Below are 57,671 nucleotides of genomic sequence, written 5' to 3'. Positions count from 1 at the left end.
ATCCATCGAAAGTACACAATCTTAAGGGGTGATGTTAGATGGCATTTTTAGAAGTTAGGAATGTTGAGAAGATTTATAAAGATGAAAAACGCGGCTCAGCCGTTAAGGCGCTTGAAAATATCAATTTTTCAATAGAAGAAAATGAATTTGTCTGTCTGCTTGGAGGCAGCGGCTGTGGCAAGTCCACTTTGCTCAATATGATAGCCGGTTTTGAAAAGCCAACGTCCGGAGAAATATTGATGAACGGAAAAAAAATTGAAGGAATGGGCGCGGACCGAGGAATGGTCTTTCAACAGGCAACCTTAATGCCTTGGTTAACCGTCTCCAAGAACATCTCCTTTCATTTAAAACTAAAAAGGGTTAGCAAACAAAAACAAAAAGAAGAAGCACAAAAATATATTAATATGGTCGGACTGAAGGGATTTGAAAATCACTATCCCCACGAGTTGTCTGGCGGGATGAACCAACGCGTCGGAATCGCCCGGGCTTTACTTCAGAATCCTTCCTTGATCTTAATGGATGAACCATTTGCAGCACTTGATCCATTTACAAAGGCAGACATGCAGGAGGAGCTGGCACGCATTTGGCAGGAGCATAAACGGACGATCATCTTTGTAACCCATTCGGTGGAAGAGGCTTTAATTCTTGGAACAAAAATTATTGTTCTCAGCAATCGGCCTGGCAGAGTAAACCAAATCATTGATCTAAACATGAGCCGTCCAAGGGATACTACCTCTCCTGTCTTCAATCAATACAAGCGGGAAATTCTTAGCCTCATTAAGGAAAACAAACCGGCTCCTGAACCAAAAAAACCCGTACACCAGGTGATTTAGCCATGTGCACAATGATGATGAAACGGGATTTGCTTGTGGCAGCCAAGACAGTAGATACACCAAAAACAATCCTTACCTTTAATCAAAGTTCACGAGCTTTTAATCGCTATGGATTTCTATATTTCAAAATGGGCTGGCAAAAAGGAGTAAACTCCGGAATCAATGAAGAAGGCCTAGCTGTGCTTTCCTCCTATGCAGGAACTAAGCTTCCTAATTCTCTTGATATCCAGGATACCCGTGGGCTGGCGAATGAATCTGCGTTATCCCATTGCCGGACCGTTCAAGAAGGTTTGGACCACTTGGAATCATTTTTTAAAGAGCAGCCCAGCGGTATTGGAGGAACCCATTTTTTAATCGATACAAGTGGTTCTATGGCCGTGCTGGAACATGAGTCTCATTTAAACGTAAAGCATCAGGTGATCCACACAGATTATGTGATTCGTGCCAATGAGCCGCTATTATTGCAAGATGAGAAAAAGAACTTTATAGACTGGGAAGATCGTAGACTACGGTATGCTCTGACAGAAATGGAACTGAAGGAAATAAATGGCGTAACATGGCTTGCAGACATAAAAAAGCTGTTAAGCTCCCATCTCCCTGACCAGCCCGAGCAAATCGGAGCGCTATGTATTCATGACTTTGAAAATAAAGGTTCGAGAAGTAAGGATTTAACCAGTCACACCACCGATACTGCCTTAATTTTTGATGTTAAAAACAGAAAAATGATCTATTCCGAAGGTCCTCCTTGTCATAATCAGTGGTCCATTCTTACTTTTAACAATTGAGGTGTTTACATGTTGTTTTTAATAAAAGGAGATATCATTACTCTCAATAAGAACACCGACATTCTTTCACAATCAGCTATTGTGGTTAAAGATGGGTATATCCAGGATGTAGGCGAATATTCCGCTCTAATGAAACGATATCCCGAGGCTGATATTATTGACTGTTCCTCCATGTTGATCATGCCGGGATTTGTCAATCCCCACTATCATGGAGCCCTCATCATTAACCGGGGTGTTGGAGCAGACACGGGAGTTCCGCCTCTCTATTCACGCAATGTTCCTCAGGGCGTCCTCTTAACAGAAGAAGAGTGCGACATGTTTAACATCCTTGGCTATGTTGAAGCACTCCGTTCCGGAAATACTTGCATTGGTTCAAATTACATCCAATCTGATAAAAGTATTCAAGCACTTGCTGACCTTGGCCTTCGCGGGGTAATAAGTGAACGGATCCATAACATCGATTTTTTTCGTGTACCTGAAAATCTTTATCTGCTGGATGAAAAAGCACAGTATAAAACGCTTGAAAAGAACATCCAGCTAATCGAAAACTGGCATGGTAAAGCAAATGGACGGATTACTTGTCATTTTGGTCCCCACGCCCCAGATACTTGTACTACGCCTTTTTTAGAAGAAATTATCAGACTGGCACGAAGGTATAATGTCGGGATCACCACCCATCTCGCCCAAAGCCGGATGGAAGTAAAAGAAATTCAGAGAAGAGACGGGATGACACCCGTTCAGTTGTACCATCAGCTTGGAATTCTTGGGCCGAAGACGGTTGCTGCCCACTGCATCCACTTAACCGAAGAGGATCAGGAGCTAATTGCTAAAACGATTACTAGTGTAGCCCATGTTCCGGAAGGGAATTTGAAAAAAGGCGATGTTGCCCCTATTCACTCCCTTGAAGCAAAAGGAGTGAACGTTTGCATCTGTACAGATTCGATGTCTGCCAGTATGTTTGAATCAATGCGATTTGGGCTTGCTGTTCACAGGCTATCGAGCGGTCTGCGGACGGAGCCCACTCCCCAACATCTAATAGAAATGGCAACATTAAATGGTGCCAAGGCACTTGGAATGGAAGAAGTAATCGGATCTATCGAGATCGGTAAGAAAGCCGATCTGATCGCAATAAAAAAAGATAGGTTTCATTTAACCCCTATCATTTCACCCTACGGAACGCTCGTCCATTCTGCCCAGGCAACAGATGTGGAGCATGTTTGGATTGATGGCGAATGGCGCGTAAAGTCCGGGAAGGTTCTCGGTGTCGATGAAGAGAAGCTTTGTGCCCAAATCCAAGAACTATCGAATCAATGTTGGAGCCGTTTCACGTGAATAGATTTTTGATAGTGTACAACTAATAAGAGGAGGCTGAAAATGGATCAATTTATTATCGAAAAATCAAAGCCTTTTTATGACCAAATATATTATAAGATCAGAGAAATGATTCTTTTTCTAAAAATAAAACCTGGAGAACGAGTGTATGAAGCGAGATTGGCTAGAATGTTTAACACAAGCCGCAGCCCGGTTCGTGAGGCCGTTAAAGCTCTAATAAGGGAAGGACTGCTCGTATCAGATGAAAAATCCCGTATTTTTGTTTTTAAACCGACCTTTGATGACATCGTCCAAATTTATCAATGCCGGATGGCATTAGAGTCCTTTGCCGCAAGGCTGACGACGGAAATGGCTACGAACTCTCAACTTAAAGAGATTGAATATATAATAGAGGAAACAGAGTATCTTCTGATTGATGAAGAGAAGAATCGTGAAAGACTAATAGCACTTAACACCAAGTTTCATGAATCTGTCGTCGAATATTGCCAAAATGATCTTTTGAGAAAACAACTAAGTGATATCAATTCCTTAAGCTATTATTTTCGAATTCTTAACTTTAATGGGAAGAACCGAGGAAAAGAACTCTATGAAGAGCATCACGAAATCTTTCAATATATGAAGAATCGTGATAGTAAGAAGGCAGCTGCCGCCATGATGCAACATATTGAAAACGACTTAGCCCACTTTCGCGAATTGAAAATGATTTTGTAACCATTTAGGAGGAAAACAAAATGAGACCTGAACCGAAGAAAATTGGAATGCTGACCCCTTCATCTAATACGGTCCTTGAACCGATTTGCTCGAAGATGACGGTAGGATTAGAGAATATAACCTGTCACTACGCACGCTTTGAAGTAACAAAAATCTCACTGGAAGAAGATGCCCTTAGCCAATTTGAGTTTGAGCCGATGCTGAAAGCAGCCGAAATGCTGGCACATGCCGAGGTGGATGTGATTGCTTGGAATGGAACATCCGGGGGTTGGCTCGGGTTTGATGTCGACCGTGAGCTTTGCCGGAAAATTACTGAGCGTACCGGTATCCCTGCCACCACTTCCATGCTTGCCCAAATCGAGGCTTTTAAAGAAAATGAAGTCAAAGCTCTTCACCTCGTTACCCCATATGTTCCGGAAATCAACGAGTTGATTGCGGAACAATATGAGAGACATTGCGGAATTCGAACTATAGGACGACAAGGACTGGCCCAAACAGTGAATCGCTCCTTTAGTCAAGTGACAGACGAAAGAATCGAAGAAATGATCAAGGTCGTTTCGGTTGAAGAGGCAGACGGAATTAGCATTGTTTGCACCAATTTTCCGGCTGTTACCAAGGCGGAATATTATGAAAAGAAATACGGGTTCCTTCTATATGATACAATCACCGTTTTATTATGGCAGTGCATGCGAATGATTGGTGAAGACCCTTCAGCTATAAAAGGCTGGGGAGAAATTTTTGGAGCAAAGCAACCTTTAACTAATAATTAAACAAAAAGTGGTCTTTAGCAATTAAAACAACTAACGCAAAAAAGTCACTTACCAAATAGTGTAGGTGACTTTAATCTCGAAATACACCTAGCCTAGGTTCACATTGTAGCCAGCCAATTTGACAAACTTCATGTATCTATAGATTCTTCTTTTTCTCCCTCAATGGAGTTGCAGTAAAAGCCTAAAATTATCCTCCATAACCAATTAAACATTAAAAGAATTTTCCAACTTACCCTCAAAATCTTAAAATAAATTCCTAAGTCTTTATAGATGATCATTTTTTGTCGAAAAAAATTCTTCCGCCCACATGGTCGACATTTAGAATATTAATAGAATAAATAAATCTATTAAAGATCATTCAAGACTTTACACCTAAGGAGGAATCACATTGAATCAAATTTTCAGGTGGATGGTCAGATCCTTTTTTGCACCTGTTACTGGAAATGCTGGGGCTATTGCAAGTACAATTGGTTTTTTTCTGAGCTTTTTGCCTTTACATAGTCTGCTCATTCCCTTATTGCTTGTTCTCTCACTTCTGCTTCGTCTTAATATTGTCGCCCTATTCCTTGGAACATTGATGACGATTTTTATTCCGAATCTCCGTCACTTACCCCTTCTGGATTTACAAGTTTGGAAAGATAACTGGTTATTTTCCTCTATGAAAATACAACTTTCCCAATCCGTTACGGCAGGTATCCTAGGTGGTTTAATCGGACTTGTCTGCTATTTCTTCTTCCAGTGGTTTTACAATCTAGGGTTGAAAAAAAGGGCGCAAATCCAAAAACATGTTTTTCTTGATCCTGCCAAAAGACGCTGGACCATTGTAAAACGAATGAGTGCAGGCTTTGTTGTTTTAATTCTTTTAGTCATGACAATTTTTATAGAAAGCTTGAATACTAACCCAGCTTTCCCTGAACTGGAAATGAATAAAGCCGTCGTTAAGAGCGGGATTGAGCCGATTAATCAACGTTTCAGTGAAGCAGAGCTCGCCACGCAGCTTCAAAACACGAATCCTTCCCCTCTTACGCTTAAAAATAAACAAATCGCGAGCAAACAAGAGGTATATGGTTTTTATGTTAATTGGGACGAAAACAGCAAGGCTTCTTTTAAAAGAAATAGCGATACCATTACAACATTGGTACCCGAGTGGCTGCAGCTTACTCCCCAGCTTACCCTAAAAGCGAGCCCTGACAAGTCGATTGCCGCAACGGCAAAAGCTCATCAAATAAAGGTACTCCCATTAGTAAATAATTTTATTAATAATAAATGGGATAGCGGCATTCTTCACCGGTTATTTACAGTTCCCGGCGCGGAAGATCTTTTTATTAAAAATTTATTGGAATTCGTAAGAACAAATCAATTTGACGGTATTAATATTGACTTCGAAGAAATCGATCCTAACGACAAAGCGAATTTCACTCGTTTTATTGAAAAAGTATCCAAAGAGTTCCATCAGCATGGCCTTATGGTCACATTGGATGTCCCTCCAAAACATAATAGTTTTGATTATGCTGCTTTAGCGGCTAACGTTGACCGCGTGATTGTCATGCTTTATGACCAGCATACGTCCATGAATAAACCTGGACCTGTTGCGACATCTGATTGGGTAAAAGAGAGTTTAAACCAGCTCCCTATTCCCTCTCAAAAACTAATTGCTGGCTTGGGGAACTACGGTTATGACTGGGAAGAGGGCTCTACTCGTGCTGCCGATACGAAAACGTTCGCGGATATCATGAATCTGGGAAACGGAACGAACCTGCAAATCCATTGGAATAATCAAGCAGGTAACCCTTATGTACGTTATAAGAAGAACGGAAAAAACCATATTGTTTGGTTTTTAGATGCGGCGACTTTTTACAATCAAATGAAGCTGGCGATGGACACCGGTTCCAAAGGGATAGCAGTTTGGCGACTCGGTTCTGAGGATCCTGCTATTTGGAACTTCATAAATCAAACTAAGCAAATGCAAGATCCATCCAACGCCCTAAAGACCCTGGTTCATCCTGAGCCTGTTCACTATACAGGTGCCGGTGAGGTCTTAAAAATCGCCTCGCAATCAGAAAAAGGGAAAAGAGCCATTCAAGTGGATTCACAAGGGTTGATTCAAACCGAAACGTATAGGAAATTGCCAAAGCCTTTTGAAGTAGTTCAATATGGAAAGCCTAAAGCCAAGGAGATTGCCCTTTCCTTTGATGACGGTCCGGACCCAGCCTATACATCGCAAGTATTAGATATACTGGGCAAGCATCATGTAAAAGCAAACTTCTTTTTCGTTGGTGAAAATGCCATAATGCATCCAGAACTGATTCAAAGGATGTACGTGGAAGGCCATGAAATCGGCAGCCATACCTTTACCCATCCTAATATTGCAGCCATTTCACCAGTTCAAACAAAAATGGAGCTAAATGCAAATCAGCGATTATTTCAAGCCATCACCGGACATTCGATGACCCTTTTCCGCCCGCCGTTTGAGGCTGATGCCCAACCGGGTACAAAAAGCCAGCTGTTACCGATATCGCGTGCACAAGAAATGGGTTATACCATGGTTGGTGAATTTATTGATCCTGATGATTGGAAAGGATTTTCCAGCCAAGAAATAGTAAAGCGGTTATTGGAACAGCTGCCGGAAGGAAATGTGATTTTACTGCACGATGCCGGCGGCGATCGCTCCAACACAGTAAAGGCCCTGCCAATTATCATTAAAGAATTAAAAGAACGCGGGTATACATTTACGACCATTAGCCATTTAATCGGAAAAGACGATAGTCAAACGATGCCCCCTGTTACAAAGCAGGACAGCCCTTATCTGGTTTACGACAGGGCTGTATTCAAGGTCATGCAGGGTTGGAATTTAGGAATAAGCGTCCTGTTCTATTCAGCCATCCTTTTAGGAATTCTGCGTCTGGTTATTTTCCTTTTCTTATCCAGAAAGCAGGTAAAAAGCTATAGAGAGACCGAGATTGACCCTGGCTTTACACCTTTTGTCAGTGTTGTGATTGCTGCGTATAACGAGGAAAAAGTCATCTGCAAAACAGTCGATTCGATTTTATCCAGTGATTACCCTGCTTTCGAGGTGCTGATTGTCGATGACGGCTCAATGGATAATACAGCTTCTGTTGTTCAAGAAACGTATGCAAACCATCCTTATGTCAGATTAATTAATAAGGCCAATGGAGGAAAGTCCTCTGCGGTGAACCTTGGTTTTAAAGAAGCAAAAGGGGAAATCGTGGTTGCTCTTGACGCGGACACTCTCATTGCAGAGAATGCCATTTCCCTGCTTGTTAACCATTTTAAAAATGAACATGTGGCCGCTGTTTCGGGCAATGTGAAAGTCGGCAATAGGGGAAACCTCCTTACAAACTGGCAGCATATCGAATATGTAACGGGCTTTAACCTTGAGAGAAGGGCCTTTGCGGCTCTCAATTGCATTACCGTTGTACCGGGAGCAATCGGTGCATGGAGAAAGACGGATGTGGAAGAAGCAGGTTACTTTCAAGAGGATACGCTGGCAGAAGATACCGATATTACTCTTACTTTATTACGTCTCGGAAAAAAGATTGAATTTGAAGAAAAGGCTTATGCCTATACAGAAGTGCCTGAAGATCTTAAAAGCCTTGCAAAACAGCGTTACCGCTGGGTTTATGGCACGTTGCAGTGCTTATGGAAACATCGCGGAGCTTTGTTTAATAGACATCACAATTCATTAGGGTATATCGGTCTTCCAAATATGTGGGTGTTCCAGTATCTCTATCAAACTATATCGCCAATTGCAGATATTTTGTTCATTCTAGCTCTTTTTAACGGAAATCCCGGAAAAGCAGTCATTGGTTTTATTCTGTTCTACCTGCTGGATTTCGGCACTTCTTTATATGCGTTTCGATTGGAAAAAGAAAGTCCAAAACCGCTGGCCTCCCTGTTCCTGCAGCGCATCTTGTACAAGCAGCTGATGACCTATGTCGTAATAAAATCCATCTTCTCCGCCATAAAAGGGGTAACTGTTGGTTGGAATAAACTAAAACGGAAAGGGAATGTCAGCCAGGAAAGCTACAATGTGAAGTTTTAGGAAAATATACTATTCTTACAGGACCTTCCATTTTGGGAAGGTCTTTTTATATTGAAAAAGGATCACCATTGTTCGGTGATCCCTTTAGAAATTTTTTCCGTTGCTGACTTTTTGATCCCGGCGGCTCGCTGCATTTTCTTTAGCGTCTTGTGACACTTGTTGTCCATGGTTGGCTGTCTCCACGGCTGCATTTGATTGTACTGGCGCCGTTGTGGTCGTTGATGTTGGTGCTTGTGCGCTTATTGCTGGTTTCGGTGTTGCTGCAGGCGTTGTTGCCGGTGTCGGAGCTGTAACAGGTGTTGTGGTTGTTTTCGTATTGGCAGGAGCACGATTTACCGTAGTGCTTTGGGTTACTGTCTCTGTTTTCTGTTGGTCGGCTGTATTATTTAGAGCCGCTTGGGGGGCAGCTGGATTAGTAGAAGACTTGGTTTGAACATCGTTTAAATTCGTTGGCGATGTTTGGTCTTTCGCTGTTTTTTTAGCTTGACTGATATTATCTTGCTTTTCATAGTCTCTGGTTATTGTTAATGTATGTTCTTTTACTAATCGTTTAACAGATGGAGTGGCTAACAAGGTGTTGGCTGCTGAAAACGTAACTGCCCCCGCTAACACCATCGCAAACGCTCCCTTGATTCGTTTCTTCATGTGGTACCCCTCGTGCTTTTTCTCTTGATTTTAGTAAAGGATTCGATACCCCCCTGATAGATTACGGGGGTAATAAGTAAAAAAAGCCTGAAGATGAAGTTTATCCTCTTCCCGCCCACCCGTAATTTAATAAATTATTAATACCTCCTTAATAACCTGTTTAGGCTGGTTGGTTATGATTATCTTGTTCGCCGTTTCATTGCGGAGCGGCCGCTGGTATAAGATAATATCAATATCAACCTTGGACAATAACTGGTTGGTTTTTGGACTTTTATAAGCCAAAAAGAATCAAAATAAAGAAAGCAGTGGAATTGATGTCCATTAAATTAAGGCTTGTATTATCCAATCTCGCCATGATTCTTGTGCCGATTATTTTTGTATGCTTATCTGCACTTTTAGTCGCATTACTGTTTAGAACGGATATTAACCAATTGCGGGATATCTACCTCCCTCCAGAACATTACAAGAATATATCGGAAAAGCATCAGTTATATATTGAATTGCACAAAGAAACCATGAAAAATCCGGGGCTGTTCTCGGACCCAGCCTATCTCAAAAAAGTTGACAGCCAATTAAATCAAACTGCAGACACCTCGTTGATTGTAAGAAGAGGAAAACGCATCATTTATATACCCGAAAAATTAAAAGGCTTGGAAAAGAACGAACTGCCGCCATTTGGCCTTCTACGTGAAGTCGAACCAGTCGAGCAGGTAAACCACCAATTCGTTTCGATAAAAAAGCTGGATTTCTATTATCCTGATGGTTCCGAGGGATCCCTGTTTTTTATTAAGGACGCAAGCGGCGTGACCAAATTCGTGCGGACCTTCTTCCCGATTTTATTTACCTTATTAATTCTAGTATTAATCGGCACGAATGGATTACTGACCTATTATGTCTCCAAAAGTATTATCCGCCCAATCCGCGGGCTGCAAAAGGCAGCTCAGCGTATGAAGGAAGGTGACCTCAGCATCCCGATTCCAGTTTACTCCAAGGATGAAATCGGTCAGCTTGCTTTGGGCGTCGAGGAAATGCGGGTTAGGTTAAAGGAATCCATTGAAACTCAGCTTGCATATGAGGAAAACCGCAAAGAGCTGGTTGCCAACATTTCTCACGATTTAAGAACACCGATTACGACCATCAAAGGGTATATGGAAGGAATCCGCGACGGAGTTGCCAATAGCCCTGAAAAAATGGAACGTTACACACAAACCATTCTTACGAAAGCAAACGAGCTGGACCGAATGATTGAAGAACTCTTTTTGTACTCCAAACTGGATCTGCAGCAGCTTCCTTTTCATTTTGAAAAGATTCACTTCGACCATTATTTAGAGGATTTTGTTGAAGAACTTCGTTTTGTTGTGGAAGGAAAACGGGTTGAAATAAACTTAACTATCGACAAATCAGGCGATTATCTAGTGATTGGCGACCGTGAGAATTTGAAAAGGGTCATCACCAATATTGTCGATAATTCCTTGAAATATATTGATAAACCGGACAAAATGCTATCCTTTTATTTATCAACAAACGATTCCTCTATTCTTTTTAAAATGACAGATAATGGCCCTGGAATCGCAAAGGAGAGTTTATCCTTGATTTTTGACCGCTTTTATCGTGCTGATTCTGCGCGCGGAACGGACAAAGGCGGAAGCGGCCTGGGTCTATCGATTGCGAAACGAATTATTGAAGAGCACCAGGGGTCCATCTGGGCGGAAAGCCAAGAAGGGCATGGAACAACGATACTTTTTACTTTAAAAAAGGCAGGTGAAGAGTAGTGAAACGCATCTTAATTATTGAAGATGATAAAAGCATTGCCGAGCTTGAACGGGATTATCTAGAAATAGAGGGATTTTTGGTTGAAATTGCTTTGACAGGCGATGCCGGACTAAAAAAAGTATTTTCAGAGGATTTTGACCTCGTGCTGCTCGACCTGATGCTGCCGGGAGTAGACGGGTTCCAAATTTGTAAGACTATCAGAACCGAGAAAGACATCCCCATTCTGATGGTTTCGGCGAAAAAGGAAGATATCGATAAGATTCGTGGTCTAGGGCTTGGAGCAGACGATTATATCGTCAAGCCGTTTAGTCCGAGCGAATTGGTGGCAAGGGTAAAAGCGCATCTGTCCAGGTACCAGAGACTGATTGGCAAGTTGCCGCAGAATGACAGTATTCTATTCCGCGGCCTTCGCATTGACCAAACCTCAAGAAGGGTATATATAAACGACGAAGAGATTATTTTTACCACCAAAGAATTCGATGTATTAACCTTTCTGGCCCTAAATCCGAACCATGTCTTCAGCAAGGAACAGTTGTTTGAACGGGTCTGGGGACTCGATTCGATGGGTGACATTTCTACTGTCACGGTCCATATCCGAAGGATTCGCGAAAAGATTGAAACTGATCCATCCAATCCGCAATATATCGAGACGGTTTGGGGTGCAGGGTATCGGTTTAAGGGCTAATTAAAAGAACGGAGGGTCATCATGTTGTCCAACCTAGATTACACCATGTTTCAATGGATTAATCATCTAGCGGTCAGCGAGCGGGTGTTTAACCCATTAATGGTGTTGTTAGCAGAAAAAGCAGAGTATTTGTTTATGGCAGGAATTCTTTTCTATTGGTTTTTTCAAAAAGCAAAGAATCGCAAAATGGTCGTCGAAGCTTGTTTTTCCGCCTGCCTTGCATTAGGAATCAACGTCTTGATTGGCATGTTTTTTTATCGGGACCGCCCGTTTGTCTCACACCATGTTCATTGGTTGATACATCATACAAAAAATGCTTCATTCCCGAGCGACCATGCGACGGCGGCTTTTGTTATCGCCGCTTCTATCTGGATTTGGCGGAAGCGTGACGGCTGGATTTGGCTGCTGCTTGCCGCAGGCATCTCCTTGTCGCGCGTTTGGATCGGTGTCCATTACCCGCTGGATGTCATTGGCGGAATGGCGATTGGTGTGGGCTCAGCGTTCTTAGTTCATTATCTATTGGCGAGGTTTTCTATCTTTAAAAAGCTAGGTGAAGTAGTCATCAGACTATTTGACCGGTTGGAAAACTTCATTTTAGGAAGATCCTAAATAATAAAAAAACTGGCGAACAGTTTCCCGTACTGTCCGCCAGTTTTTACTTTACTCAATCCTTCACTCTCCTAATATTTGAAAAAATAGAGTCAACCCCCGGTGAAAAATAAAGGCACGTTGCCATCTTTGGGAGGTCAAACTTAAAAGGAGAGACCAAGGTATTTTGGTAGATATCCGCTTCGGCACGGTGCAGTGGCCAGGGGGCATGGTCAATTTCGCCGCAAAAAATGCTCCCTTTTGCATCGACACTGTATAGACAATATCGTTCTGTCAGCCAGTGATCAAGAGTTCCGCTTTCCGCAAAATAAACTTCAGATGAAGCGCAAAACTTACCGTCAAACCCCACTGAGGAAGGTCCTTTCCAATCCTTTCTTACACTATTATAAGAAAACTCCGCTCGGTCTTCCCAAGCATGAATCTCAGAATTAAAATACGGCAGCCGGTACCATTTCCGTGCAATGGTATAGGTTGCCCAATGTGGTGCATCAAGTGATAAAAAATAGACTCCGGGCTTTCCCTTATATTTCACATAAGTTCGCACATTGATTTCCGGAAACTTTGCAAATAGCGGCAGTCTCGGCAATCCACGCAGAAAAATCCCATCCATCACAAACACAACAATCCCAATCCAAGCATATCTCTCATACGTATCGATCTGTAACGCTTTAGGAACTAACGGCCGTATCACATCTACTGGAACGGGCCAATGGGCAAATAATAAATTACGCCATGATTGCTTCATAATCCAATTTTTCGATACATCCTGAAAGGAATGAACGGTATCCATCTTACTCACCCCTGCTTTTAATAGGTTATAGGCATTTTTGTTATATTACTTGTCGAGTGACCTAGCGCGCCAAGTCGACGGAAGCAGCCAAGAACAGCAGCCAATTAATCATCATGTTTTCACGATCCTTTTACCTAACTTTCTTGCTGATTCGGAATATTTGTCCGTGCTGACCCAAAATAATTTCGAACCACAATCACCATCAGGACAATGACAGGAATCCCGACCAATAGTGGTAAACCTATTACATACCACATTTTAAAATAAAAAAAATCTTGATAGAAAACTTTATTTTTCGACCCTATGAAGGAGTAAATAAAGATCAGGGCAACAACCGGGAAAATTAATGGCTGATACCTTTTAAGCTTAAGAATGTCGGCTAACCCAACCACAACAGCATAAACATACAGAAATATTTTCATGAAAAATCCAACTGCAAATGTCCCGACCACGATAGAGTCCATTCTCTCGATAATATGACCAACATTAATTTTCTCAACAGCTAGCAGCAACGGAATTTCAACGTTCTGTGCGTTTACGCCAATTATGCTTATATTCAATAGAAAGGTCCAGGAAAGACCTAAACCACTTAACAGAATGGACAGTAAGCCCGTTCTTTTTACCGATTCGGGCTTATTTAAGTAAGGGAAAATCATCAGGAAAAGAAAGATTTCCCCAAACGGGAAAAAGACCATTAAGGGTACAGCCTGTTTAAGCACCGGCAGCCAGCCGAACTCTAAAACCGGCTGTACATTTTTAATTTTTATAATCCCGGACGCAATAACGGTTATATTACCAATGACGCCAAAGGCAACCATTACGCCAATTAAGATTTCTGCCATCCTTCCTAATACTTCAATTCCTAAATAACAGCCATAAGAAACCAATAAGAGACTGATCAAAATAATAACTGGAACAGGTGTTTCAGCCAAAATATAGGTTCCCATTGTATCACCTAAATGCCGGACGTTAATTGCACCAACAAAGAAAAAATAACAAATATACAATAAGCCAAGTGGCAGCCCAATATATTTACCAAACACCTGTATTAAAATCCTAGTAAAGGGGATGTTTGGGTGTCGCTTGAATATTTGATAGTATACAAAGAAAAATAGAATGAGTGCACCAGCCATGCCAAGGGCGATTGATATCCAAGCATCCTGTTTCGCTTGCTTTCCTATACTCGTGACAATGCCGGTTCCTAATTGAAATAGAAACATAAGACAAAACAGCTGCTTCGCATCAATCTTCGCCTTTTCCATTAAGTTAATGTCCTTCCCTAAGAAACGAAATGAATATTCATTATTGTGAGCTTTATACTGGTAAATTAAACCTCCACTCTATTGTTTTATGATGACCCACCATAAATGGAATATGCCAAACGCAAGTGGAAATAATAACCTAAAATATAATAGAAATACGAGGGACATAACCTTGAATTTTTTTAAAAGTACAAATAAAAAGTCCATTAAAGACAAATGGAAAGAAATGCAAAAGGAATCGGCGAAAAAGTCCGCCGCGCAAAGCCAAGTGAAACAAAAAAATGAACCGCTAGAGCCTTTTTTACAAGATAACATCGACAAGATTAAAGATTTTTTGGGTAACAGTGACGACATTATTATGAGGGAGATCCGAATTGGCAAGGATGGCAGGATTAAAACTTGTGTTGTTTTTACAGACGGCTTGATTGATAGTAATGCTGCGCAAAACTTCATCATGGAGTCGTTAATGAATAAATTACGCAAAACAGACGTCGATACTGAAACCTTCACTGGTTTAAACCTTTTACCCTATTTAAAAGAAAGGGTATTAACCGTCGGAGACATCAAGGATCTAGATGATTTTACTGACCTCCTGGATTCTCTTTTATCCGGTAAAGTAATTCTTTTATTTGATGGATATTCGACAGGCTTCACTGTTGACATGAAAGGCTGGAATCAGCGGTCGGTGGAGGAGCCTACGACTGAAACGACAATCAGGGGACCTCGTGAAGGATTTACAGAAAATATCCGGGTTAACACTGCACTAATCAGGAGAAAAATAAAAGATCACAATCTTTGGATTGAGACAAGGAAAATTGGGGAAGTATCAAAGACATTAGTCTCCATTATGTATATTAAGGGGATTGCCAACGACAAGATTGTCGAGGAAGTGCGAAGAAGGCTCGACCGGATTAAGATTGACAGTATATTAGAAACTGGCTATATCGAAGAATTAATTCAGGATGGGAAATGGACACCTTTTCCCACCATGTATCATTCGGAACGGCCTGATGCTATTGCCGCCGACATTTTGGAGGGACGCATTGCCATTCTAGTTGACGGCACACCATTTGTCATGACAGTGCCTATTGTGTTCGCGCAGTTTTTACAGTCACCGGAAGATTATTATAACCGGGCAGATATTACAACGCTTCTTCGTTTCTTGCGCTATATGGGTTTTTTTATTGCATTATTAGCCCCATCCTTTTATATCGCTATCACTACCTTTCATCAGGAAATGCTGCCAACGCAATTACTCATTACCCTTGCTGCACAGAGGGAGGGCGTTCCGTTTCCAGCCTTCATTGAAGCACTTGCGATGGAGGTCTGTTTTGAGATATTACGTGAAGCAGGACTGCGAATGCCTAAGGCAATCAGCCAGGCTGTGTCTATTGTTGGAACTCTTGTCATTGGCTCGGCAGCGGTGGAAGCCGGATTTGTGTCTGCGGCTATGGTGATTGTCGTTGCCATTACAGCGATAGCAAGCTTTGTTGTCAGTAATTATGATTTGGCCATTGCGATAAGAATGTTACGCTTCCCCTTTATGGCCATCGCGGCCTCATTTGGTTTATTTGGAATTATTGTCGGATTGATTGCTATGGTTCTTCACATGTGCAGCCTGCGTTCATTTGGTGTGCCTTATATGGCTCCCTTCGGCCCCTTTATCACAGACGATCAAAAAGATGCCATTTTTCGATTTCCAAGATGGGCTATGTCTACACGGCCTCGTTTAATCAGTCAAAACAATATTGTACGCGAAGATACTCCTGCTCCAAAACCACCACAAAATGAATGAAAGCTGCCTTTATCCCAAAGGCAGCTTTCTTTTCTTATCAGGCATTATCCATTTCCGTAATCCATAAATCAGTAATAATAATAAAGGAAGAGCAAGTCCGTGTATCAAAGAGTAAACAGGCCAAACTTCATAGTCGAATTTTGCGGAATGGGTAACATTAGGATGTGTAAAAAAGGACATCATCACCATAATCATCCCTAAAGGAAATGTAAACGGCCTATAATCTTTTATGTTTAAGGTTTGTCCCAAACTTGTGATGGCCGCATAAAAATAAAGGGACATCTTAAAAAAAAGCGTTATAAACCACATAAACGCCAAGACGGCTTCAATCCGCTGCAAAAAATCCCCTATCCTTATCATCCTTGCTAAATTATAACTTGGATACATCTGTCTAGCGCTTGCTTCGGGGCCTAAAACTAATATAGTCAGTGTGATCAAGATGATTAAACAAACTCCCGCTATACCGATTGCCATAAAAAAAGGTTTCTCAGCTGCCCTTGGCTGCTTCACAGAAATAGGAAAAATCATCAATAATACAATGGCTGGGAATGAGAAATTGCTTAAATAAAGGAACACAGAACGGATCATTGGTTTTATTCCCGAGATAAGTATAGGATCGAGATTTTGAAGTTTCCATAAATCAGGGGTTAATAATATTGATCCAACCAGCGATATGAACAAAAAAATAAATACAGGAAAAAACAGTTCCGCCGCGCGTGCCAGCGTTTCAAGACCAAGACGGATTCCCATCAATAAGATGCACGCGAGCACAATATGGATTGCTTCAATTGGTGTTTTGGGCAAAATCTGGAGAGTAAGGAAATTACCTGCGTAATACAATAGCTCTGATGAAGCAACGTAAGCAAAGAAAAAAAATGAAAAGGAAATAATTTTTCCTGCCCATTTACCGAGCTGTATTTCCATAATTTCAGCCAGTGTCATCGCAGGGAATATCCTGCCTACCATAACATATAAGGCAACGATCAAAAAACTAATGACTGTACCTATAATGGCTGTTATCCAGGCATCCTGTTTTACGACAATAGCAAGGCTGCCGGGTATCACTAAGATCGTCGTACCCACAGAAAACAAAATAACTAGAATCGCAAATTGCCGTGCGTTTATTTTAAGATTTTCCATTATTTTCACCGACCCTATTTCAACAAGCCGTTTATAACATTACTAAGTGGCTGGAGAACTATTCTGATCCCATTCAAAGGGTTCGGAATGCTCAAATTCAAGCTATGTGCTATGCCTAACCCAACGGCCATAACCATTAAGACAGAAAATACCCATAACTCTTTCGTTAACTTTTTCTTTAGCAGCTTAGGCATTTCAAAAGCTATGATCATAATGGCTGTCACTATTGTTACTGCAACACCAAGCATTTGAAGGACTCCCTCTCCATCACTTTAATCCTGTGTATTCACTTTACTTCGTTTCATTATTTATCCATACTCACTCGCCATCCATTCTTTACTTTTTTTATACATAATAAACAGTGAGAATTGCATTTGTCGGTCATGATCGAATTTCTCTTTGAAAAACTAAAACACCCTGCCATTTGCCCGCTTAAAAGACCAAATTTTGGGAAGCATATAACTAGCTTACAGGATTAAAGGAGTAATGGCATGAACCGAAAATTCCTTTTACTTGTTTCCATCTGCTCCCTAATCTTTCTCACTTCCTGTTGGAACCGACGGGAATTAAATCAGCTTGGCATTGTGATTGGAATGGGGATTGATAAAGTAGATGGTCAATTCCTCGTGACGACACAAGTCGTAAATCCCAGTGAAATTGCAGCATCCACAGGCAGCGGCGGCAATTCCCCTGTGGTTGTTTACCAAGAAAAAGGGCCCACATTATTCGAGGCAATCAGAAGAATGACAACCGTATCACCACGAAAACTATATTTTTCCCATCTTCGTCTGCTCGTATTTGGAGAAGAATTAGCGAAAAAAGGGATTGGTAAATCATTGGACTTTTTGTCAAGGGATCCGGAATTGCGGACTGATTTTTTTATTACAATCGCTAAAGAACGCATGGCTGGGGATGTTTTAAAAGTCTTAACGGCCATCGAAAAAATTCCGGCCCAGCAATTATATGATTCGCTTTTAACTTCGGAGAAACAGTGGGCCCAAACCCTGCCAATTACATTGGATCAATTGAATTCTGAATTAATAGAAGAAGGGACGGATATCAAATTAACTGGGCTTATGATAAAGGGCCCCCTAGAAGCGGGCAAAAGTCTGGGGAAATATCAGCAATCTAGGGCAGAAACCTATTTAAAATATGATGAGGTTGGCGTGTTTAAAGGGGATCAATTAATAGGATGGCTAAACAAGGACGAAAGCAAAGGCCTCAACTACGCTTTAGGGAATGTCAAAAGTACAATAATAACCATCCCCTGTCCTGACAAAGGGCTCACTGGCATAAAGCTGATTCAAACAAAAACAGAGTTAACAACAACAGTTTCGGACCGCAAGCCAAAAGGAAACATAAAAATTACCGCAGTGGGAAAGTTGTCAGATGTATACTGTAAGACACTCGATTTAAGTAAACCAGAAACCATCAGCCAGTTAGAACGAAAAGCAGAGAAAAATATGAAAGATAATATTCTTAAGGCTCTACACGCTTCGCAAAAGAAATATAAACTCGACCCATTTGGCTTCGGTGAAGGAGCCCGCCGTGATAACCCGGATTATTGGCATTCGGTCAAGCAGGATTGGCCGGAAATTTTTGGGGAAATGCCGGTAAATGTTGAAGTTACTGTAAAAATACACGACGTAGGAATGATTAAGAACTCTCCTTTAAATTTCATGAAGGACTAATCGCATTGGAGGAATGAGATGGAACGAAAAACTCTTATACTCATACTTTTCAGTTCTATCCTCCTTTCTGGCTGCTGGAACAAACGGGAATTAAATGAACTGTCCATTGTATTAGGATTGGGTCTAGATAGAGATCAAGGCCAATACGTCTTGACTGCCCAGGTAGTCAATCCAAGTGAAATTGCCTCTAAGAAGGGCGGCAGCGGCAAAGCGCCAGTGGTCGTTTATCAAAGCAAAGGAGACACAATATTTGAAGCAGCCAGAAAAGTAACAACCGCTTCCCCAAGAAAGCTTTATTTTGCGCACCTGCGTATCCTGGTCTTCGGAGAGAAATTGGCAAAGGAAGGAATTGGCGAAACCATTGACGCTCTTTTAAGGGAACCGGAAGTACGAAATGATTTTTACATAACAGTAGCCAAAAATGCGAAAGCAGCAGATGTATTAAAGATATTAACTCCGTTAGAAAAAATTCCGGCTAATAACTTGTTTAACTCTCTCGAGGCATCAGCGAAATCTTGGGCGCCAACGGAAGGTGTTACATTAGATAAACTTGTTAATAACATGGTGAGTGATGGAATGAATCCTATTCTAACTGGTGTCGAAATTACAGGAAATATAAATGAGGGGGCAAATCTTAAAAATACCGAACGTTCGAAACCGAAAACAACTTTGAACTATAAAGGAATGGCGATTTTCAAACATGATAAACTGATTGGATGGTTAAACGAAAGGGATAGCCGGGATGTTCATTATGCGTTAGGAAAAGTGAAGAGCAGTGTAGGACATGTAAAATGTCCGCAGGGTGGAAATGCCGTCATTGAGGTAATGGGCGTAAAATCCAAACTTGCTGCAAAAATGATAAATGGGATGCCTCAAGGATCAGTAAGGGTCAAAGTGCGAGGAAATGTCGGTGAGGTTGATTGCAAAGGATTAGATTTAACAAACCCCAAATCTATTTCTTATTTAGAAAAAGCAGCAGAAATAGTTTTAAATGAAAATATGAAATCGACGATAGAGCATGTTCAGAAAAATTATCAAATTGATATTTTTGGTTTTGGGGAAGCACTTTATCGCTCAAACCCCGATGCTTGGAAGAAATATAAAAAGGATTGGCATCAGACATTTTCCGAAATGCCTGTTACCGTTAAGGTTGATATGACGATTCGGCAAACTGGCACCATCGGTAATTCGCCTCTAAATAATATGAAATAGCTCTTACAGGAATTCACCCCTTTGGGAAAAGTGAGGAACTCGCATGCTGGAAAAGGGTAAAATATCACCTCATCAATTTACGATAATGATTGCTTCATTTATAGTCGGCGGCAGTGTATTGTATGTTCCAGCAGGGCTTATCCATACTGCGAAACAAGATGCCTGGATAGCTGGTATTTTAGTGGTCGGGCTCGCGCTGTTACTCGTTGTTATGCTCAATAAACTAGGAAGCAGTTTTCCAAATATGAACCTCGCACAATATTCCGAAGAAATACTAGGAAAATGGCCCGGTAGATTCGTTGTTCTCTTATATTTCTTTTATTTTTTCTTAAGTACCGCTACGTTTGTGCGGCAATTCGGTGATTTCGTAATTATCCAGCTTCTCCGAGAGACGCCCCTTTTAGCAATTCATATTCTTCTCATTATCATTATGATAATGGGCGTCCGTTATGGCCTAGAGTCCTTTTCTCGCGCGATAGGAATTTTCTTTCCGTTTATTTTTTTACTTTTTGTTTTGTTTATCCTTTCAATTTTACCGATGATTCAATTTCATCAGCTCCAGCCAGTGTTTGAAAATGGATTAAAGCCTATAATTGGTGCAGGTGTGAAAGGTCTTGGAACCCCTTATTTGCAATTGGTGTTATTTTTAATGGTCTTCCCAACTGTAAACCGGACAAAATCCGCTAAAAGGTCTTTTTTGCTTGGGACATTAATCGGAGGAAGTGTGTTAACACTTGTCACTTTATTGTGCATTTTGAGTTTCGGGACGCTTTTTTCTGAACACCAGCAATTTATCACCTATGTCCTAGCTCTCAATATTAATATCGGCGGCTTTTGGCAGCGTATCGAAGCGGTGATGGCATTCATCTGGTTCATTACCATCTATATTAAAATAACCCTTTATTTCTATGGATCGGTCATATGTATGGGCCAAATTTTAAAACTAAAGGAATATAAATATTTAACCTTTCCTCTAGGGTTCATCACGCTATTTCTCTCTCTTATTATCAATAAGAATATTGTTGAATCCGACCAGCAAGCTGAATGGTGGACGGCTTTTTCCCTTCCTTTTGGACTTTTTATCCCTTTATTGTTACTCGTAATAGGTAAAGTTAGAAAAAAAGGCAGTTGAAACAAGAGGCACCTCATCCATTTAGTTAAGGTGCCTCTTGTTTTCTAATTTATAAAGTTCCTGCCAGACCTCCATCAATATTCACTGCTACCCCTGAAACATAAGAGGCGGCATCTGATACTAGGAAGGCAATCACTTTCGCTGCTTCTTCCGTATTTCCGATGCGTCCTAGTGGAATTTGCCGGTCTTTCCTTGAAAACTCCTCCCACGACAGATCTGGGGCTTGACTTTTCCACATTTTTTCGATTTGCTCACTGCGAATCAGACCAATACAAACGGTATTGACGCGGATATTATCCTTGCCCAGGTCTTTACTCATGGCTTTAGTAAGGGCCATCCCTGCTGCCCTGCTGACGGATGTTGGCAGCGACGAAGCGGGCGGGGTTTTACCAAGGATGGCTGTCACATTGACGATTGCTCCGCCACCTGCCTGCCGTAAATATGGTACGGCATAGCGTGAACAATGGATAGCCCCGAATAGTTTTAAATCAAGATCCTGACGCCAAAGCTCCGTTTCTACTTTTTCGAATGGGTGGGCTTGTGACGTTCCAGCATTGTTGACCAAAATGTCCAGCCGTCCGTATTTTTTTACAGCTGCCTGAACCACCTTCTGGCAATCCTCTTCCTTCGTGACGTCAGCCACAACGTACTGTACTTCTTTTCCGGTTTTTTCAAAAATAAAGGCAGCCGCCGCTTGTAACCGGTCCTCGTTTCTGGCACAAATCGTGACTTTTGCGCCTTCTCCGACTAAATAAAGAGCTGTTTCCAAGCCAATCCCTTTGCTTGCCCCCGTAATGATGGCGGATTTCCCTTTCAATCCTAATTCCATGATGGTGATCCCCTTTCCTTTTTTATCCTTCACCTATAATGATACAGAAAAAATGGACAAGTTGGTATTTTCGAGACTCTAAGCTCCTGCAACAATATTTGTCGAACTGATGGTGATATATCAAACCAGTTTTTTGCATAAATATATACCCATTACCATTTTCCTATAGAAAGGGGGACTTTTATTGATGGATATCTGCATTTCTTGCGGAATGGAATTATCAATCATGGAGCGCAACAGAGCCGAATGCTGGGAGTGCAGGGATAAGAAGACCACTGAGGTATACGCCGAAGAGGAAGATTAGCTGTGCAGTCATGTGACGAAGCCCAATGACTCCCAGCCAAAAATTAAGAGACACCTGACCAATTCGGCAGGTGTCTCTTACTGTTTATCCAGCTGTTAATTTCATTTTTTCTATGATTGCTGAGAAGTAGTTCCGGACCGTCCCCTTTTTGTTCGATGGCTGATTTGTGGTGTCTGTGATTGGGCTTCCATTGAGACAGTTTATCACCTCTGTTTCTAGCCTGCTATCGGGTTCATCCTTTAGTTCCGGAGCGAAAATCCGCTCTCCCTTCATGATGCTGCGAACCGAACCGGCCAGCTCCTCACTCGGGCTGTCCTTCAATAAATAGCCTGTTACACCCGCCTTTAGGGCACTCTGCCAGTAACCTGCTCTTGCAAAAGTGGTTAAAATAATGACCTTACAGCCCGCCGACATTAAAGCTTCAGCAGCCTTAAGGCCTCTCTTCCCAGACATCTCTACATCCAAAATGCAAATATCCGGCTTTAACTGGTTCACGAGTGTCAACGCTTCATCTTCATTGCCGGCCAGCCCTGCCACTTCCATATCCTCTTCCAGGTTAAGCAGGGAACCAATGACTCCTAACAGCATTTCCTGATCCTCTAAGATGACGATTCTAATCATTTTGTTCCCTCCTTGACGGCACCTGCATTTATGCAAAGACTCCCCAAAACGAAACGGGGAGTCAGCCATTTATAGCTCCGGTTTTGCCTGCATGGAAACACTTTTTTTCACTACTGCTTTGGCCTCTTTAAAGCTTACAAAATTTTTCTTATCCTCATCCCATAAGCGGAACCTAAGTGACTTTAAGCTTGTAGCCAGTGTAATGGTTGGAACGTTTTGCAGCGGAAGCGTATTATTGTGCGCCTCTTCCAATTTATAGTTTGGTACCCTTGGGTTTAAATGGTGAACATGATGGAAACCGATATTCCCTGTCAGCCATTGCAAAAGCTTTGGCAGTTTATAGTACGAACTTCCTTCCACTGCAGCCCTCACATACTCCCAGTCCTTGTCTTCTTCAAAATAAGAATCCTCGAAGGTATGCTGGATATAAAACAGCCAAATGCCGGCTGCTCCAGCAATCATGAAAATCGTACCTTGTACAATTAGGAATGCCTGCCACCCAATCGCCCAGCAAAGCAGCCCAGCAAACGCCAGGATAAGAACATTCGTCAGATAGGTGTTATTGCGTTCCTTTTGTTTGGCGCCTCTATGGTTAAATCTATTTTTTAACAAAAATTGATAAATTGGCCCCAATCCAAACAAAACGAATGGATTGCGATACAAACGATAGCCTAAACGAAGCATGAACGGTGCTGCCTTATATTCTTCAACTGTCAGCGTCCAAATATCACCTGTCCCCCGCTTGTCGAGGTTGCCGCTTGTTGCGTGGTGAACCGCATGATCATGCCCCCACTGGTCAAAAGGGAATAGCGTCAAAACCCCCATAAATGTTCCTACGACTCGATTAGCACGTCGGCTTTTCAAGAAGGAATAATGGGTGCAATCATGGAAAATAATGAACATCCTGACCAAAAATCCTGCCGCTAATACAGCCGGTACCAGTGTCAGCCAATAGGAGACTGATAAGCTTTGATAAGCAAGGAACCATAATATTAGAAATGGCACGACTGTATTGATCATTTGCATTACACTTTGCTTTGTTGTGGTTTTTTCAAAAGATGCAACTTGTTTTCGTAATTGTTTCGTGCTCTCTAAGGTCATTTTTCAATTTCCCTTCTTTGTATGTCATTAAACTAAGTATAGGAGATTGAAAATGATCCTGTAAGTAGCATGTGTCATGGACTAGACATGACAAATATCATGAAAAAGCGAGAAATTTGCCTAAACATGTAGAAAAAATCATCTTTTTATTTAATATATTTTTTAAAAACCAATGTTGCATTATGGCCGCCGAATCCGAAGGAGTTGGATAGGACGACTTGAATATCCTTCTGTTTTGCTTTATTTGGAACATAATCTAAATCCAGACCTTCATCTGGTGTTTCGTAATTAATGGTTGGCGGGATGATCCCTTCCTTGATGGAAAGCAGTGAAAAAATAGCCTCAATCGCACCCGTTGCCCCGAGCATATGTCCTGTCATTGATTTGGTCGAGCTTACGGATAGGTTGTAAGCATGGCCGCCAAACACTTCTTTGATGGCCATCGTTTCATACAGGTCATTATAATAAGTAGATGTGCCGTGGGCATTGATATAGTCGACTTGTTCCGGTGAGATTCCGGCATCCTCCAAGGCTGTCTTCATCGCACGCTGGGCCCCTTCTCCATCTGGTGCCGGTGTTGTGATATGATGCGCGTCACCTGAAGCCCCGTACCCTGCAATTTCTCCATAGATGCGGGCACCGCGGGCTAAAGCGTGTTCTAATTCTTCCAATATCACGATGCCAGCACCTTCCCCGATCACAAAGCCATCGCGGTTCTTATCGAAAGGCCGGCTTGCTGTATTCGGATCTGGATTTTTCGAAAGGGCTGTCATATTAGAGAATCCAGCAACCGTCATTTCCGTGATGGTGGCTTCCGTTCCCCCAGCGATCATCATTTCGGCATCGCCCTTTTGAATCACACGGAAAGCATCGCCGATGGAATTGGCGCCGGATGCACACGCTGTTACAGAGCAGTTGTTCATTCCTTTCGCTCCAAGTTCGATGGACACCTGTCCCGCCGCCATATCCGGAATAAACATTGGAATCGTAAAGGGATTAACCCTTCTTTGGCCTTTTTCAATAAATTTCTTATGCTGTTCCTCAAACTCGCCCAGCCCGCCGATGCCTGAACCAATCCATACCCCGACCCGTTCAGGATAAATATCTGTACCAATTTGAATGCCGGCATCCGCTGCAGCCATTTTACTGGCAGCGATCGCAAATTGACTATAACGCCCCATTCTCCTCGCTTCTTTTTTATCCATATAGTTTTCTGGTGCGAAGTCTTTTACTTCCGCTGCAATTTTAATATCGACTTTTTCAGTATCAAACAGGGTCGCCGGACCGATGCCTGAAACTCCGTTTTTAATCTTATCCCATGTCGTCAAGGCGTCATTACCGAGAGGGGTAACCGCTCCAATACCCGTAATTACTACTCTTCTTTTCAACCTACTAACCCCCACTTATTTATTTACTTAATTCATAGGAAATTTCTCATTCCTTCTATTTTACCTAATTCAGAGTGGTTCGCCTAATATTTCAATTTTCCGCGTGAATTTCGAATATCTCTGAGAAAAAATCATTTTTTACGAGCGGCAAGGTTAATCCCATCTTCATCAGTTCATCCCCATAATAGACCTTTTCACCGTTGTTAAGCCGATATTTTCGGTTCGGATTTAACCCCATTAACAGAAGTCGACGGAAGGGCGGATTCGGGGTTGCCATTGTTTGATAATAAAAAACAGCCGCATGCTTCTGATTTTCTTCAACGTACATCCAGGCTGTTCCCAGTCCCTCAAAGGGGCTGAGAAGCCTATACAAATCACCAAAGCTAATTAGACCTTGAATTTTACGATAGAGCTGGATTCCCTTTTGAACAGCTAGCTTTTCTTCCCTGCTTAGCTTGTCGACATTTAATTCAAAACCTAAGTTGGCAGCCATGGCAACAGACAATCTCATTTGAATGGGTGTATTTCGTCCAACTTGGTGGTTCGGTACATCGGAGACGTGGGCTCCCATGGTGATGGCCGGATAGACAATACATGTTCCATATTGGATTTTCAGCCTTTCTACTGCGTCTGTGTTATCACTTGTCCAGGTTTGCGGCATGTAATAGAGCATACCAGGGTCGAAACGGCCGCCCCCGCCTGAGCAGCTTTCAAATAAAATGTGCGGAAAGCGTTCGATTAATTTTTCTAATATTTGATATAAGCCGAGCATGTAACGATGAGAAGTTTCCTTTTGCCGTTCAGGCGGCAGGGCAGCGGATCCAATCTCAGTCATATTTCGGTTCATATCCCATTTTACATAGGAAATTGGTGCACTGTGGAAAAGGTTTGTGAGCGTTTCAACGAGCCAATCGCAAACTTCCTTCCTGGATAGATCGAGAATAAGCTGGTTTCGTGACAGCGTCCGGTTCCGGCCTCTAACATGCAGACACCAATCGGGATGCTTCCGGTACAAATCGCTGTCAGGCGAGATCATTTCCGGTTCAACCCACAGCCCAAACTTCATCCCTTTTGTTTGCACATACTCCCCCAAGCCCTTTAACCCGTTGGGCAGTTTATTCTTGTAGACAGTCCAGTCCCCTAACGAGCTTTTGTCATTGTCTCGGTGTCCGAACCAGCCATCATCGAGGACAAACAGCTCAATTTTAAGCTCTGCCGCCGCATCCGTCAGTTCCTTTAATTTTCTTTCGGAAAAATCAAAACGGGTTGCTTCCCAGTTATTGATAAGAACGGGACGTAATTTGTCGCGATAGGTTCCACGGCACACCCTTGTTCGCAATAGTTTGTGAAAGGTTCGCGACATTCCGCCAAGACCTGCCGATGAATAAACCATTAGGGCCTCCGGGGTTTGAAATGTTTCCCCTGGCTTTAATAGCCAAATGAAATCAAACGGATTGATACCAATCGAGAGCCTCGTTGTTTCGTACGGAGCCACTTCAATAGTTGCTTCAAAATTACCGCTATATACGAGACTAACCCCATAGACCTCTCCCTCCTCTTCGTTGGCACCCTTTGAAAGCAACGCGAAAAAAGGGTTGTGCTGATGGCTGCTGGCCCCTCTCGAGGAGGAAATCGATTGAATCCCATGATGGAGAGGCTGGCGTTCGAGATACCGCTCCCTTGCCCATGTTCCGTGAAGATGGAGACAGTCCCAATCAGAATGGTGAAAGTCCAAGGACATGCTCATACATTTGTGTATTTCCACTGCCTGGGTTCCTAGGTGCTCGAAGGAAACCGATCTGGTGATCACATCGAGGTCCTTGTAAATCGTATAAAAGAGGTTAATTCCTATCCCCAGCTTAAAATCAACCATCGTAAGTCTTAAGGTTTCCGCTTCGGAATCATCCTCGACATAGGCAGAAGGCAGCCCTTCTAGAGATGGCTTTCCTTTAAAAATTTCATGCGAGTCATAAACAAACTCTGTAATCGTTGAACCATCGCTAGTTCTCAGCTGATAAGCAGGGTTCCTAAAATCCCCGTTTCCATACGCGGGATACTCTTGGGGAAGAGTGTCCAGGGAAAATTGTTTGTTTGTTGGTTCCGTCATTGGCGAGAAAGTCCTGCTTTTAAAGGAAAGTATCGAAGCAGGCTGCAATGTGTGAACCCGCTTACCCCAATACAAATGGGCAGGATATTTTCTATGTACAATTTGAAGCAAATAACTTGTCCGGTCATTGTATAAATGAAATATTCCAATCTCTTCAATCCATTCAATTGGCACGACAATCCTCTCCCTTTATACGTCATCCTATTCCATCCTATTTCCTATAACGGTTAAAAATCACTATGAATTCGGCAAAATGGTTAATTCCTCACTTTAATGCAAAAAAGTACCATGGAATACCAAGTTTTCCATACTCAAATTATTGTGTTTTTTCTGAAAAAGTCGTAGTCTCTATATATAAGAGATTTCGAGATGAGGTGCGAAGATGACACAAGAGATTACATTTATTCAACGAGAACAATTAAAGGCTAAGCCTGACCCCGCTTCGCTTGGATTTGGGAAGTATTTCACCGATTACATGTTTGTGATGGATTATCATCTCGATAAGGGCTGGCATAATCCAAGGATTACTCCTTATGAGCCATTGACCCTTGAACCATCATCCATGGTATTCCATTACGGACAGGCGATTTTCGAAGGGCTAAAGGCCTACAAGACTCCAGATGGAGAGGTCCAGCTTTTCCGTCCAGACAAAAATATGAAGCGTCTAAACGACTCCTGCGAGAGACTTTGCATTCCGCAAGTGGATGGGGAGTTCTTATTAAAGGCGATTAAACAGTTGGTGACAATTGAAAAAGATTGGGTTCCGGAAGGTGATGGACAATCGCTTTACATTCGCCCGTTCATTTTTGCATCAGAGGCAGGCCTTGGGGTCCATCCTGCCCATCAATATAAACTTTTGGTCATCACGTCCCCGTCAGGTGCCTATTATGGCGACCAATTGAATCCTGTTAAAATCTACGTAGAAGAGCAGTATGTCCGCGCGGTTCTTGGCGGAGTCGGTCACGTGAAGACTGCCGGCAATTACGCTGCCAGCCTGAAGGCCCAGGAAAAGGCCGAAGCAAACGGCTATGCGCAGATTCTTTGGCTGGATGCAAAGGAAAACAAGTATGTTGAAGAAGTCGGCAGCATGAACATCTTCTTCAAAATAAATGGTGAAGTCGTTACACCTAAGTTAAACGGCAGCATTTTGCCAGGTGTTACCCGTGATTCTGTCATTCAGATTTTAGAACATTGGGGAGAGCCTGTCCGCGAGGAGAGAATTTCAATCGAAGAGGTTTTTGCGGCATATGAGCGTGGAGAACTGGAAGAGGTTTTCGGGGCTGGAACAGCAGCTGTTATCTCTCCTGTAGGCGAATTAACTTGGAACGGCAAAACGATCGTCATAAACGACCGCAAAATTGGGCAAACGTCCCAGCGGCTCTATGATGGCATCACCGGCATTCAACTTGGCAAGCTTGAGGATCCGTTTAACTGGACCGTTAAAGTGAGCGCCGTAGAAGTTTAACCAATAGAAAAGGTGCTTGACCCCCGCCGCGATAACGCACCAGAGGGTCAGGCACCTTTTATTTTACTGACAACTCTCTTATTTTTTCTATCCAATCTTTGAAGCTGCCGAATTCATTGGCATCGAAGCCAAAGTATTCTTTTATGATTTGGATGGTTTCGTTTTCTTTTTCTTGAAAAACCCCATCTGAATAAATCAGTTGCAAGAGTTCTGCTAAAACGATATTTTTGGAGCGTTCAGTTGTAAAAGTTTTTAGAATGTCTTCCATCGGGAGACCTTCGTGACTGTAATCCTCCAGCCCCATTTCCTTTTGAAACTTGCTAAGGATGGAACTTTCAAAAATCGACAAATTCCCATCAATATTGGCAATCATCGCCGCAAGTTCAAGAAATGCCCTTTTCTCCTCAGGCTGAAGTTCTGCTAGAAACATTTATTACATACATCTCCTTATAATCGTATATATTTATATACGTAACATGTCTACAAAAGTTTCATTTTAAACATGCGTTCGTAAAATTGATAAGGATTTTGAACTACCTGGATTTTTTTCCTACAAATCCATACATTCCCATATCATTATCATTTTGCTATAATGATAGTATACCCTATATGCATCCAGAAAAATTCCCTCCAGATAAAGGGTTTTCTTATAAAAATAAAAGGAGGTACCTCGATGTATCGAATCAAAGGGAAAGAAAAAATTTTCGTTTACACAGGTCCTGATGGATCTGGACGAAAAACTATTGCGAAAAACGTCGCTACCGCATTTGACATGGAAACTGTTCTCTCTTACACCACTCGTTCCCCACGGCATTATGAAAAAGACGGCGAAGATTACCACTTCATAAGCGAAGAAACCTTCAAAAATATGCAAGCCCAACAAGTATTTCTCGAAAGTGTCGAGATTGATGGAATCCATTATGGGATCCGTGAACAAGATGTAGTTGAGGCATTTAAAAATCATGATTTCGTTTATTTGACCTTAAATCCCGAAGGCGCTGAAAAGCTGAAAAAAATGTATGGAGATCATGTTGTACGAATTTTTGTGTATGCGGACCGTGATACGGTCATTGAAAGACATAAGAAGCGCCAAGATAGCGAGGAAGTCATCGAACGGCATATGAGCCATTATAACGAAATAATGGGCTATAAAGGCAGCTGTGAACATGCATTTGAAAATTTTGATTCCCCACAGGTCTCTTACCAAGTAAGTGAGCTAATCGAATCCTACCTGGACAGAAATCTCACCGTAACAGATTACTAAACTAATTTGAGGGGTCTATTCCCCGCATAAACTCATTAAAGTATTGGGGCCAGTCCCCGGTGCTTAATGCAGTGATGATAGGCGAACAGTACGCACGGGACTGTTTGCCTATTTGTGTTACTTCATAACACCGGAGTATGGGTCTCCTTCACTGTTTAGGAGTCATAGATTTAGAAGTTACTCCAAAATTGCGGCTTTCCCTGATATCAATACTTTCGTGCATTCCCCTAAAAAACTTGAAAATTACAATTTATACGACTACTCTATTAAAACAAGGAGTGATTTGGCGTGATTAGAAAGCTTACTGAACAGGACCATCAGCAGGTTCTCGCATTTTTAAGTGAGGAACCGTCTATTAATCTATTTATCATTGGGGATATAGAAGCTTTCGGATATTCATCGGAGTTCCAGGAGCTTTGGGCGGAGGTTGATGAACAGAACGCGATTAAAGGAATTCTGCTAAGATATCACCAATCTTTTATTCCGTATGCTAAGGGAGAATTTGATGTGACTGGCTTTGTATCTATTATGAAACAGTATAGCCAGCCTATTTATCTATCCGGTAAGTCTGACATCGTGGAAAAATTCGAAGCTTTTGAGGAACTATCTCTTGGAAAAAAACAAGTAACATTTTTTGCAGAGTGCCTTTCTGACGATTGTCTTGGCGACAATGAGGTTGAGGTTAAAAAGGCGGCCATTGAGGACGTTGATCAAATCATTGAGCTTCGCAGTAGCATTGAGGAATTTCATATTAGAAACGATGCCCGGAAGATGTTAATAAATGCGATGGAATCCAACACAGGAAGAACCTATTATACCTCCCGCCAAGGCGTGATGACTGCTTGTGTTTCAACGACAGCGGAAAATTCCATATCAGCGATGATTGTTGGGGTCTGCACTCGGAATGAAAACCGTCGGCAAGGCCTGGCCACTGCCATTATGGAAAAATTAATCAAGGATGTTCTGGCGGAAGGCAAAACGCTTTGTCTCTTCTATGATAACCCGGCAGCGGGCCGTATTTATAAGCGCCTTGGCTTTAAGGATATCGGGAAGTGGACCATGTATCGCTAAAAGTCTCACAAGAAAAGGAAGGTACCATTTTAATGTCACCTTCCTTTTTCCTATTAATATACTAGTTATAAGCCCTCAATTGTAATGTCCTTCTCTACAGCCACGGACTGCCCACTGCATAAAATTGCCCGCAAGAAAATAAGCTAATATAAGCATCTATATAAAGGGGTTGGAAGCAATGGTCATTTTCAACAAAATCGCCTTATTCTTTGTCATTTTATATTCCGTTTTCACCATCATTAATACCTATTTAGGGGAAACCGAGCGAGCCCAATCCAACGTCATTTACTTCCTAATGAACGGATTTGCCTATATCGTTACCGCACTCGATAAAGAAAAACGGGGTCAGGCTTCAGATGCATTAACTTATTAACGGACTGGATTTTCTAAACTGGTTACAGGTTGGGGACCTGGTCCCCGGCAGGTTAAAGTGTATACCTATTGAAAACTCCAGTACCCGTTTAGCATTTCAAAGATCTGGGTTTGGTTTGTGTTTGATAGGTTTACTATGAATGGGGTTTCCCCTTTCTCTTTTAGCACTTCCGCGGTAATCCCTTCCCCAATAGGTCTGCAAAACAAAAGCTCTGTTCCTGCCAGGGCTATTTTTCTGCATCGGGCATTTAATTCACGGTTGGTAAACTCGGCGCTAATGGGCAGGTTGAGGAGTTTCCCCCAGACTACCAGTGTTTCGTCCAAGTTTTGGACCGCAAAACCAACACTCGCAAACCGGACTGGCCCTGCAGGATGGCGGTCAATAAGGCCTTGCTGGTCAAGTTCTGCCAACCGTTCCTCGTCGGATTTCTCCCATTGAATAAAGAAAGGAAGCCGCAATTCCGACCCAGCAAACTCCGGGAATAGCAGCGACCATTTAATGACCTCGCCGTCACCTCGTACACGCTCTCCTTGAATCGGTCCATAAACTTTGAATCCTTCCTGCTTGAGCTGTTCTGCCAACTTCGCAATTTCGTTTGTGCGGATTGCTATCCTGGCTGGACCTTCCCCATTCCCTTTTGGAAGCTGTTCCACAATGTGCGTAATCAAGCGGTTGGCCTCATGCGTTTCGGCCCACTGCCAATCCTCAATCCCCAAAAACTCTAAGTAACTTAATTCAAAATAGCTTAATGTATTATACGTGCCCCAAGACTCATGGCGGCCGCCAGGTACCACTTTTAAACCTACTCGCTCAAGAGGAGCGATGGCCTCCTCTGGCTTTTTGAAAAACCAAACCAAATGGTCGAAAGATAGTTGCATATGATTTCCCCCTCTTGAAAAATTCATTTCGAGTGTAAATTTAGCTGCCTTTTCCTTACTTAAAGATGGTTATATACCCCCATATGCCTTTTATGAGGACACTTTCACTCGTTTTTTCGCTCGTTGTGTCCTCATAAGCCTTCCATGAGGACACTTTCACTTGTTTTTTCGCTCGTTGTGTCCGCATAAGCCTTCCATGAGGGCACTTTCACTCGATTTTTCACTCGTTGTGTCCTCATGAACCTTTTATGAGGATACTTCCATTAAATTTTTCGAAGTTTTGTACCAAATGAGCATTCATAAGGCATTTCACTCCGTTAATATGCTCGATGAGTCCACATACTGTCGCCTATTGCATTGGATTCATATAATCATTTACCAATATTTGAACCTCTTCACCTTCAGAAATGCCCCCCGGTCTCTCTACTGCACAAACGATTCCCCGCCTTCTGTAACCGACCCGGACAAAACGCGCGGCCAGCTTAGGATGATCTGGAAAATGCTTTTGAATTTCCTCGCCCGGGAAGATGCACGGCAAGTTTTCCCCCATGCAGATCAATCCAGCCCCACTTGGAAACAGAATCCGTGAGCCCAGCGTTAATTTCGTCAATTCCGGAAAGCCTTGCATCAATAGGTTCGCCCCCAGCCATTCCGGCAGAACATGCGGTACCCCTAACTCTTTAGCAATCTCCTTACAGTCTTTCTCTGAAACGACGGTAATCTGCCGGCGGTTCAGAATTTCCGTCCCCCTTGGATACATAGGCTGCCTAGAGTCAGCCGCGCACGTTACCCCGAAGTGACGGTCACCTCTTATACCGCCAAATTCAAGTTGTACCTCCGGAATCCTTCTGGTCACAAACGAACCCGCCTGGTCAGCTATTAATATAGCCTTGATGTTTGCTTTTGCTTTTTCCATATCAAAGTCCCCCCGTAAAAATCCACTAATTCTACTTTACCTTAGGCTGACACTAAATCCAATTTTTACAAACCTCCCATGTTCACACAATTTTTAGATTCTTTTTTTCATAGGTAAGTTATAATACGGATGTCACCCCTAGAATATCTTCTCTAGCCCCTTTCAAAAAAATCCACTAAGAAAGCTGGTTGATTCGTTCTATGAAAAAACAATCTTTATGTCCATGCGGCAGCGGCAAACCTCAGGAGAAATGCTGCGATAATCAGCTGCAATTGAATGTATTTTTACAGCCTTTCGCTAATCCTGAGGAACGGGAAGAATTTTTAACGAACATGGCGATTGGTTCCCAATTTCACTTTCGGCAACGCGGCCACTTTTTCTATTATGGAAAAGACATCCTCTCCTACAAACGTGAACAGCCTGCCAACAAGCTCCGCAATGAATTTCTAGAGGTTTTTTCAAGCTTTATGACCGATACGTTAGAAGATGCATGTCCTCATTCATGGCAAGAATGCGATTCCTCATTCTGGGAAGAATTAATCTTCACTCATTTTCCACATTGTATGAAAATTACGCCACAAGAAAAAGAAACCGAAAAATTCCTGACGCAGTTAAAAAATTTCGTCCGCTGGCTGGATCGAAGGGTTGGCACTTCTTGGTATGGTCTTGTTAACCAATATGCAAATGAGGCCCGCTTCGACCTTAAAACCTGCGAACGCCTGCTGAACAGCCTCTTTATACGCGATTTTCCGCGGCTTCACCACGATGACTTTAATCTCGATTTCGCTATGGAAAAAATCCAGCACAAATTTGATCAGTTTACCGACCGGCGGGACAGCCTTTTCGAAGTAACCAGCAGAATTGAAGATACCATTGTTCTGACTGAATTCAACACAAACCAAACTTATTACATCAAAGGGGTTCCATGCCATTTGGCGAAACCCGGACTGATCATGAGCGGTGCCGTCGGCCGGAAAAAAGGAGAAAAAGCTTGGGATTGGTTTCAAACAGATGGGATTTATCCGAATAGAGCAAGGAAATACATGAGGCTGAACATCCCCGAACAAGAGCCGGCAAATGTTTAAACACGTTCATGCAATAAAGAGCCTCTTCCTTCATTTTGAAGCAGAAAAATATTATACTCTTCCTAATAATAAGATCGATGGAGAGTGTCTGACACCTTGACTAATATCAAAGATTTAGCAAAAATGGCCGGCGTTTCCGTCACGACAGTATCGCGGGTGATCAATAATCACCCTTATGTCAAAGAGGAAAAGCGCAAGGCAGTACTCGATGCCATTAAGCAAAGCAATTACCAGCCAAATATTAATGCGGTTCATTTAAGCATGGGGAAAACCTTCCTTGTCGGTGTGGTGGTTCCATACATTGACCACCCCTATTTTGCTTTATTAATAAAAGGGATCTCCCATGAAGCATTAGCTCACAATTATAATCTCGTTCTTTTTCAATCCAGTTATAAGGAAGAAAGAGAATTAGACGCCTTGCAGATCTTAAAGCAAAAACAAATTGATGCCTTAATCATTTGTTCGAGAGCAAGCAGCTGGCAGTTGATTGAGGAGTATCTACCCTATGGGCCGATTATTTTGTGTGAAGATACTAGAGGAAAAAATGTGCCGTCTACCTTTGTAGATCACTATCAAACCTTTATCTATGCACTGGAATATTTACTTCAAAAAGGGCATAGAAAAGTTGGTTATTCCATCGGGAGAACAACTGGAACGAACAGTAAGTTCAGAGAACTGGCCTATAAAGATTTTCTAAAAAAAAATCATTTGCCATATGACCCTGCTTTCGTATTTAATAACTGTCTTTATTTTGAGGATGGAGAACGAGTCGTGGAAAAGATTATTGAAATGCCGGAACCTCCGACTGCTTTGCTGGTGACAAATGATGATGTCGCAGCCGGAATCGTCACCTGTGCAAGGAATCGGCAAATTTCCATTCCTAATGACCTGGCGCTAATTGGCTTTAATAACCAGCCGATTGCTCAAGTCATGGACATTACGACGATTGAAATCCCGCTTGTTGAAATTGGTATAAATCTATTTCTTCAAGGAATCGAGGAAAATCAGGAAATTTCTTATCAGGAGATTCCTGTTAGATTGATTGAACGCGGTACAGTCTAATCTAAAGCTTGCAGTCAGTTGATACGCTGCACCCATTAATAAAAATTGTATCAATCTCCTTGACCTGAAACGCGTTTCATACGATATTCTAATTTTTGAAATCCTGCAGCACCTAAGCCGGCGTGATTGAATTCTCAAGCGTAACGGCGGGCTGCAGGCAGCTTTGCTGGAAGCAAGCTCCACCCTTGTCATTGGCATTTTCTGTGTTATAATATTTCCCGGCATAAGTTGATTCATAGAATTCTAACTTGATGCGGGCGGGAGAGGGACACACTAGAAAGTGTGATAAGAAAATGAAGGGAGTTTTTAAACTTAGCGAGCACGGAACGAGCTTTAAGAAGGAGATTATTGCGGGAGTTACTGCGTTCTTTTCTATTGTGTATATTATCGCTGTCAATGGAAGTATCCTGCAGGATGCAGGCATACCGCTTGAGGCCGGAATTATCGCAACCGTACTATCTTCACTGATTGGCTGCTTGCTTGTGGCATTTGTTGCCAACGCACCATTAATTATCGTCCCAGGAATGGGGATTAATGCTTTATTCACCTACACAATTGTCGGTACGATGGGGCTGGACTACAAGGAAGCACTGGCAGCCGTTGTCGTGTCAGGCATTCTCTTTGTGATTGTGGCTTTCACGAAATTATCGGGCATCATCACTAGAGCGATTCCGTCATCTTTAAAGGAATCCATTTCAGTCGGAATTGGCTTATTTATTGCTTTTATCGGCCTGCAAAAAAGCGGCTTCATTGTCGGGAATCCCACGAACTTTGTGGCGCTCGGCGATTTGGCGACCCCAATAGTAATGGCATCGATTATTAATCTAATTATCACGTTATTTTTGTTTTTAAAGAAAGTACCGGGGAATTTCCTGATCAGTATTATTTTAGGAACACTGGTGTCTTATCTTTTCGGATTGGTAGACTTTTCGAAACCACACACCAGTTTCATTTCCTTTGCGGACTATAAAAACGTCTTCCTAAGTGCCGACTTTGGAAATATTACCACAATTCCGTTCTGGACAGCGGCTTTTTCACTAGTATTGGTGCTTGTTTTTGAAAATATCGGCCTGCTTCATTCCCAGGTGGATGGAATGCTCAAAACACCCGAAAAGAACGGAAAATCTTTAAAGGCCATTTCCATTTCTACCATTGTTTGTGGACTATTCGGCACAAGCCCATCCGTTTCAACGGTCGAAACAGCGGCAGGAATAACAGCAGGGGGACGAACTGGTTTGACCTCGATTATCACGGGGCTTCTTTTCCTTGCATCGCTTTTCTTCATGCCGTTCATCAAACTGGTTCCAGCAACAGCTATCGCACCTATCCTGATTATTATCGGGGGATTAATGCTGACCAATATCGTGAATATCGATTTCACTGACTTCACGGAAGCCTTTCCGGCATTTCTGGTAATCATCATGATTCCCTTAACCTATAGCATTGTTGATGGAGTTGCCTTCGGGTTTATAGCCTATCCGCTGGTAAAGTTGTTTACCCACAAGAAGCATCAGCTTTCCTTATCAATCTATATTATTTCGATTCTTTTCTTGACGAACTTTTTACTGCACTCAATTGGTTAACAGCAAGTGCGATTAATATACACAAAAAGCAGAATGCCAGCCATCGTCATTCTGCTTTTTTACTCTTATATCCAACTTCTATTAATTTACTCTACAAAACTTTAAAACGGAAAAAAAGGCACCTTTTATTTGAAGTGCCTCTAATAGAAAAAGACGGGTTCTTCAATCTATGTAAGAATGTCACAAAGTCGCAGCTCTTAACCACTATCATTTATCGACAAAACTTACAAGCCTCAAATGTAACGCCGTCATTAACGTTGAGTTACTGACTGGACTGCTGCTGAATAATTTATTGAAGTACGTTGTAGTTGTTGGTGCTGAATCTTGATTCCGCCGGCAAATGTATTATCATATTGAATTCCGGAAGTATGATCCACTTGGTTTTGGACCACATGTGTTGGCTCTTGAGTTGATGTCTGTTGAGCCGTGGTTCCATTAACAGTAGTAGTAGAAGTTGGGCTTGTAAGAGTTAAGTTTGAGTTACTAATCTGAGTGAATGTAGATGGACTACTAACTTTCCCAGCTTGGAATTGATAGCCGGTAACAGAAGCACCTTGTCCATTTGAAGTTTGATTGGAAGCCGCGCTTCCCACACCAAATTTGCTGCTTGCTGGCCCCGATTGATTTGATGCAGCTGAAGCTCCTCCTACTGCAACACTCATAGCTACAACGGAGACTGCCAATAATGAACCAATACCTTTTTTAATCATCTTCTTGCCCCTCTCATGATTACTAGAATAAAATAAGCTACATTCCTTACACAATTCTAAATTCAGCTCCATCCAGCAAAACCAGATGGAGCTGAATTCAACGGAAGGTAGTAATTAGTTTCCTGTTTGTGATTGCACAACAGTTGAGCTAGAAGATTGGCTTTGTGAAATACTATTGCCAAACGCAGCTGCTAATTGGCTGGATGCATTGCTGGAAGCTTGAGTTTGAGTAGCATTACCAGCTGCACCTTGAACCTGTTGTGTTTCATTTGTTGTAGCTTGTGCTTGAACGTTATTCTTACCGGCTGCAACTGCACCTTGCTCTGTATTGTTTGTAGCAGCTTGATCTTGATCAGCGCCTTCTGAACCTGACTGAGTTTGCTCAGTCCCATTGGCGGCAACCTGTACTTGAGCATTGTTCTTGCCGTCAGCATCGGCTCCTTGATTTGTTACATTTGTAGAAGATTGTTCTTGATCAGCACATTCTCCAGCTTGTGATTGATCAGTTCCATTTAAGGATACCTGTGCTTGGTCATTGCCCTTTCCTTCAGAAACCGCACCTTGTTCAGTTGAGTTTGATGAAGATTGCTCTTGAGTTGCATGCTCCCCTTCTTGACCTTGGACAGTTCCATTTGCTGATACTTGAACTTGATCATTGTATTTACCATCAGTATCAGCTGCTTGTTCTGTTTCATTTGAAGAAGATTGAGATTGTTCCGCACCAGAACCACCTGCTTGGCCTTGAAGAGTTCCGTTTGCAGCCACTTGAACTTGGTCATTAGACTTTCCATCTGCAGCTGCTACTTGTCCTGTGCCATTTTCAGAAGATTGTTCTTGTGCAATTCCTACGCCCACAGCTGCTTGGCCTTGAGCAGTTCCATCTGCTGAAACCTGAGTTTGGTCATTGTTATACCCATCTGCAATCGCACCTTGATAGGTTCCATTTTCAGAAGACTGGGATTGACCAATTAATGCACCAGCTGCTAATTGGCCTTGTAATGTACCAGACAACACGTCTTGGTCTTGGTCGTTTGCAACACCATCAGCATTAGCAAGCTGCTGTGAATCATTGCTTGACTCTTGAGATTGGCCGATAAGCAGACCTAATCCAGCTTGACCTTGAGCTGTAACAGTTGTTACATCTTGGTCTTGATCGTTAAAGTAACCGTAAGCTGATTGGCCTTGATCAGACACATTATCGGAGGATTGTGTTTGGCCAATCAATGCTCCTAATGCAAATTGGCCTTGAAGATTTGTATTGTCATAGTCTTGAGATTGGCTATTGCCTACCCCAACCACATCCTGAGTTTGAACGGCACCATTACTTGCCTCTTGGTTTTGACCAATCAGGATACCAAGGCCCAATTGTCCTTGAAGGTTAGTGTTATCTCCCGCCTGATCTTGGTCATTATATTTTCCAGTAGATTGTTGAGTCTGAAGGCCAAGGTTGCTAGAATCTTGATTTTGGCCAATCAGAACGCCCAAAGCACCTTGTAATTGCCCAGCAGTATTATTTGATGATTGTGTTTGAAGTGATCCTTTATCAAAAAGGACACTTTGAGTTTGGGAAGAACCATTTACAGAACCTTGATTTTGACCAATCAATACCCCTGCTGCTCCCTGAAGCTGAACAGTTGCTTTTGAAGCATTTTGATATTGACTTGATTTTTTGGAGAACAACTCATTTTGGAACTGACCAGTAATGTCAGCAGCGTTTTGATTTTGGCCGATAAGGGCTCCAATTGCAGCATGATCAGCATATCGGTTGGAATCTTGACTTTGGTTTTGATTAACACTACCATAATGCGCAAAAGCAGAGGTAGAACCTAGTAATGTCCCTGCTACTACTCCTACTCCCAAGATTTTTTTCCAGTTAAGAACATTTTTTACCTTTTTATAATTTTCCAATTGCCTTACCTCCACTAAAAAAATTGGGAATTGTTAATTCCTGAGATAAGTATACGATGGCTCCCATATATTAGGAAAACGCTAAATTCGGCGATTTTTTCCATATAAAGAACGTTTATTGTTCTTTATTGAGCATTTGCTCCGTTTTTCTCATTTTTTTATTTTTTAACGAACAAATACTAGTTCTATAAAGAACAATATCCTCTCAATCTCTCTAGAAATCAACCTATAGAGGGGGTAATAATAGTATAGATAACCCTGCAAACAATATTCTCAATAACGAACAACACACAAAAAAACAACGTTAATGAAGAAGGAACTCCATTAACGTTGTTGTATAGCTGGAAATGATTTAATTAGAAAGCCGCCTTTCTATTCCGGGCTTTCTAGCTATACCTGCCTTATTTTCAATATTCCCCTTTAAACTAAACAGTTTATTAAGCAGGCCTAAAATACTTAAAAAAATGAATAACAGGGACAGTCCCCACCACGCATATGTCAATTGGTCTCTTGTCTTTTCAATTTTAGCAGGGTCTTTATCCTGAGAAGCGGGCTTTTCAAGTCCATAATAGTTGGATTTTCCATCAATACCATAAAGGACCGTCCAGCTCTCATTTGCCCAATTATCTTTTTTATGTTTAAGGACGATATTGGTGTCTTGATCCTTAATAGTTTGTTCAGGTCCATCCGACCAGCGCTGTGACCATGCAAAAAATAAAGCGATGGTTATGGTGATGCAGACAGCAATAAAAAAATTACTTTTCATTATGATTGCTCCTTACTTATAAATTCATTTTTGCATAAAACAAAACCCATATAGAATGCTTCTATATAGGTTTTGTTTTTTCAATGTGTTTAATTATTGATTAAGTCTTCTCCGCGCTACAACAAACAAGCTGCCGGCTAAAACTAATATTCCGCCATACAGAAGGAAATTATAATTGGCTGTTGCAGTCACCGGAAGTGTATGCCCTTTTACGGCTGGTGCAGCTGCTGCGGTTTTGCTCACAGCAGGCTGTGCACTTACAGTTTGCTCATTATTAGGAACTGGTGTCTGCTGGCTGCTACCATCTGTAGATGGTGTGACAGGTGCAGTACCTTCATTCCAGTCTTGCGGCAGTGTCCCAGGATTTTCATTTTCACTTGCCGGAGGTGTTGCAGGAGTACCTCCATTATTACCATCTTCAGGCGGGTTCTCATCTCCCCCCGGCGGCTGGGTTCCTGGGTTTTCACTTCCATCCGTTGGCGGATTCTCTGGCTGACCGCCATTGTCGGGATTGGGCTTCTCCTCGACTTGATTATTGATGATACTGGAGAAGAAACTAAGTCCCAGAAAACTGCTCATTGTTGCTTCGAATCGCTGGAGTTCTTTGCTAAAGGTAACCATTGCAGTATTTTCGACTGCAAGTGTCCCCCAGTCAAAAGTCTTTTCATATTTATGTTGTGTTGGTTCTTCTTTCATTCCATCTACATCGTACATATGGGCATAAGAATCAACCAGCCTGCCGTTCACAAAAATTTCTTGAAAGACTTTTACCATACTGCTTACTGAGTCTTTAACGATTTCAATATAATTTTTTGTTGTAACATTTACACCTGTTTCAACCACAATTTGTTTTACAGTATCTAAGATTGAACTCTTTACCTCAGCTTCCTGGGTTTGTTCTATCTTTGCGGAACCCGTGGTACTTAAATATTGATGTTGTTGTGCCTCTATTGTTGTTTTCTGCTTCTGCTCGTCCACCTTTGAATCAAGCTGCTGTCTTTGCTCCACCGTTAATTCCGTGGACTGTTCCTGTTCAAATTCAGCTTGGTCATCTGCACTGATGGACTGTGATTGGCTGGTTGATGCATTTGTTCCTTGATTTTGCGTTTTAGTATCTCCCAGTTGGACAGTAGCTTCTTGGCTTTGCTCAGATGTAACTTCCATCCCTTGTTTTTGCTCAGCTTCTGTTTTTTCCGATGATTCACCTGTTTGCAGCTGACCCGCCTCTAGTTTGGTTGTCTGGCTCTGGTCTGCCTCACCTTGAACATCACTTTCGATTTTCCCTTCACAGAAGGCAGATGCGTTAACCGTTTGTTCTTGGCATACTGTACCATTGGCACTTTGATCTTGGACAACATTTACTGCTCCTGTTACATCCTGGTCTTGGGTTCCTGATCTATCAGTTGATTGATCCTGATTGATAATTTTATCATCCGAGGAAGTGTTTATCTCCTGACCCAAGCCAGCCTCAACCTGATTCCCCTCAACAGCACTTGATTGCTCTTTAGGCATCACAGCTTCCTCAGCAGTATTGGCATCCCCTGCTTTGTCTGTTGAATCCAGGTTCGGTATGTTAGCTGTTTCATTTAAACTATCAGCTATATTTCCATCAGCCTGGACAACTGCTTCTGGATGAGGTATAACAGTTTCTGCAGCCTCCACGTTGATCATGTTTAAGCCCAATGTTGAAGAATTCAACAATAAGCAGGCTAGTATTAACTTTTTAAACATCCCTTTCCCCCCTTCAGTTATATATATCACTTCGATACGTTCATTATATTGAACAATATAGCAGAAAGAAAAGCCAATTTTCGACCATATTTCTCGATAAAGAACAGTTTTTGTTCCCTTTAATGTGTTTTTCTCCTGTTTTCTTAGTTTTTCACTATTTTGAACAAAACGTCTAGTATAATGAACAAGCGACATAAAAAAATGACTGCCGAACCAATTTCGACAGTCATTTTTAATGAACTTTTATAATTTTATGCTTCCACTACATTAGGCTGCTGATAAACTTCGTTTTCGAATTCACCGGTTGCCTTACTTGTTAACACACCAGCAGTCATTGCGCCGCTAACGTTAAGGGCAGTACGGCCCATGTCAATCAGAGGCTCAACAGAGATAAGGAGACCAACAATTGCAACTGGCAGGTTCAAGACTGATAAAACGATCAAAGCTGCGAAGGTTGCCCCGCCCCCTACACCTGCAACACCGAATGAACTGATGGCAACTACGACAATAAGGGTCAGGATAAACGAGATACTTGTTGGATCAATACCTGCTGTTGGCGCAACCATGACAGCCAGCATCGCTGGATAAATCCCAGCACAGCCATTTTGTCCGATGGAAAGTCCAAAAGAACCGGCAAAGTTGGCAATCCCCTCAGACACGCCAAAGTCTTTCGTTTGCGTCTTAATGGTCAATGGCAATGTTCCTGCACTAGAACGTGACGAAAAAGCGAACGTTAATGTTGGCATTCCTTTTTTCACGTAGTTTACAGGGTTTAATTTTGCAAATGTTAAAAGTAATAAATGTACAATAAACATCAAGATAAGTGCTACGTAAGAAGCGACGACAAATTTTCCTAATTTTACAATCGCGTCGTAATCACTAGTAGCTGCCACCTTTGTAATGATGGCCAAAATACCATATGGCGTTAATCTTAGAATGAGTGTAACTACCCTCATTGTGATGGAATATAACGTATCGATTATTTTTGCAAAAAACTCAGCTTTCTCAGGTTCTTTACGTTTTACCCCAAGATATGCAACGCCGATAAATGCAGCAAAAATAACTACTGCAATCGTTGATGTTGGACGAGCGCCCGTTAGATCTAGAAACGGATTGCTTGGAATAAGTTCAACAATTTGCTGTGGCAAGGTCATCGTTTCAACACCAGCCACTTTTTCTTTCAATAGCTCGTTTCGGGCGTTTTCTGCATCCCCTGCTGTTAACTGGATACCATCAAGTCCGAATCCAAGTGCAGATCCAATACCGATGGCAGCAGAAACGGCCGTGGTCCCAAGAAGGATGGCAATGACGAGAAAACTTATTTTCCCAATATTTTTAGTTAGCTTTAACTTTGTAAAAGCCCCGACAATCGATACGAACACCAATGGCATAACAACCATTTGCAGCAGTTTGACATAACCGCCGCCGACAATGTTAAACCAGTTAATCGACTGTGTTGTTACTTCATGTGTTCCACCGTAGATAAGATGAATGATAAATCCAAATACAAGACCTAAACCAAGTCCGGTAAACACACGTTTTGAAAAGGAAACATGCTTTTTTTGCATCATGAATAAGCCGAACATCAGTAACAGAAGAACGACAACGTTCACGATAATTAATATGTTATTCATTTCATAACCTCCTAATTAATACTTTCAAAGTTTAATATATAAAATCCTATGAGTCAAGTCGGAATTACTAACACCTTAAAACAATTAAGTTTTCACTTTAATCATTCTATTAATAAGGGGCACCCTCCTTATTAACGAAGGGCGCCCTCAGCACGAATTTTATTATATTAGTATAATTTAATTGTTTTTAATCGGAGACTTCTAAAGATCATATTAATAACAAACTACGCCCTCCCCTTGCTCAAATCCCTCCTGAAGGTAAAGGGCTTTTGCCCGCTTATTCTCCCCATTAATTTTCGACCTATTCCCTGCTCACTCCTTCTTCTCTCCTCATGTTGGGCCCAAAACTTCCCCTGTTCAGGAATAAGGCACAAGAACCGCCCCATCCCTCCAAATCAAAGGGCACCCCCTAATCGCTAGAAGGTGCCTCTTATCCTTTCAATCTTGTCGATAAATATTAATTTCATTGAGGTTGCGATAGATTTGCACTTTGCAGTCTGTACGTTTCTAATTCGAAAATTTTCATTTTTATGCGTTCAAGACATTGCTGAACATTATGCTCTTTTATATACTCTCCCTCAGCATTACATATATTGGATTCTATCAAGACATATCCATTGTGGAGCTGTACTGCTACAATCGTACATTTCCCAAATAGTTCCATTACCTCTATTTTGGATTTTTCAAGGACAGTTTCAGCTTCCATTCGGGATAATTGGCTGGACCATTCATGTCCCTTTGCTTTCATATAGTCATCTACAGTGTACGATGCAGGTTCAAACGCCATCTGAAACGCCTGCTGCGTGGTTTCAATTACCTCATTGGTAAATAAATTTCGAATCTTTACCATTCCGTTAACCGTCATTTCCAATAATTCCACTTTACTTGACGAGCCCTTAACCTGATATACCCTCATTGTTGTTTTCCCTCCGTAGAAAATAAAGCTTATCTTTTTAACATAGCTTATTCAAACATTTGCCAAGCGGTGAAGCTTGCCCACCAAGTTTTCTTATTGATTACTAAAAAATTTCAGCCGGACTCGATTGGTTCGTGTACAGTACAAAAATAACCCTATTTGACCCAACTGCCTCTTATTTGGCAAGTAAGCAGAAATCTATTAAGATGTAATAAGTATTTTATTGCCTTGCCTGAAAAAGCAGCTGGACTCCGGATCAGAAATCCGGCCCAAAAAGATTGGAGGACTCAAGCAAATGAATGTTGCAACAATTGGAACGGGGCCGATAGTGGATACCTTCCTTTCAGCATTAAGTCATATCGAAGATGCCCTATGCGTAGCTATGTATTCCCGAAAACAGGAAAACGCTCAACCGTTGGCAGAAAAATACCAAATAAATGCCATCTACACCGATTTAGAGGAGATGTACCAGAATCGTGACATCGACTTTATTTATCTGGCCTCACCTAACAGTTTACATTATGAACTGGCTTACCGTGCGCTTGAGAATGGAAAGCATGTCATATGCGAGAAACCGTTCACTTCCACTGTTCAAGAATTGGAAAGCTTAATGTCACTCGCCAAACAAAAGAATTTAATGCTGTTTGAGGCCATCACAACCATTCACCTGCCCAACTATCAACTCATTAAAAATAACCTGCCAAGCCTGGGGCAAATAAGAGTGATCCAGTGTAACTACAGCCAATACTCAGGCAGGTACGATGCCCTGCTTGCCGGGGAGACACCGAATATATTTAATCCGAAATTTTCCGGCGGCGCTCTTGTTGACATCAACATTTACAACCTACATTTTGTGATGAACCTGTTTGGCACACCGGAATACGTCCGCTATACAGCCAATAAGCACCCGAACGGAATCGACACCTCTGGCGTTCTTGTCTTGAAATATCCTGATTTTATCGCCGAGTGCGTAGGAAGTAAGGATACACACGGCCTGAACTTTGTCCTTATCCAAGGTGAAAAAGGATATATTCATGTTGAAAACGGGGCAAACGGCTGTCAAAATGTCATCTTACATACTGATGGAACAACCGTCACCTTAAACAATCAGACAACCACAAACAGACTTTATTATGAACTGCTGACCTTCAAGGAAATATATAAAAATGAGGATTTTGCTCACTGCTATAAATTACTCGATCACAGTTACTCAGTCATGAAGATGCTCGTTGCAGCTAGAAAGGACGCCGGCATCGTTTTCCCAGCCGACCAGCCATAATTTAGAAAAGGAGCCACTAAAGTGAACTACACCTCAAAATTTTAGACTGTGTCTAAAATTTCGGGTGCAGTTCGAGTCGGCTCTTTTTTTAATAGAAAAAAGGAAATTTTTGCTATACTATGTAAATGAGGAAAAACCGAGATAAGCTGGTGATGCCAATGTTTAAACTCTTATTGATTGAAGACGATGCCACATTATTCAATGAAGTGAAGGAACGGCTGAGCGGCTGGTCCTATGACGTGTATGGAATTACAGATTTTGCCCAAGTCATGCAGGAATTTACGTCTCTCAAGCCTGATTTGGTCATCATTGATATCCAGCTGCCTAAATTTGACGGTTTCCATTGGTGCCGGATGATTCGTTCCCACTCGAGTGTGCCGATTTTATTTTTATCGTCACGGGACCATCCTTCCGACATGGTGATGGCGATGCAACTTGGCGCGGATGACTTCATCCAAAAACCCTTTCATTTCGAAGTCCTGATTGCAAAAATTCAAGCGATGCTGCGCCGAGTATATGATTACAGCAGTGACAGCCAACTCGAACTGAAAACATGGTGCGGGGCAACAGTGGATTATCAAAAAAATTCAGTTGCTAACAACGCAGGTTCAATCGAGTTGACCAAGAATGAAATGTTTATCCTGAGGGAGCTTATTAATCAAAAGAATAAAATCGTGACGCGCGAAGCGTTAATCAAGAGCTTGTGGGACGACGAACGGTTTGTCAGTGATAATACCCTGACGGTGAACGTCAACCGGCTCCGCAAAAAACTCGATGAGATTGGTATCGGGCACTTTATCGAAACGAAAGTGGGACAAGGCTATATAGCGGTCGATGAGGCGCAGCTGACATGATAAAAAATTTTTTAAAAGAACGGCGGAGCTGGATTCTGCTCATTTTATCCTTAAAACTTCTCATTGTTTTTATCGCCTGCATTGATTCTGCTATCCCGTTTTTGCCTGTCCTATATATGATTTTTCTATCTCTCATTATCTTTGCGATTTTCCTAATCGTTCGTTACCACAAGGAGACGAACTTCTATAAAGGATTGGAGGATTGGGAAAGCAGCCTTGATCTAACTTGCCTGCCAAAAGCCATAAGCCCTTTTGAAAAAATTATTGAAAGAAGCGTCATCGGCCAAACCGAATCACTCAAAATAGAGGCTTCTGCTAATCGGACGATGCTTGAGCAGGAAAAGGATGAGCTATTATCGTGGATACACGAGGTGAAAACACCGCTGACAGCTATGTCTTTAATGATTGACCGCATGGAGGATAGCAAGCTGCGGGCAAACCTAAAGTTCGAGTGGCTGCGAATTCATCTGCTGCTTGACCAGCAGCTTCACCAAAAGCGGATACCATTCATGGAAAATGACTTATATATCGAAAAAACAGATTTAAAAGCGATTATTTATTCAGAGATTAAGACGCTGCGATCATGGTGTATGCAAAAGGGGATCGGTTTTGACGTAGATCTGGACAACATCGAGGTAATAACGGATGCCAAATGGCTGGCGTTTATTCTTAGACAGCTGTTAACCAACGCTGTTAAATACAGTGAGGCGTCGGATATTCTGATAAAAAGCGGGCATCGTGATGGACGGACCATTCTTGAACTCACCGATTTCGGTCGAGGCATTGACCCGCGGGATCTGCCCCGCATTTTTGACAAGGGTTTCACCTCTACCGCCAAACATCAAGACAGCGCGGCTACCGGCATGGGGCTTTATCTTGCAAAAAAAGCATCCCAGCCGCTATTCATCCATATTGAGGTGGAATCCAAGCTAGGAGAAGGTACGACATTTACGCTAATTTTTCCAAAAAGAAATGAATTCCACCATATTTCAGGCATGTGACAACATTGTCACATGCTTTGCCGCATTTGTTCGACGAAACGAAGGAAGTAATCCACACGCACCTTTATACTAAAGCTATCGAAATAAGGAGTGTGCTGAAATGCCAATTTTAGATGCTAGTAAAATTTATAAAAGCTACGGCAACAAGTGGAATAAACAGGACGTTTTAAAAGGACTTGATTTAATTATTGAAAAAGGAGAATTTGTCAGCATCATGGGTGCCTCAGGCTCCGGAAAAACAACGCTGCTGAATGTCCTTTCTTCAATTGACAATGCCAGTAACGGTTCAATCAAAATTGAAGGAAACGAAATCACTCGAATGAAAGAAAAACAGCTGGCTGAGTTTCGGAAACATCATTTAGGGTTTATTTTTCAAGAATATAACCTTTTAGATACATTGACGGTAAAAGAAAACATTCTCCTGCCGCTGTCCATCACGAAAATGCCGAAAAAAGAAGCGGACAAAAAATTTGCCGAAGTTGCTGAAGAACTCGGTATTTACGAGCTCAAGGACAAATATCCAAACGAAATTTCTGGCGGACAAAAACAGCGGACTTCTGCTGCAAGGGCGTTTATCCATGAACCAAGCATTATTTTTGCGGACGAACCGACGGGTGCTCTCGACTCAAAGTCGGCATCGGACCTATTAAACAAGCTTAGCGGATTAAATCAACGGCGTAATGCGACGATTGTGATGGTCACCCATGATCCTGTTGCCGCCAGCTTTAGCAGCCGGGTCATTTTCATCAAGGACGGGCAGATTTACACCCAGTTAAATAAGGGCGAACAGCCCCGGCAGGACTTCTTTCAAGACATTATGAAAACACAAGCAGTGTTGGGCGGTGTTCAATATGAACATTAATCACCTGATCCTTCGCAACCTGAAAAAGAACTTGAAAAATTACTTCTTGTACGTGTTTGCGTTGGTCTTTAGTGTCGCACTTTACTTCGCTTTCGTCACACTGCAGTATGACCCGGCGATGACGGAAGCAAAAGGGACCATTAAAGGGGCCGCTGCCATTCGAACCGCTTCGCTCCTGCTTGTAGCAATAGTCTCGATCTTTTTGCTGTATGCCAATAACATTTTCATCAAACGGCGGAGCAAAGAAATCGGCTTGTTCCAATTAATCGGGATGACCAAAGCCCGGATTTTCCGGATTCTTAGCGCCGAAAACTTTATTCTTTACTTCGGCTCCCTAGTGATTGGCATCTTTCTCGGGTTTTCTGTGTCACGGCTAATTTTGATGATTTTATTTAAAATTACCGGCGTTGATGCAGTAGCCAGCCTTCATTTCTCATCACAGGCACTTGTACAAACTATGATTGTGTTTATTGTGATTTACCTGTCTATCATATTGATGAACTATTTATTTATTAAACGCCAAAGCATTTTGGCTTTGTTTAGAGTCATTTCATCGACAGAGGGCAAAGTGAAAAAACTATCAATGTTTCAAAACGTTATTGGGATTCTTGGATTAGTGCTGATTGCAACAGGCTATTATGTTTCTTCCAAGCTGTTCGGCGGAGACTTTACCACCATGCCGGCATTATTTGCGGCGATGACGGGAATTCTCGGATCGGTTATTATCGGAACATATTTGTTTTATAAGGGTTCAGTCAGTTTCATTTTCCAAATCATCCGCAAACGGAAAGACGGCTACTTATCCATTAATGAAGTGATGTCGCTGTCCTCCATCATGTTCCGAATGAAATCAAACGCTATGTTATTAACGATTATCACGACTGTATCGGCGCTTGCAATCGGTCTATTATCATTATGCTATATCTCCTATTATTCCGTTGATAAAACAGCCCAAAATAATGTGGCCGCTGACTTTGCTTTTATTACTGAAGGGGCTGCAGCGAAGTTTGAGACCGCCCTGGACAATGCAGGAATCAATTTTCATGAAAAACGTATTGAGGTTATTCAGGTCAGCGCCAACTTGAAACCAATCCTAGAACGGAATTTGGAAGGAATGATGGTTGACCCTTCTGACATGCCTATGTCGGTCATCAGCGACATATCTGTAAAAAATGTTGATGCAGCACCTGGTGAAACTATTTTTACCGGCTATAGTGATTTGCTGCAGAAGTTTATGAGCTTAAAGGATTCAGGAACGATTGAATTTAAGGGGCTGCATCAAGTGATTCCGTTAAAATATTCAGGACTGAAAAAGGAGTTCGTTATTTCATGGTACTTCACAGCTGGCGGTTCACCAACTGCCATTGTTGACGATGCCGTTTTTCAGCGACTGAAACAGGATTTAGATCCAAAGGTTCAACAAGAATCGTCCCTTTTTATCGGTATTAATTTGAAAAATAAGGAGCAGCTTGAACAAGCCAATAAGATTTTCACTGGCTTGCATTTTAGCAGCGAGAATGGGAATGATTCCCGCCTTGACCTGATCAAAGAGCAGAAAAAGAACATGGGGCTGGCCATGTTTATTGTTGGCTTCCTTGGGTTAACCTTCCTGATTACTTCCGGCTGTATTCTTTATTTTAAGCAGATGGGAGAAAGTGAAGAGGAAAAGCCAAATTATACGATTTTACGAAAACTTGGTTTTACCCAAGGGGATTTGTTAAGAGGAATTCAAGGAAAGCAGCTTTTCAGCTTTGGCATTCCGTTAGCGATTGGCCTGGCACACGGTTATTTTGCTGTCCAATCCGGTTGGTTTTTGTTTGGTGCAGAGGTTTGGACACCGATGCTGGTTGTCATGCTGTTGTATGCAGCGCTCTATTCCATTTTTGGTGTCCTCTCAGTTGCATACTACAAAAAGGTGATAAACGAAGCACTATAAAAAAATGGCCTCAGCCTTATTGGCGGGGCCATTTTGCATATGTTTACTTAGACTTCGACCTTCGGTACAAAGATTTTTTCGTGCTGATAGTCTCCATCCACTTCATCAATCTTGGTGACAGATGCATTTTCAATCGGCTTGAAGTTTAATAACTCATCAACCGGCGTCTCCATCAGGAATGCCAGCAGCATATGAATAAAGGCGGCATGTGTAACAATCACGAGATTGTCATAACGCTGCTGCCGCTTCAGCCGGTCAACCACCGTATTCATAAACATGGTTGCACGCAAGTATACATCGGCTAGAGACTCCCCATTTTGAAAACGGAAATAAAATTGTCCCGCTGCTTTATATTCCTTCTTTGCCTCAGGGGTGCGGTTGTTGAAATCATATAGATTACCAAGCTCCCATTCTCTTATTAGCGGGTTCTCCAAAAATGGAACTTCCCCCGGCAACAATGAATGAATGGCTTGGGCGGTTTGTTTCGTCCGTAAATAGGGTGAGCTGTAAAGAACGGTTTTGCCTTCGATGATTGTTTTGAGGTAATCGGCTGTCACTTGTGCTTGCTTGAGACCAAGCTCGGTCAAACTATGCTGGGAATCGTGCGTATGTGACATCACGGTCCGGTCAACGTTGTGCTCAGATTCACCGTGACGGATAACATAAATGTTCAAAATCTCCACTCCTTGTTTATCTTTTCTTGTTGGCCTTTTTGATCATTTTTTTTATAATCTTAATTTGGCCTCGATGGTTCAGTTCGTCTTCGAAAACATAGTGACTCCATCTTTTTTTTCAAATCAGCTTTCCATCGCTGCTCGAAAAATCATACTTTCTATTATTCGATATATATTATTGGATTTCCTTTTAATTTTCTGAAAAATAAAGAGGCACTCCGAATCAACGGACGTGCCCCTTGTACTTGAGTAAACTAGTTTAACTATTTTAGATCACTGCATTATATGAATCATCCTTTCGCTTCTTTCTTTTTTCCGCACCAAGAACTTTGACAGATAGATAGATACCAGATCCCGTCAGGAACATCATCGCAATCGCGGTTAGGTCAATTAACCACTTTACATCGGTATTTCCGATTCGACCTTCGTGAAGTCCCCTAATGATGCCCATAGCAGAAGTTTGGCCTGCACCTTCACCACGGAACCCCCTCGTGAAGTTTCCGTTCGCGCCAAATTCACCGTTAGGTCCCTGGAACTGGCCGTTTCCGTTCTGGCCTTGCATTTGCCGATTAAACTGTCCTTGATTCTGTCCAGCTGTCTCGCCCGTGCCGCCCATTCCACCTTGTCTAAATTGCCCAGGCTGGAAATTACCCCGTTCTCCCATCTGTGTCTGACCGATTAACCACGGTTCATTCATGAGCAGTCCTGTGAGTGACTCCATAAAGATTAGAATAGAGGCAATTAAGCCTATCCATAAATGGGCTTTTCTCATTTTTTTCATTGTTTTGGTCTCCCTTCAAATAAGCTTGTTCCAATAGATAGCTTCATTATGAAGAGCCTTCCTTAAGATTTTCTTAAAAAATAAAGAACCTAGCTTAATTTTTCTGGGTTCTTGGGAAAACAATTTCAATAGAGGTTCCTGTGCCGAAACTGCTGTTAACTTTGACTTTGCCATGGTGCTTGTCGATAATCCATTTGGCGATGGAAAGACCCAGACCCGTACCTTCCGCAGATGTCCGGGCTTTATCACTTTGGAAAAATCGGTCAAAGATGCGCGGGATATCCTGCTCGGGAATGCCAATTCCGTTATCTTTCACGGTAAGTGTTATTGAAGAGTGGCTTTGCTGGCAGGAAACCTGAATTTCCCCTCCTTCACTTGTATATTTCAACGCGTTGTCCAACAATATGACAATCAGTTGATGCAGCCTCTCCTTATCCCCGCAAAATGTAACAGGCTCTGGCGCCTCTAAATGAATCGACTTTTCCTGATATAAAGCAATATCTTCAAATTGCAAAAGTATCTCTTGTAAAAGCTCATCCACCTGAAATTCCCGCTTCTTCATTTCCAGCTCATTGGAATCGGATCTTGCTAGTGTCAATAAATTAGTCACCAGCTTGGAAAGCCTTCGTGATTCCTTCGATATGGTGGAAATATCGTGAATTTTATCCTGAACGGTAGCCTTTGGGTTCCGGAACAGCACATCGGTTTTCGCCTGGATGACCGCTAGCGGCGTCCTCAGTTCATGGGAAGCATCGGAGACAAATTCCTGCTGTTTATCCCAAGCTTTCTTTATCGGAACAAGTGCCCTGCCGGCTAGGAAATAACCGGAGACAAGCGCGCAAATCACCCCAATTCCGCAGCCAATTAGTATAATTAATAAGAGCCTATCCAATAATTCCTTTTCAGAGTTGACGTTGCGGATGAATTGCACTGTTATTTTTCCTGCTGTAGTGTTCACTTCAAAGGCAATATACCGGTAGGAAAATCCTCCTGCCTCCACATCCTGCAAGGATTTTAATTTTTTCGGGCGGATTTGCTCCTCTGTCCCCGCAAACAACGCAGTTTCACGACCTTGCTCCCCAAGCAGCTGCTGATCTTTATCGTTACCTTGCCATAGTAAGGTCATAATCCTTGGGTCCCTTCTCATAAATCTTGGACCAGGTGAATCATGAGCATCATCTTGGCCGGGCTCCTGTTGAAAATGATTAACAGATTCCAGCAACGAGCGGTTTACATCCTGATATAATCGATGATTCGTATAAAAATAAATAATGCTTCCAAAAATGCTGATTAGTACGATAAATACCAGCGAGTTCAACAAAGTCAGCTGGATATGTGTGCGCTTGAACATATGCTGCTCCTATTCCTCATTCAGCATATAGCCGACACCGCGAATCGTTTTTATATCTGAGTGATAACCATATGGCTCTAATTTTTTTCGAAGATGATGCATAAACACTTCTACAATCGCGATGGTGGTATCGGAATCAAACCCCCAGACACGGTCATAAATTTGTTCTTTTGTTAAAATGACTCCCTTGTTTTGGATGAGGTATTCAAGCAGTTCGTACTGCTTAGCGGTGAGCTTAATGGGGGTGCTGTCCACCATAATGTCCCGCTCCCTGCCGAGCAATTCGATTCCCCGGTACTGGATAGTTTGGTTGGTGGTTAAGCTGCCGCTTCGTCTTAATAAAGCACGGATGCGCGCTTTTAACTCCGCTGCCTGAAATGGCTTTACCAAATAATCATCACCGCCGCTGTCGAGTCCCTTCACCCGGTCCTCCAATGAATCCCGTGCTGTTAGAAACAGAACCGGGATTTTCAGCCCTTCCTTCCGGATGGTCTGCAGCACTTCAAAACCATCAATTTCAGGAATCATTACATCTAAGATAATGGCGTCATGGATATTTTGCATCGCCAAAAACAAGGCATCTTCTCCATTCGTTGCCTGGTCAACTTCGAATTCATCTGATAAAAGCTGGACGATGGATTCCAGCAAAGATAGATTATCCTCTACCACTAATAAACGCATAATGAACGCTCCCAATAAATTTTTATTACACTAATTATATAGGAAACAAAGCGGCCGCAACAGGTGCGGTCCGCTTTGTGAGTGCCCGGTTTTATTTACATTCTAAGGTTCTCATTTCAAGCCTGATTACGCGAACTCACTCCTTATTCATATCTCAGTGCCTGAATAGGATTTAATTTCGATGCTTTATTGGCCGGGAACACCCCGAAGATGACGCCGACCGCCAGCGAGAAGAGGAAGGAAGACAACATCACTGATGAAGTAAACGAAACCGTTAAACTAAACAGTGATGACAGCAGTTTTCCTAACCCTACACCGGCAAGAATGCCAATCAGTCCGCCGACACCACTTAATACAACTGCTTCAATCAGGAATTGCAACAGGACATCACGCCGTTTTGCGCCGATCGCCTTGCGGATCCCGATTTCTTTCGTCCGTTCTGATACCGAGACAAGCATGATGTTCATAATTCCAATTCCGCCAACGAGTAAGGAAATGCCGGCAATTCCGCCTAACATCATCGTCATGGAACTCGTTACAGAGCTTGCTGTATCTATTAAATCTTGTTGGTTAGTTACACTGTACGAATCGCTTTTGTTAGGATACATGCTAGCAAGCGCCATTTTCACTTCGTTCATGACATAATCCAATTGGTCCTCATTTTTCCCTTGTAAATAAACCTGGTTGATGGTTGTGCTTTTCACTAGCCGCTGGCCGGTACTAAGCGGAACGATGACCGTGTTGTCTCCGCCTTGTCCAATTGAGCTTCCCTTCGATGACAGTACCCCGACAATTTTAAAAGAAGTGCCTTCAATTTGGATGTATTGCCCGACTGGGTTTTCTGCTCCAAAAAAGGTGGAAGCTGTTTCAGATCCGATAACGGCAATTTTCTGACGATATTCAATGTCAAGGTCGGTAATGAATCGCCCTTGCTTGACCTTTGTTTCACGGACATCAGAATAAGCCGCATTGGTCCCTGTCAGTGACACCTGCGAAGTTATCTTATCCTTTTTCACATTCACACGGCCAGATACCACAGGGGAAATGGCTTTGACCCCATTTAATTTACTAAGCTCGCTAATTTTATCTTCCGTTAAGGCTAAATCGGTTCCAAACGTATTGACGGTTAACAGGTTGGTACCAAGCTGACTAATTCTGCTAGTGACGCTTTGTGCAGACCCCTGAGCAATTGACACGAGCACAATGACTGATGATACACCGATAATCATTCCCAGCATCGTCAGGGCCGACCTGAGCTTATTGCTTTGGATACTGCGGAGCGCCATTTTAATAGATTGCCATATTCCCAACAAGCTCACCCCCATTTTCCAAAAGCTGGCCGTCTTGAATACTGACCATTCGCCCTGCCTGTTTCGCTATGGCCAAATCATGTGTAATCAAAATGATGGTATGACCTAATTCGTTCAGTTCTTTCATTAAGTTAAGAATTTCCTTACTTGTCTTGCTGTCAAGGGCACCAGTTGGCTCATCGGCAAGAAGGATGGAAGGATTTCCGGCTAATGCTCTGGCAATTGCAACCCGTTGCTGCTGACCTCCAGATAGCTGGCTTGGCAGGTGTCCAGCCCGCTCCTTCAAACCAACCTTGCTTAGGCTTTCCAGTGCTCTTTCTTTCCGTTCTTTCGCCGGAACACCTGCGTATAATAAGGGCAGTTCCACATTTTCAAGGGCCGTTAATTTTGTCAACAGGTTAAAGTTTTGAAAAATAAAGCCGATTTTTTGATTGCGAATCACTGCCAATTGGTTGTCATCCATCCTGCCAATATCCTTACCGTCCAAAAAGTATGTGCCGGACTGAGGTCGGTCAAGGCATCCAATCATGTTCATCAAAGTTGATTTTCCTGAACCGGACGGACCGATGATGGCTAAAAATTCCCCTTTTTCGATTTCAATGGACACGTTATTTAAGGCGTGAACCATTTCACCGCCAAGCTTATAGGTTTTCATTAGGTTGCTAATTTTAATAATCGGCTGGCCCATTAGTTTCCGCTCCTTCCGCCGCCAAACTGGCCTTGGCCGCCACCGTTGCGGTTATATCCTCCCATACCTCCCATACTTCCCATGCCTACTCCAAGACCGCCCTGCATCATGCCGCGTGTATTAGAAGAAGAACTGTCTGTTGCCAATTGTGGAAGCTGGATGGTCTCACCTTCTGAAACACCTTCCGTAAGTTCAACATAATCCTCGTTGGCTAACCCTGTTTTTACGGTTTTTTGTTCAGTACCGGATTGCCCATTAGAGCTGGAAGAAGCCACAATAACATACTTTTCACCGTTAGCCGTATGAACTGCATCAAGCGGTACGTAAAGGGCATCCTCTTTGCTTGCTGTCAAAATGCTGGCCTCGGTGCTCATTCCGACCTTCAAGTTATCGATTTTATCAAAGTGAATGGTAACATCAAATGTTGAAACGCCGTTGGAGGATGTGCCTTCAGTCGCAATTGCTGACACCTTGCCAGTATAGGTTTGGTCCGCGAACGCATTTACCTTCAGGTTGACCGCTTGTCCCACTTGAATTTTTGAAATATCTAGTTCATCTACCTGTACGACTGTTTGTAAATCATTATAATTTGTCAAGTGGGCAACCACTTGGCCGCTTGTAACTCGATTGTCCGCAGCTGCAGATATGGACGTAATTACTCCATCAGCAGGTGCTGTCACTGGGTCGCTTCCATCTGTAAAGGTGATTAATTCATCACCAGCTTTTACTTCTTCCCCAGCAGCAACCAACACTTCATCAATAGTCTTATTATCCTCAGCTGATTTAATATCTGTACTTGTCACCGGCTGGACCGTACCCGACCCGCTGATTTTCACTTCTAATTTTCCTTTTTGAACGGTCGCAGTCCGGACTTGTGCTGATGCTGTTTGCGTAGCGTTCTTGGAGTTATACCACTGATAACCGACATACCCCACGATAAGCACACTGACCACAATAAGTATCCATTTTTTCATCTTTGCTTACTCCTTTTTACATCCGGCTCAAGCCCCGGCCGGAAACATATTTTTGGATAAGCCTATTATCAAATCCCTTCCTTAACTTTTCCTTAAATAAAAAAAGACCTGAACTGCGGTCCAGGACTCTCACTTTCTATTAGTCAATTTTCTGGTACCCGGAAACATCGTTTTGGCTTTTCTGATAAAGATGACTGCGAATATGGCGATGACTGCAAGGTATCCCTCGATAATCCACAGGTTCGTAATGCGGCCGACTTGGGCAAATACGATTGGGAAGTCCACCCCTGCATGGATGAGAACAGCCAAAACCACATAGGAAAATTTCTTTTTTGCAACA

The 57,671-nt window shown here is 42.3% G+C and carries 53 protein-coding genes (2 of these 53 cut by a window edge); 26 read left to right on the top strand and 27 right to left on the bottom strand.

Features of this window, described 5'->3' with window-relative positions; all coding sequences use genetic code 11:
• The 7 genes from ACZ5AE_RS02420 to ACZ5AE_RS02390 all read left to right on the top strand — a co-directional run.
• Window positions 1-25, top strand: partial view of an ABC transporter permease gene (locus ACZ5AE_RS02420; protein ID WP_464569149.1) — the end only. 791 nt of this gene lie to the left of the window's left edge; the window shows 25 of its 816 coding nt (coding positions 792-816); its start codon lies beyond the left edge, outside the window; its stop codon occupies window positions 23-25.
• A gap of 13 nt (window positions 26-38) precedes the next feature.
• Window positions 39-833, top strand: coding sequence for an ABC transporter ATP-binding protein (locus ACZ5AE_RS02415; protein WP_464569147.1), 795 nt, complete (start codon window positions 39-41; stop codon window positions 831-833).
• 2 nt (window positions 834-835) lie between these two features.
• Complete coding sequence (locus tag ACZ5AE_RS02410) at window positions 836-1,618, top strand: carcinine hydrolase/isopenicillin-N N-acyltransferase family protein (protein WP_464569145.1); 783 nt, start codon at window positions 836-838, stop codon at window positions 1,616-1,618.
• Window positions 1,619-1,627: 9 nt separating this feature from the next.
• Window positions 1,628-2,950 (top strand): amidohydrolase family protein, encoded by a 1,323-nt coding sequence (locus tag ACZ5AE_RS02405; RefSeq protein WP_464569143.1) that lies wholly within the window; start codon window positions 1,628-1,630, stop codon window positions 2,948-2,950.
• A gap of 42 nt (window positions 2,951-2,992) precedes the next feature.
• Window positions 2,993-3,661 (top strand): GntR family transcriptional regulator, encoded by a 669-nt coding sequence (locus ACZ5AE_RS02400; RefSeq protein ID WP_464569141.1) that lies wholly within the window; start codon window positions 2,993-2,995, stop codon window positions 3,659-3,661.
• A 20-nt stretch (window positions 3,662-3,681) separates the two neighbouring features.
• Window positions 3,682-4,431 carry a maleate cis-trans isomerase family protein gene (locus ACZ5AE_RS02395; RefSeq protein ID WP_464569139.1) on the top strand — a complete coding sequence of 250 codons (750 nt, stop codon included), beginning with the start codon at window positions 3,682-3,684 and terminating at the stop codon, window positions 4,429-4,431.
• A 388-nt stretch (window positions 4,432-4,819) separates the two neighbouring features.
• Window positions 4,820-8,494 (top strand): glycosyltransferase, encoded by a 3,675-nt coding sequence (locus ACZ5AE_RS02390; protein ID WP_464569137.1) that lies wholly within the window; start codon window positions 4,820-4,822, stop codon window positions 8,492-8,494.
• An 84-nt stretch (window positions 8,495-8,578) separates the two neighbouring features.
• On the opposite strand, the gene ACZ5AE_RS02385 is transcribed toward ACZ5AE_RS02390, so the two are convergent.
• Window positions 8,579-9,139 (bottom strand): hypothetical protein, encoded by a 561-nt coding sequence (locus tag ACZ5AE_RS02385; RefSeq protein WP_464569135.1) that lies wholly within the window; start codon window positions 9,137-9,139, stop codon window positions 8,579-8,581.
• 314 nt (window positions 9,140-9,453) lie between these two features.
• On the opposite strand from ACZ5AE_RS02385, the gene ACZ5AE_RS02380 reads away from it, so the two are divergent.
• Genes ACZ5AE_RS02380 through ACZ5AE_RS02370 form a run of 3 tightly spaced genes read left to right on the top strand, consistent with a single transcriptional unit; the run spans window position 9,454 to window position 12,206 of the window.
• Window positions 9,454-10,911, top strand: a complete 1,458-nt coding sequence (locus ACZ5AE_RS02380) for a sensor histidine kinase (protein WP_464569133.1) — start codon at window positions 9,454-9,456, stop codon at window positions 10,909-10,911.
• Entirely contained in the window at window positions 10,911-11,597 is a 687-nt protein-coding gene (locus tag ACZ5AE_RS02375) for a response regulator transcription factor (protein ID WP_464569131.1), read from the top strand. The genes ACZ5AE_RS02380 and ACZ5AE_RS02375 overlap by 1 nt, the downstream gene beginning before the upstream one ends.
• A gap of 21 nt (window positions 11,598-11,618) precedes the next feature.
• Window positions 11,619-12,206 (top strand): undecaprenyl-diphosphatase, encoded by a 588-nt coding sequence (locus tag ACZ5AE_RS02370; protein ID WP_464569129.1) that lies wholly within the window; start codon window positions 11,619-11,621, stop codon window positions 12,204-12,206.
• A gap of 55 nt (window positions 12,207-12,261) precedes the next feature.
• Here ACZ5AE_RS02370 and ACZ5AE_RS02365 read toward each other — a convergent pair whose 3' ends face one another.
• Window positions 12,262-12,996, bottom strand: coding sequence for a YqjF family protein (locus ACZ5AE_RS02365; protein ID WP_464569128.1), 735 nt, complete (start codon window positions 12,994-12,996; stop codon window positions 12,262-12,264).
• Window positions 12,997-13,130: 134 nt separating this feature from the next.
• Window positions 13,131-14,258 carry a GerAB/ArcD/ProY family transporter gene (locus ACZ5AE_RS02360; protein WP_464569126.1) on the bottom strand — a complete coding sequence of 376 codons (1,128 nt, stop codon included), beginning with the start codon at window positions 14,256-14,258 and terminating at the stop codon, window positions 13,131-13,133.
• Window positions 14,259-14,484: 226 nt separating this feature from the next.
• On the opposite strand from ACZ5AE_RS02360, the gene ACZ5AE_RS02355 reads away from it, so the two are divergent.
• Window positions 14,485-16,053, top strand: coding sequence for a spore germination protein (locus ACZ5AE_RS02355; RefSeq protein WP_464573518.1), 1,569 nt, complete (start codon window positions 14,485-14,487; stop codon window positions 16,051-16,053).
• Window positions 16,054-16,062: 9 nt separating this feature from the next.
• Here ACZ5AE_RS02355 and ACZ5AE_RS02350 read toward each other — a convergent pair whose 3' ends face one another.
• The gene (locus ACZ5AE_RS02350) at window positions 16,063-17,193 is read right to left on the bottom strand and encodes a GerAB/ArcD/ProY family transporter (protein ID WP_464569124.1); all 1,131 of its coding nucleotides are present in this window, start codon (window positions 17,191-17,193) and stop codon (window positions 16,063-16,065) included.
• Between the two features lie 14 nt (window positions 17,194-17,207).
• Window positions 17,208-17,441, bottom strand: a complete 234-nt coding sequence (locus tag ACZ5AE_RS02345) for a hypothetical protein (RefSeq protein ID WP_464569122.1) — start codon at window positions 17,439-17,441, stop codon at window positions 17,208-17,210.
• A 243-nt stretch (window positions 17,442-17,684) separates the two neighbouring features.
• Here ACZ5AE_RS02345 and ACZ5AE_RS02340 point away from each other — a divergent pair, with 243 nt between their 5' ends.
• The 3 genes from ACZ5AE_RS02340 to ACZ5AE_RS02330 are packed head-to-tail and all read left to right on the top strand — an operon-like array spanning window position 17,685 to window position 21,228.
• On the top strand, window positions 17,685-18,884 hold the full coding sequence (locus tag ACZ5AE_RS02340) for a Ger(x)C family spore germination protein (RefSeq protein WP_464569120.1): 1,200 nt from the start codon (window positions 17,685-17,687) through the stop codon (window positions 18,882-18,884).
• 18 nt (window positions 18,885-18,902) lie between these two features.
• On the top strand, window positions 18,903-20,096 hold the full coding sequence (locus ACZ5AE_RS02335) for a Ger(x)C family spore germination protein (RefSeq protein ID WP_464569118.1): 1,194 nt from the start codon (window positions 18,903-18,905) through the stop codon (window positions 20,094-20,096).
• Window positions 20,097-20,139: 43 nt separating this feature from the next.
• Entirely contained in the window at window positions 20,140-21,228 is a 1,089-nt protein-coding gene (locus ACZ5AE_RS02330) for a GerAB/ArcD/ProY family transporter (RefSeq protein WP_464569116.1), read from the top strand.
• A 49-nt stretch (window positions 21,229-21,277) separates the two neighbouring features.
• Here ACZ5AE_RS02330 and ACZ5AE_RS02325 read toward each other — a convergent pair whose 3' ends face one another.
• The 5 genes from ACZ5AE_RS02325 to ACZ5AE_RS02305 form a co-directional block, all read right to left on the bottom strand.
• Window positions 21,278-22,057: an SDR family NAD(P)-dependent oxidoreductase gene (locus ACZ5AE_RS02325; protein WP_464569114.1), complete on the bottom strand. Its 780-nt coding sequence runs from the start codon at window positions 22,055-22,057 to the stop codon at window positions 21,278-21,280.
• 388 nt (window positions 22,058-22,445) lie between these two features.
• Window positions 22,446-22,982, bottom strand: a complete 537-nt coding sequence (locus tag ACZ5AE_RS02320) for a response regulator (protein ID WP_464569112.1) — start codon at window positions 22,980-22,982, stop codon at window positions 22,446-22,448.
• Window positions 22,983-23,051: 69 nt separating this feature from the next.
• Window positions 23,052-24,083, bottom strand: a complete 1,032-nt coding sequence (gene desA, locus ACZ5AE_RS02315; protein WP_464569110.1) for a Delta(5) desaturase DesA — start codon at window positions 24,081-24,083, stop codon at window positions 23,052-23,054.
• Window positions 24,084-24,229: 146 nt separating this feature from the next.
• The gene (gene fabF / locus ACZ5AE_RS02310; RefSeq protein ID WP_464569108.1) at window positions 24,230-25,471 is read right to left on the bottom strand and encodes a beta-ketoacyl-ACP synthase II; all 1,242 of its coding nucleotides are present in this window, start codon (window positions 25,469-25,471) and stop codon (window positions 24,230-24,232) included.
• Between the two features lie 91 nt (window positions 25,472-25,562).
• Complete coding sequence (locus ACZ5AE_RS02305) at window positions 25,563-27,752, bottom strand: alpha-galactosidase (RefSeq protein ID WP_464569106.1); 2,190 nt, start codon at window positions 27,750-27,752, stop codon at window positions 25,563-25,565.
• 208 nt (window positions 27,753-27,960) lie between these two features.
• On the opposite strand from ACZ5AE_RS02305, the gene ACZ5AE_RS02300 reads away from it, so the two are divergent.
• Window positions 27,961-29,043, top strand: a complete 1,083-nt coding sequence (locus ACZ5AE_RS02300) for a branched-chain amino acid aminotransferase (protein WP_464569104.1) — start codon at window positions 27,961-27,963, stop codon at window positions 29,041-29,043.
• A gap of 58 nt (window positions 29,044-29,101) precedes the next feature.
• Here ACZ5AE_RS02300 and ACZ5AE_RS02295 read toward each other — a convergent pair whose 3' ends face one another.
• The gene (locus ACZ5AE_RS02295) at window positions 29,102-29,473 is read right to left on the bottom strand and encodes a hypothetical protein (RefSeq protein ID WP_464569102.1); all 372 of its coding nucleotides are present in this window, start codon (window positions 29,471-29,473) and stop codon (window positions 29,102-29,104) included.
• A gap of 243 nt (window positions 29,474-29,716) precedes the next feature.
• Here ACZ5AE_RS02295 and ACZ5AE_RS02290 point away from each other — a divergent pair, with 243 nt between their 5' ends.
• The 3 genes from ACZ5AE_RS02290 to ACZ5AE_RS02280 all read left to right on the top strand — a co-directional run bounded on the left by ACZ5AE_RS02290 (window position 29,717) and on the right by ACZ5AE_RS02280 (window position 31,751).
• On the top strand, window positions 29,717-30,307 hold the full coding sequence (locus ACZ5AE_RS02290) for a guanylate kinase (RefSeq protein ID WP_464569100.1): 591 nt from the start codon (window positions 29,717-29,719) through the stop codon (window positions 30,305-30,307).
• A gap of 288 nt (window positions 30,308-30,595) precedes the next feature.
• Window positions 30,596-31,378, top strand: coding sequence for a GNAT family N-acetyltransferase (locus tag ACZ5AE_RS02285; protein WP_464569098.1), 783 nt, complete (start codon window positions 30,596-30,598; stop codon window positions 31,376-31,378).
• A gap of 178 nt (window positions 31,379-31,556) precedes the next feature.
• On the top strand, window positions 31,557-31,751 hold the full coding sequence (locus tag ACZ5AE_RS02280; RefSeq protein ID WP_464569096.1) for a hypothetical protein: 195 nt from the start codon (window positions 31,557-31,559) through the stop codon (window positions 31,749-31,751).
• 65 nt (window positions 31,752-31,816) lie between these two features.
• Here the strand turns inward: ACZ5AE_RS02280 and ACZ5AE_RS02275 are convergent, their stop codons facing one another.
• Both ACZ5AE_RS02275 and ACZ5AE_RS02270 read right to left on the bottom strand, forming a co-directional pair.
• The gene (locus ACZ5AE_RS02275; protein ID WP_464569094.1) at window positions 31,817-32,629 is read right to left on the bottom strand and encodes a VOC family protein; all 813 of its coding nucleotides are present in this window, start codon (window positions 32,627-32,629) and stop codon (window positions 31,817-31,819) included.
• 349 nt (window positions 32,630-32,978) lie between these two features.
• Complete coding sequence (locus ACZ5AE_RS02270) at window positions 32,979-33,545, bottom strand: MOSC domain-containing protein (RefSeq protein WP_464569092.1); 567 nt, start codon at window positions 33,543-33,545, stop codon at window positions 32,979-32,981.
• A 200-nt stretch (window positions 33,546-33,745) separates the two neighbouring features.
• Here ACZ5AE_RS02270 and ACZ5AE_RS02265 point away from each other — a divergent pair, with 200 nt between their 5' ends.
• The 3 genes from ACZ5AE_RS02265 (at window position 33,746) to ACZ5AE_RS02255 (ending at window position 37,275) form a co-directional block, all read left to right on the top strand.
• A complete protein-coding gene (locus ACZ5AE_RS02265) occupies window positions 33,746-34,630 on the top strand; it encodes a hypothetical protein (RefSeq protein WP_464569090.1) in 885 nt (294 codons plus the stop codon).
• A 96-nt stretch (window positions 34,631-34,726) separates the two neighbouring features.
• Entirely contained in the window at window positions 34,727-35,692 is a 966-nt protein-coding gene (locus ACZ5AE_RS02260) for a LacI family DNA-binding transcriptional regulator (RefSeq protein WP_464569088.1), read from the top strand.
• Window positions 35,693-35,985: 293 nt separating this feature from the next.
• Window positions 35,986-37,275: an NCS2 family permease gene (locus ACZ5AE_RS02255; protein WP_464569086.1), complete on the top strand. Its 1,290-nt coding sequence runs from the start codon at window positions 35,986-35,988 to the stop codon at window positions 37,273-37,275.
• Window positions 37,276-37,526: 251 nt separating this feature from the next.
• Here ACZ5AE_RS02255 and ACZ5AE_RS02250 read toward each other — a convergent pair whose 3' ends face one another.
• From ACZ5AE_RS02250 to ACZ5AE_RS02225, 6 genes are all read right to left on the bottom strand, one after another.
• Window positions 37,527-37,985 (bottom strand): hypothetical protein, encoded by a 459-nt coding sequence (locus ACZ5AE_RS02250; RefSeq protein ID WP_464569084.1) that lies wholly within the window; start codon window positions 37,983-37,985, stop codon window positions 37,527-37,529.
• A gap of 114 nt (window positions 37,986-38,099) precedes the next feature.
• Window positions 38,100-39,908 carry a hypothetical protein gene (locus tag ACZ5AE_RS02245; protein ID WP_464569082.1) on the bottom strand — a complete coding sequence of 603 codons (1,809 nt, stop codon included), beginning with the start codon at window positions 39,906-39,908 and terminating at the stop codon, window positions 38,100-38,102.
• Window positions 39,909-40,245: 337 nt separating this feature from the next.
• Entirely contained in the window at window positions 40,246-40,659 is a 414-nt protein-coding gene (locus ACZ5AE_RS02240; protein ID WP_464569080.1) for a hypothetical protein, read from the bottom strand.
• A 93-nt stretch (window positions 40,660-40,752) separates the two neighbouring features.
• Complete coding sequence (locus tag ACZ5AE_RS02235) at window positions 40,753-42,390, bottom strand: LPXTG cell wall anchor domain-containing protein (protein ID WP_464569078.1); 1,638 nt, start codon at window positions 42,388-42,390, stop codon at window positions 40,753-40,755.
• Between the two features lie 251 nt (window positions 42,391-42,641).
• Window positions 42,642-44,024 (bottom strand): L-cystine transporter, encoded by a 1,383-nt coding sequence (locus ACZ5AE_RS02230; protein WP_464569076.1) that lies wholly within the window; start codon window positions 44,022-44,024, stop codon window positions 42,642-42,644.
• Window positions 44,025-44,487: 463 nt separating this feature from the next.
• Window positions 44,488-44,940 carry a hypothetical protein gene (locus ACZ5AE_RS02225; RefSeq protein WP_464569074.1) on the bottom strand — a complete coding sequence of 151 codons (453 nt, stop codon included), beginning with the start codon at window positions 44,938-44,940 and terminating at the stop codon, window positions 44,488-44,490.
• Between the two features lie 295 nt (window positions 44,941-45,235).
• Between ACZ5AE_RS02225 and ACZ5AE_RS02220 the strand changes: the two genes are divergently transcribed.
• The 5 genes from ACZ5AE_RS02220 (at window position 45,236) to ACZ5AE_RS02200 (ending at window position 50,872) form a co-directional block, all read left to right on the top strand.
• Entirely contained in the window at window positions 45,236-46,219 is a 984-nt protein-coding gene (locus ACZ5AE_RS02220) for a Gfo/Idh/MocA family protein (protein ID WP_464569072.1), read from the top strand.
• Window positions 46,220-46,377: 158 nt separating this feature from the next.
• Window positions 46,378-47,073, top strand: coding sequence for a response regulator (locus ACZ5AE_RS02215; RefSeq protein WP_464573517.1), 696 nt, complete (start codon window positions 46,378-46,380; stop codon window positions 47,071-47,073).
• Window positions 47,070-48,074, top strand: coding sequence for a sensor histidine kinase (locus ACZ5AE_RS02210; RefSeq protein ID WP_464569070.1), 1,005 nt, complete (start codon window positions 47,070-47,072; stop codon window positions 48,072-48,074). Before ACZ5AE_RS02215 ends, ACZ5AE_RS02210 begins: the two co-directional genes overlap by 4 nt.
• A gap of 100 nt (window positions 48,075-48,174) precedes the next feature.
• The gene (locus ACZ5AE_RS02205) at window positions 48,175-48,936 is read left to right on the top strand and encodes an ABC transporter ATP-binding protein (RefSeq protein ID WP_464569068.1); all 762 of its coding nucleotides are present in this window, start codon (window positions 48,175-48,177) and stop codon (window positions 48,934-48,936) included.
• A complete protein-coding gene (locus tag ACZ5AE_RS02200) occupies window positions 48,926-50,872 on the top strand; it encodes an FtsX-like permease family protein (protein WP_464569066.1) in 1,947 nt (648 codons plus the stop codon). The genes ACZ5AE_RS02205 and ACZ5AE_RS02200 overlap by 11 nt, the downstream gene beginning before the upstream one ends.
• A gap of 47 nt (window positions 50,873-50,919) precedes the next feature.
• On the opposite strand, the gene ACZ5AE_RS02195 is transcribed toward ACZ5AE_RS02200, so the two are convergent.
• The 8 genes from ACZ5AE_RS02195 to ACZ5AE_RS02160 form a co-directional block, all read right to left on the bottom strand.
• Window positions 50,920-51,546, bottom strand: coding sequence for a histidine phosphatase family protein (locus ACZ5AE_RS02195; RefSeq protein ID WP_464569064.1), 627 nt, complete (start codon window positions 51,544-51,546; stop codon window positions 50,920-50,922).
• A 268-nt stretch (window positions 51,547-51,814) separates the two neighbouring features.
• Window positions 51,815-52,327: a PepSY-associated TM helix domain-containing protein gene (locus ACZ5AE_RS02190; RefSeq protein ID WP_464569062.1), complete on the bottom strand. Its 513-nt coding sequence runs from the start codon at window positions 52,325-52,327 to the stop codon at window positions 51,815-51,817.
• Between the two features lie 94 nt (window positions 52,328-52,421).
• Window positions 52,422-53,678: a sensor histidine kinase gene (locus ACZ5AE_RS02185; RefSeq protein WP_464569060.1), complete on the bottom strand. Its 1,257-nt coding sequence runs from the start codon at window positions 53,676-53,678 to the stop codon at window positions 52,422-52,424.
• Window positions 53,679-53,687: 9 nt separating this feature from the next.
• The gene (locus ACZ5AE_RS02180; RefSeq protein ID WP_464569058.1) at window positions 53,688-54,359 is read right to left on the bottom strand and encodes a response regulator transcription factor; all 672 of its coding nucleotides are present in this window, start codon (window positions 54,357-54,359) and stop codon (window positions 53,688-53,690) included.
• 143 nt (window positions 54,360-54,502) lie between these two features.
• A complete protein-coding gene (locus ACZ5AE_RS02175; RefSeq protein WP_464573516.1) occupies window positions 54,503-55,678 on the bottom strand; it encodes an ABC transporter permease in 1,176 nt (391 codons plus the stop codon).
• A complete protein-coding gene (locus tag ACZ5AE_RS02170; protein WP_464569056.1) occupies window positions 55,647-56,357 on the bottom strand; it encodes an ABC transporter ATP-binding protein in 711 nt (236 codons plus the stop codon). The genes ACZ5AE_RS02175 and ACZ5AE_RS02170 overlap by 32 nt, the downstream gene beginning before the upstream one ends.
• Window positions 56,357-57,331, bottom strand: coding sequence for an efflux RND transporter periplasmic adaptor subunit (locus tag ACZ5AE_RS02165; RefSeq protein WP_464569054.1), 975 nt, complete (start codon window positions 57,329-57,331; stop codon window positions 56,357-56,359). The genes ACZ5AE_RS02170 and ACZ5AE_RS02165 overlap by 1 nt, the downstream gene beginning before the upstream one ends.
• A 129-nt stretch (window positions 57,332-57,460) precedes the next feature.
• Window positions 57,461-57,671: the 3' portion of a YhfC family intramembrane metalloprotease gene (locus tag ACZ5AE_RS02160; RefSeq protein WP_464569052.1), read on the bottom strand. Its footprint extends 623 nt past the window's final position; only the last 211 of its 834 coding nucleotides appear in the window; the start codon falls outside the window, past its right edge — the gene reads right to left on this strand; its stop codon occupies window positions 57,461-57,463.

Source organism: Neobacillus sp. S1227 (genome assembly GCF_055385255.1).
Note: the sequence above shows the minus strand (reverse complement) of the source record. Positions and strands in the feature narration are given on the sequence as shown.

Coding starts and splice junctions, on each gene's coding strand:
- ACZ5AE_RS02415 (WP_464569147.1), top strand. CDS start 39: ATGGCATTTTTAGAAGTTAGGAATGTTGAGAAGATTTATAAAGATGAA.
- ACZ5AE_RS02410 (WP_464569145.1), top strand. CDS start 836: ATGTGCACAATGATGATGAAACGGGATTTGCTTGTGGCAGCCAAGACA.
- ACZ5AE_RS02405 (WP_464569143.1), top strand. CDS start 1,628: ATGTTGTTTTTAATAAAAGGAGATATCATTACTCTCAATAAGAACACC.
- ACZ5AE_RS02400 (WP_464569141.1), top strand. CDS start 2,993: ATGGATCAATTTATTATCGAAAAATCAAAGCCTTTTTATGACCAAATA.
- ACZ5AE_RS02395 (WP_464569139.1), top strand. CDS start 3,682: ATGAGACCTGAACCGAAGAAAATTGGAATGCTGACCCCTTCATCTAAT.
- ACZ5AE_RS02385 (WP_464569135.1), bottom strand. CDS start 9,139: ATGAAGAAACGAATCAAGGGAGCGTTTGCGATGGTGTTAGCGGGGGCA.
- ACZ5AE_RS02380 (WP_464569133.1), top strand. CDS start 9,454: ATGTCCATTAAATTAAGGCTTGTATTATCCAATCTCGCCATGATTCTT.
- ACZ5AE_RS02370 (WP_464569129.1), top strand. CDS start 11,619: ATGTTGTCCAACCTAGATTACACCATGTTTCAATGGATTAATCATCTA.
- ACZ5AE_RS02365 (WP_464569128.1), bottom strand. CDS start 12,996: ATGGATACCGTTCATTCCTTTCAGGATGTATCGAAAAATTGGATTATG.
- ACZ5AE_RS02360 (WP_464569126.1), bottom strand. CDS start 14,258: ATGGAAAAGGCGAAGATTGATGCGAAGCAGCTGTTTTGTCTTATGTTT.
- ACZ5AE_RS02355 (WP_464573518.1), top strand. CDS start 14,485: ATGCAAAAGGAATCGGCGAAAAAGTCCGCCGCGCAAAGCCAAGTGAAA.
- ACZ5AE_RS02350 (WP_464569124.1), bottom strand. CDS start 17,193: ATGGAAAATCTTAAAATAAACGCACGGCAATTTGCGATTCTAGTTATT.
- ACZ5AE_RS02345 (WP_464569122.1), bottom strand. CDS start 17,441: ATGCTTGGTGTTGCAGTAACAATAGTGACAGCCATTATGATCATAGCT.
- ACZ5AE_RS02340 (WP_464569120.1), top strand. CDS start 17,685: ATGAACCGAAAATTCCTTTTACTTGTTTCCATCTGCTCCCTAATCTTT.
- ACZ5AE_RS02335 (WP_464569118.1), top strand. CDS start 18,903: ATGGAACGAAAAACTCTTATACTCATACTTTTCAGTTCTATCCTCCTT.
- ACZ5AE_RS02330 (WP_464569116.1), top strand. CDS start 20,140: ATGCTGGAAAAGGGTAAAATATCACCTCATCAATTTACGATAATGATT.
- ACZ5AE_RS02325 (WP_464569114.1), bottom strand. CDS start 22,057: ATGGAATTAGGATTGAAAGGGAAATCCGCCATCATTACGGGGGCAAGC.
- ACZ5AE_RS02320 (WP_464569112.1), bottom strand. CDS start 22,982: ATGATTAGAATCGTCATCTTAGAGGATCAGGAAATGCTGTTAGGAGTC.
- desA (WP_464569110.1), bottom strand. CDS start 24,083: ATGACCTTAGAGAGCACGAAACAATTACGAAAACAAGTTGCATCTTTT.
- ACZ5AE_RS02300 (WP_464569104.1), top strand. CDS start 27,961: ATGACACAAGAGATTACATTTATTCAACGAGAACAATTAAAGGCTAAG.
- ACZ5AE_RS02295 (WP_464569102.1), bottom strand. CDS start 29,473: ATGTTTCTAGCAGAACTTCAGCCTGAGGAGAAAAGGGCATTTCTTGAA.
- ACZ5AE_RS02290 (WP_464569100.1), top strand. CDS start 29,717: ATGTATCGAATCAAAGGGAAAGAAAAAATTTTCGTTTACACAGGTCCT.
- ACZ5AE_RS02280 (WP_464569096.1), top strand. CDS start 31,557: ATGGTCATTTTCAACAAAATCGCCTTATTCTTTGTCATTTTATATTCC.
- ACZ5AE_RS02275 (WP_464569094.1), bottom strand. CDS start 32,629: ATGCAACTATCTTTCGACCATTTGGTTTGGTTTTTCAAAAAGCCAGAG.
- ACZ5AE_RS02270 (WP_464569092.1), bottom strand. CDS start 33,545: ATGGAAAAAGCAAAAGCAAACATCAAGGCTATATTAATAGCTGACCAG.
- ACZ5AE_RS02265 (WP_464569090.1), top strand. CDS start 33,746: ATGAAAAAACAATCTTTATGTCCATGCGGCAGCGGCAAACCTCAGGAG.
- ACZ5AE_RS02255 (WP_464569086.1), top strand. CDS start 35,986: ATGAAGGGAGTTTTTAAACTTAGCGAGCACGGAACGAGCTTTAAGAAG.
- ACZ5AE_RS02250 (WP_464569084.1), bottom strand. CDS start 37,985: ATGATTAAAAAAGGTATTGGTTCATTATTGGCAGTCTCCGTTGTAGCT.
- ACZ5AE_RS02240 (WP_464569080.1), bottom strand. CDS start 40,659: ATGAAAAGTAATTTTTTTATTGCTGTCTGCATCACCATAACCATCGCT.
- ACZ5AE_RS02235 (WP_464569078.1), bottom strand. CDS start 42,390: ATGTTTAAAAAGTTAATACTAGCCTGCTTATTGTTGAATTCTTCAACA.
- ACZ5AE_RS02230 (WP_464569076.1), bottom strand. CDS start 44,024: ATGAATAACATATTAATTATCGTGAACGTTGTCGTTCTTCTGTTACTG.
- ACZ5AE_RS02225 (WP_464569074.1), bottom strand. CDS start 44,940: ATGAGGGTATATCAGGTTAAGGGCTCGTCAAGTAAAGTGGAATTATTG.
- ACZ5AE_RS02220 (WP_464569072.1), top strand. CDS start 45,236: ATGAATGTTGCAACAATTGGAACGGGGCCGATAGTGGATACCTTCCTT.
- ACZ5AE_RS02215 (WP_464573517.1), top strand. CDS start 46,378: ATGTTTAAACTCTTATTGATTGAAGACGATGCCACATTATTCAATGAA.
- ACZ5AE_RS02210 (WP_464569070.1), top strand. CDS start 47,070: ATGATAAAAAATTTTTTAAAAGAACGGCGGAGCTGGATTCTGCTCATT.
- ACZ5AE_RS02205 (WP_464569068.1), top strand. CDS start 48,175: ATGCCAATTTTAGATGCTAGTAAAATTTATAAAAGCTACGGCAACAAG.
- ACZ5AE_RS02200 (WP_464569066.1), top strand. CDS start 48,926: ATGAACATTAATCACCTGATCCTTCGCAACCTGAAAAAGAACTTGAAA.
- ACZ5AE_RS02190 (WP_464569062.1), bottom strand. CDS start 52,327: ATGAAAAAAATGAGAAAAGCCCATTTATGGATAGGCTTAATTGCCTCT.
- ACZ5AE_RS02185 (WP_464569060.1), bottom strand. CDS start 53,678: ATGTTCAAGCGCACACATATCCAGCTGACTTTGTTGAACTCGCTGGTA.
- ACZ5AE_RS02180 (WP_464569058.1), bottom strand. CDS start 54,359: ATGCGTTTATTAGTGGTAGAGGATAATCTATCTTTGCTGGAATCCATC.
- ACZ5AE_RS02170 (WP_464569056.1), bottom strand. CDS start 56,357: ATGGGCCAGCCGATTATTAAAATTAGCAACCTAATGAAAACCTATAAG.
- ACZ5AE_RS02165 (WP_464569054.1), bottom strand. CDS start 57,331: ATGAAAAAATGGATACTTATTGTGGTCAGTGTGCTTATCGTGGGGTAT.